This window comes from Arthrobacter oryzae (genome assembly GCF_031454875.1).
In the GTDB taxonomy this organism is placed as follows: domain Bacteria; phylum Actinomycetota; class Actinomycetes; order Actinomycetales; family Micrococcaceae; genus Arthrobacter; species Arthrobacter oryzae_D.
Genome location: NZ_JAVDRQ010000007.1, coordinates 170,754 through 225,754, shown reverse-complemented (window position 1 = coordinate 225,754; position 55,001 = coordinate 170,754). Strand labels below are relative to the sequence as shown.

Genomic DNA, 55,001 nt, shown 5'->3' with positions numbered 1-55,001 from the left:
GATCTGCCGCGCGTTGTGGAAGTCACCGTGCCAGAGCATCGCGATCCCCTGTGACGCCATCCGGTTCGCGTCATCGGCGGTGAGGGAGTCGGAGACCACTTCGACGCGTGTCGGCGCCGGCCGCCCATTCGCCGAGCGCCAGCGCGCAGTCATGTTGGCACCAGCCTCGAGCCAGGAAACGACGGCGGGATCATCCCCCGCGGCTGTGCGCGCGGGTGTGAGGGCCGGCGTCGGGAGTCCCACGGGAGCTGGTGTGTCGGTAGTGATAGGGATCCATTCCAAGCGTCAGGGGAGCCGATCGGCGACTGACGATTGCGGCGGTGATTCCACGACGTGGATGGTAACGGCCCATGATTCCGGACCGTCATCCGGCCGCGAACCGAGCGTGGTTGATGGCCGCTGTAGCCATTCAACCTGCATTGTCAGGATACAGGTGTGCTGTGGCCGCCGCCTGACCCGCCTTCGCCTGGCCCGCGCCATTCCTAGATCCCACCTAGTCCCCTTCGGGAATTCACAGGTCCGCCACCTAACATGTCCAGCATGAAAACTGCCCGAGACGCCCGCTCCGCCGCCGTAGTGATCAACGCCGGATCACGCCGAGGGGCGGCACCCGACCTTGCGGTGGACGCGATGCGCAAGGCAGGCGTGCCGATCTCCGTCGTGCACCACGTGCTGTCCGGGGGCGAACTGGCCGGGACGCTTGATCGGGTGCTTGCTGACGGGCACGACCTGGTGGTTGTCGGCGGCGGCGACGGGACCGTGTCCTACGCCGCCGGTCGCGTTGCCGGCTCGAACGTTATTCTGGGCGTTCTTCCGCTGGGCACCGCTAATGATTTCGCCCGCACGCTGGAGATACCGAGCAACCTGGCCGAGGCGTGCGCCACTGTCGCTGGGGGGAAGGTGGTGGACATCGACCTCGGCCGGGCCAACGGTGAGCCCTTTCTCAACGTCGCGTCCGTGGGCCTGTCGGTGGCTGTGACGGAGGCCCTGAGTCCCCGCTTGAAGCGGTACATCGGGCCGTTGGCGTACAGCATCGCCACGCTTCGGGCTTATGCCCGGCACAAGCCGTTCCGTGCCCGCCTCGAGTTCCCCGAGGGCGACCACGAGCCGATGGAGCTCGACAACCTGCTTCAGGTAGCGGTGGGCAACGGCCGGCACTACGGCGGCGGCAACACGGTCTCCCCCACCGCAGGGATCGATGACCACCTCCTTGACATCTACGCCATCCTGGCCGGCCCGCTGCGGGAGCACATGAGTATCGCACGGTTACTCAAGGACGGAAGCTTCATCGAACACGACAAGGTGTACCACCTGACCAGCCGGCATGTTCGGCTGGTCACTGAGCCGCCGCTGCCAGTGAACCTCGACGGCGAGATCGCGACCGCCACGCCGGCCGATTTCGCTGTCCAGCGCAACGCCGTCCACGTGGTGGTGCCGCAGAGCAGCACCAGCGCGTTGTTCGACGGACCGGGCGCCGCGGACTGGCCGTCCAGTTGAAGGCTCATTAGTCAGACTCCCCTATGCCGCTGCCCAACGGGGCCGCACGGTACGCCAGAAGAGCAGACCAGCAGGACTTGGGCGCCGGCGTCGGCCAGCTCCACCGGCTGACCCGCGACATGGCGGAGTCCTCGGACTGGTCAGGCGGGCGACGATCCACGTGTGGGCCGATAGGGTTCTAGACATGTCAGACAGCTCTGTAACACCACCGGCCAAGAGTCACTTCTCTACCCTTCAGAGGTGGATGATTGCTCTGTCCGTTCCGGTGGTGCTTGCCGTGCTCACCGTTCTGTTGCTTCCATTCGTGGAACAGGAGGACGAGGAAGTTGAATTGACCTACGGCGTGGAGATCACCGAGACGACCGGATCGCTTCTCAGTAAAAACATCATCTTTACTGATGATGACGGGAACCGCCTCAAGTGCCCGATGCCGAGCACGAGCGATCTCAAGAATAAAGCTCCTATGGAATGCAAGGACCGCAACGGAGCCATCCATACGATCGAAGCAATCAGGCCCGTATAGCCACCGAAAGGGACACATGAAAAGCGGCCTGATTGCAGCACTCTGCGCATTAGTCTTGGCACCAGCTTTGATCTCCTGTTTGCCAGTACACCGTACCGACCAGAGCGATACGTTGAGGGAGGTCAAGCCGATGATCAGCTCCGCCGTGGATGAAATCCAGGCAATGTTTCCAGAAGCATCCGTCCAGACCTCGGATAGCCCTGATGAGCTATCCAGCTGTTCGCGTCCCAAGGACAACAGCCATGACGGGGAGTGGAAGTCCGATGATATGACGTGGATTAAGCTCAGCGGCGAGGTGGACCAGACTCAACTTCTGGATGACATTCTCACGCATATGGCAGCCAAGGGGTGGAAGCCTGGTGATAACCACTTCACCAACGGTGTTGATCGACTCGAACTGGCGCATGCGGACGGCGGGTATATCTTCCTGTCCTTTGACGTGAGGTCATCAATCACCCTGGAAATACACTCCATGTCTGACTGCTACTACCTCCCGGACTACAGATATATGTCGGAGTTTCAGTAATGACTGAAGACTTCTAATTCATCCACGGTGCCCGGCGTATCGGATTATGTCGTGAATTGTGCTGCCGGCATTTCGCCGACGGCGCGCCGGGCCAACGCCGGACGCGCCTATCTTCGTCCCATTGCAGACGCTCAGAACCTCAGGGCATCAATGTTCACGCACCGAGCGCCTGCGGCACTCGGCGTACCCTGAGGCTATGGAATCCGAAGTCCGGAATCTCACCCTCCGAACCGGCATCAGAGTGCCGTGCCTCGTCCAGGGCGACCGTGACGCAAAGCCTGTACTGCTGTTGCATGCATGGGGCGAATCCCGCCGAAGCTTCGACCGCCTGATACCCCACCTGGCCGGCTTCAGACTTTATGCTCCGGACCTCCGCGGACAGGGCGAGGCCGACAAACCGGTGGACGGCTACTCCCTGGCGGAACAGGCCGAGGACGCCGCAGCGATCTTGGACGCCCTCAACGTTGCCCGGGCGTTCGTGGTCGGCTCCTCCAGCGGCGGCTATGTCGCCCAACAGCTGGCCGCCGTCCACCCGGAGCGCGTCGCAGCCCTCGTGCTGGTGGGCGCTCCCCTGAATCTGCACGGCCGCCCCGCCTTCGCCGACGAAGTGGACGCCCTCACCGACCCACTCGATGAGGGCTGGGTTAGGGAGTCCCTGACCTGGTTTCCCCTGCTACATGAAGTGCCCGAGTGGTTCATTGAGGACCGAGTGCGCGACGGGCTGAGGATGCCAGCCCATGCATGGAAAGCCATCCTCAACGGTCTGTGCGACGCCACGCCTCCTACTGAATCCGGGACCATCCGGGCACGGACGCTGATCCTCTGGGGCGCCCAGGACAACCTGCTCCCACGCGGCGACCAGGAAACCCTGGCCGCCAGGATCCCCGGCGCAGTGCTGACGGTCTACCCCGACGTGGCGCACGTGGTTCTGTGGGAGTGCCCGGAGCAGGTGGCCGAGGATGCGACGGCGTTCTTCCGCTCCATTGCTGACGTCCGCCAGTCGGGGGATGCCCTGTGACAGGCCGCCCTGCAACCTCGTTGGCGAGGCGGCTGCAGGAAGTGTACGAAAACCTCCCGGTGCCGGCAGGCCAAGCGATCGGGCTGGCCCTGGATGCCCTCCTCGCCAGGCTCCATCCGTTGCCGCTCCCCGGCTCCCGTTCACTCCACCGGACCGCGGGGCTGGGGCTGCTGTTCGCCGGCGTCGGCCTGAATGTTTGGGCTCTTGCTGAACGACGACGCCGTTCGGCGGGCCGTTTCGAGCTGGAGCGGCCGGAGGAACTGGTCACCGGCGGCCCTTACGCGTTCACCCGCCATCCCATGTATGTGGGCTGGTGGTTTATCCGCCTCGGCGCGGGAGTTTCGGCGGGTTCCGGGTGGGTCCTCGTGACACTGCCGCTCGAAGTGCTCGCAGAACACCCCGGCGTCCGTCGCGAAGAGGCAGCCCTGGCCGAGCTCTTCGGCCGGACCTACCCTGACTACGCGGAAATGGTTCCGCGCTACCTCGGGCTGCGGAGCAGCCTGTTGCACCGGAGCCTGCGGGATGGCCTGCTGTGCCGTCGCGGGTAGCTGCCGCGGGATGCCCGAGAGCGACTGGGATAGGCTCGCTCGGGACCGGAACAAGCATTGACTCTAACTTTCAGGGCGGGGAATTCATTGGATCTACTGGCCGGCATGAGCCGCGACGAACTCCGCATCTTTTCTTGGGTTGCCGCCGCCTTCTTCGCGCTTGTGGCCGGCCTCTGGCGTCCGCGCCGGCTTCATTGGACTGCCCTTGGCTCCGCCCTGCTCTTCGCGGCCCTCAACGCGGGTGCCGGAATCTACGTCCTGAACCACTTCAGTGACCCGCGCTGGTCCACAGGCGGAGAACCACCGCTGAGTGCTCCGTCGTTTTCCGGGACGCCTGTTGTGGGGCAATTCCTGGAACCCCTAGACTCCGCTCTGAACGGAGTGGTCGGCGGGGTGAACGAGTTCCTGGCATTCAAGCAGGCACTTCCCGTCGCGCTGGACTTCCTTGCCGTGTCCGGCTGGGCCCTGCTGGTAGCGTTCCCGATCGCCCTTCTCGCCGCCAGCATCAGTTACTCCGCGGCCAGGCGCCGCACGGCGGAATTCGAAAAATACCGTGCCACCGTTGACCTGCTCCAAGATGAGCTTGAGCAGGTCAAGCGGCAGATCTCGTCAGGGAATTCCGCCCTGTGAACACTGCCCCCCATCGCTGATGGATCATGACTGTGTGGCGAAAACCATGCGGTGGACTGGCAGTACTCACCATTAGCCACGGGAATACTAAGGGCCCTGTATATATAGACTGCTGTGGTACGTGCACCTCGACTATAAGGAGAAGTTCATGAGCTACAGCGGAAGTCCGTCCGAAAAGCCGATGGCAGCCGGTGACCTGGACCGCAGCCATATCGGTCAGACTGTGAGCTTTCAATCGAACGACTTCACGGTTGTCTTCGGAACACTCTCCGGCATTGCCCGGACGGAAGCCCTTGTGTACCTGTCCCTTCAGGGCGTGGGCGGCGGCACCCATCTGAAGGACGAGTACGACGTTCCCGTCGGCCAGAACGTCTACCTTCAGATGGATCCCCTGAGCAGCGCCGGGAAAACCCTCTCGGAGGCGGAACGGGTCATCAAGGAGAAGTTCGACGAGATCAAGAAGAACCTCCGGGACCGGGAACAGAAACCCGATTCCGAGTAACCGGCATTAGCTAGTGAGGAACCCCGCAGTGCCGGCACTGCGGGGTTCCTTTGTTTGTCACTGTGCCCATAGCGGGATGCCATGGCACCGCCCATAGGATGAACCATGGACTTCGAAGACACGCTCTGGACGGTTTTGGGCGCTGCGCTGGTTCTGCTGATGCTCGTTGACGTCTTTCGCACACTCCTATATCCGCATGGTTCCGGTCCTGTAGGCCGGGCGATTATGCGCGGATTCTGGCTGGTGTCGAGAAAACTGCGGGGCCGGGGCTCCTTCATCGCAGCACCTTTGGCCATGGCCGCGATCATTGGAGCATGGGCAGGCCTGGCGGCCATCGGCTGGGCCTTGCTGTACTTGCCCCATCTGCCGGCCGGCTTTATTCACGGCGCCGGGATTCCGCAGCGGGCCGATTTCGCCGAAGCGCTTTACATCTCCCTGGTCGCTCTTTCCACGGTGGGGTTCGGCGAAATCGTGCCCGGGCATCCGCTGCTCAGGCTGGTTGTGGCCCTCCAGTCCGTCACCGGTTTCGGGCTGCTGACAGCAACGGTCACCTGGATCCTGCAGATGTACCCTGCCCTGAACCGCCGCCGGGCCCTCGCCCACGAACTGAACCTGTTCCGGGAGGCTGCAGGCCCTGCGGGCGTCTCGTCGCTGGACCCCAAGCATGCCGCCGGGCTCCTGGAGTCGATGGCCGCAAACGTGGCCTCGGTAAGCATAGATCTGCTGGCGTTCCATGAAACCTACTACTTCCGTGAGGTCGAGCAGCGCGGCTCCCTGCCGGCCACGGTGGCCTACGCCCAGGAGCTGGCATCCCAGGCCCAGCGCAGCGAGAGCCCCGAACTCCAATTCGCCGGACGGATGCTTCACGCAGCGCTGGACGGACTCGCCGACGTCCTTCGCGGCAAATTCGGCCATTCAGGAACCACGTCCTCCGATGTGTTCGACAGCTACGAACTCCACCACAGGCACGTGCGGCGCGGGGAGCCCAACGAGCACTAGCCCGTTGTGTGATGACGCCCGGCTCAAAGCGCGCCAAGTCGATCCAGTAGCGCCGAAAAGACCGCCCGTTCCCGCCCATCCTCACGTCCTCCAGCAGGCCTCCACAACGCTCGATAGTCCTAGCTGACGCTGCATTTGCATCATCGCAAGTCAGGAGAACACGGTCTGGCTCCCCCTGCGCGGCCAACCGAGCGCACATTTCCTGCAGAGCCCACGATGCCGCCCCTCGCCCTCGGTCGGAAGGCCGAACCCCGTACCCGATATGCCCGCCCGAGTTCAGGAGGGCCGGCGTGAGGTAGTGGCGGAAGGCGATCGCCCCGACATACCGAGAGCCCTCTGTGATCCAGCGATAAGTGCAAGGAACAATACCGCCCGTCTCGGCGACTCGTTCCGCACCCGCCAGCTTTCGGACCCAGGCGTCGAACCCCTCGTGGCTGGTGATGTGGTCATCTGGAGTGAGCCCGGCACCGTCCTGGTGCGCGCCTTCCCACTCGCGGTTGGACTCGGCAAACGACGGGTAGAAGGAGGCATCGGGGGCAACCAGTTCGAACATGCACACGACTCTATACCGCGCTCAACTTTGTCCTTAAAGCCGTCTGCCGTGAATGCCCTCCAGCAATAGAAGGCATCCACGGCAGAACAGCTACTGCGGGAAGTGGCGACTAGTTCTCGCAGGCAACGCCGTCGCGATCGCGGTCAAGGCTGGTGCTGTAGCCGGGCTGACCGGAATACAGCGGCGCTGCTCCTGCGGCCTTTACTGCGGCACAGTTGGCGTAATACGCAGCCGCCGGTGCCTGCGGAGCAGCCTGTTGCACCGGAGGCTGCGGGACGGCCTGCTGCGCCGCCGCTTGTTCGGCCGCCAACTTCGCCGCAGCGGCAGCCGCATCCGCTGCGGCCTTGTCCGCCGCAGCCTTATCTGCCGCCGCCTTGTCCGCAGCAGCCTTGTCTGCTGCCACCTTGTCGGCGGCTGCCTTCTCAGCGGCAGCCTTGTCCGCTGCCGCCTTGTCGGCGGCGGCTTTCTCGGCCGCAATCACTTCAAGACTCTTGACGCCGAGTTTCACGGTGGAACCCTTGGCCGCCTGTGCGCCGTCCGCGGGGTCTTGGGACACAACCTGCCAGTTCTTCTTTGAAATGATCGTCTTCCCGTCCACGGTGTCCTCAGCCTTGACCTCGAACCCAAGATCCTTCAGCTGATCCGTGGCCTTATCCAGGGTCAGGCCCGTCACGCCCGGGACCGCGACGGTATCAGCAACCTCCGCAACAGCGGTCGCAGTTTCGATCGGCTGCGCGGCCGGCTTCTGGCCGCCGCATCCCGTCAGCATGAGCCCGGACAGCATTACTAGTGTCAACATCTTTTTCATTCTTCCCCCTTGGAAAGTTGTAAGTCTGTGGAGTGATGGAACTGGTCTAGCTCTCGCAGGCAATGCCGTCGGAGTCGCGGTCCAGTGCCGGTCGGTAGCCCGCTGAGCCGGCGTACAGCGGTGCCGCACCTGCGGCCTTGGCCGCCGTGCAGTTGGCGTAATAGGCGGCTGCCGGTGCCGGCGCAGCGGGTACCGGCACAACCGGTGCCGGAGCTGCAGGCACCGGGGCCGGAACAACCACAGCGGGAGCCGGGGCCACAACCGCCGGAGCGGGAACCTGTGCCGGAGCAGGCGCCACCACCGGTGCGGGCTCAGGAGTAGGGGCTGCCGGCGCCTGCTCGTTGGTCGGCGCCATCTGGCCGGCGCAGTCACCCAGGATCCTGGCCATCGCATCGTGCTCCGCTTGCGTAACCCACAGGCTGTACGTCGCCTTCACGGAAATCTGCCGGGCTACGTATTCGCACCGGAAGCCCTTGTTCGGCGGTAGCCAGGTGGCGGCGTCGCCGTCGCCCTTTTTCATGTTGGTGGGACCGTCCGTCGACTGGAGGTTCAGCGGATCGTTGGCGAACGCCGTCCGCTGTTCCGTGGTGAGCTGCTGCGCACCCTTCTGCCAGGCGTCGCTGAGGGCCACCACGTGGTCGATCTGGACCGCGCTGCTGGTGGCCGACCCGCGAAGGAAGCTGATGCTGGTGCCCGTGTACGGATCCGCCAGTGTTCCGGACTGGACCTTGCAGGGGATGCTGTTGGTGTAAGTGATGCCCGTGAGGTCGCGTTTCAGCATGTCGTTCCGGGTGTCGCAGCCGTTCCGGTCGACGTCGAGCCACGCCTGCCCGAATAGCGCGCGGTCATAGCCCGTCTTGGGCGCCCGGCCCTTGACGGGAAGGGTGGCCAGCAGGTCAACCGCCTTGGTGGAGAAGGCGGGCTGCGTCTTCGGAGCCGTCACGCTGACGCCTTGCCCCAAGAGATAGGGGCTGTCAGGATCCAGCGGCGCGCCCGCCTCCTGCGCGGTCGGAGCGGACGACGGCGTCGGCGCCGCTTTGGCGGTTGCGCTCGCTTGAGCGGAGGCCGGCGAGGCACTGCCCTCCGATGAGGCGGCCTGAAGGTCCCCCGCAGCGGTCCGCGGCAACGCGACGGCACCGCCGACAAACAGGGCAAAGGAGACGGCAAGGGCGATGGCCCCCGCCTTCCGCTTGGCCGGCAGCCAAGCCCAGGAACGGCGGCCCGTCGCCAGGACGTAGAGGCCCGTGAGTCCGACCGCGATGGCCAGGAAAACCAGCGCCCCACCCAAACCGCCGCTCAGGGCGCCGATAAGCATGAAAAGAGCCGTGATGGCGCCGACGATGAAAGTAGAAGAACGCGGCTTTTTTGGCGGCCGCGGTCCGGGTCCCCATTCCGGGCCGGTTGGTGCTGGACCCAATAGGGTCTCGTAGTTCGACATTCTTAATCCCCATTAATAAAGGCCCGGCTGGTAGCCGGGCCCTTTGCTTAAGCCGAAATGTTGCTAATCAGAAGCGTATTTCTCAGACGGCTGGCAAATGGTGCGTATGCGGAGATCCTCGGACAACCTTGAGTGAGTCTTGAGCCAGTCTTGAGAATGCCCGTCACACTGTGAATTCAATGGCGAAATACCTGCATGTTGTGCGTGAGTCGCGCGTTCCCTGCCAGCGCTATGAGCCGACGATGGCGTACTCGCCGCTCAGTTCCTTTGCCAGGCGTTCAATGTTCCTCGGCGACGGTTGGCCGGTTGCCAGTTCGCTGACGTCCACAACCATCCAGTTCTTCCCGTGGACGACATGGACTTTGCCCTGATTCGAGTCAGACAAAATCCGGTAGCTCTCGCGAAGGGCGTCCTGATCTGCATAAAGGTCTACCTGGACGTTTTCAAAGCACAGTTTCTGGGCTGAAGTCAGCCTGACGCCATCCCCCATGGGAACAACTGGCTCCCCGACAGGATCGGATTCGCAGTCCAGGATGTCATCGACTGCGGTATAGGCCTCATCGATGGAGCTGAACCCTTGTTGATTCTCGTCTCTCGGTTGATCTTGGGCCCCGCATCCCGTGAGCGGGACTGCTACAAGAAATGTGGCTACAGCAATATCTAGCAAACGCCTGTGTTTCGTCACTTTTACCCCCCGGTTATTGATCGCACTATTCCACATGCGTGCGGCCCGGTGAAGCCAAGCGCTACTACCTCCCTTGAAATGGCGCGCGCGTCCGCTGCCGCCGTAGCTGGCCCGGGCTAAGCGTGGCTTAGACCTCGTCGTTGTGATAGTCGACGGCGACGGTTGCCGGCGGCGGTCCCTGCAACATTTCCGGTGTCAGTCCATGGAGCTCCATAATTTGGTCCCGAAACCACACGTCGTAGGGATCGTCCGACTGGGCGAGCACCTGGAATGCCTTGGCGAGATCCTTGGCCTCTTGAAAGATGCAGGCGAAGTCCCCGCCCGGGGTTTGCATCAGGGATACGACTTCCCGAACTATTCCCATGCGCTTTCGCTGGCGGTCATATTCATCCCCCGTCTTCGTGCCCTCACAGAAGGCCTTCCAAGCCTCCAGCTTGCCGGGAAGAATCGGGGCGGACCAAACGATGCACTCCATGACAGTTTCCTTCCGTGCCGTAAGTTAGGGCCGATCCTATTTCTTTCGGGGGACGCCGTAAATGGTCTTTTGCCCCCTCCGGGGTGCCCGGCTAAACCAGCAGCTTCGCCACCAGTTCCCCGCGGCTGCCCACGCCCACCTTGCCGTAGAGCGCCTTCAGATGGTCGTGCGCCGTGTGCGGGGAGATGAACAGATTCCGGGCGATGTCCGCCGTCGTATTCCCGGACAGGACTTCCAGGCAGACATCCCGCTCACGGGCCGAGACTCCGTAGGCGGCCAGCAGGAGGCTGACGACGTCGTGCGAGCTGGCCGGCTCCACGGTGACCACCATCTGCTCCGGATCGTCGCCCGTAATGAGGCGGCTGGCCTGCAGCACCACCCAGTTGCCGCCGGCGTCACGCATCCTGGCCCGGGCGGTGCCGGAAAGGGCAGCGTGCGCCTGCGCCACAACGGAGTGCAGCGTCATGGCGAAACCACCCGGTGACCCATCCTCCACCTCGGCCAGCCACAGGACCGCAGCGGGAGTGGCCGCCCGCAGCTCGCCGTGGATCCCGGCGATCACGATCACCGGGCCATCCGCCACCGGCCGTGGTCCGCGTTGCACCCGCGCTGCCACCCGGGTGGCAGCCGCCAACGTGGCCGTGACGGCGGTGAGGAACTCCACCTCGCGGTCCGAGAAGTCCTGCCCGCCCTCCCGGAAAATACTGCCGACGCCCCAGCACGCCTCGTCCACCCGGAACGCCGCACGTAGTTCATGGTCCAGCCCCAGCGGCAGCAGAATGTCGTTGATACGGACGCTTCGGACCACGTCCCGGTGCGAGGCATCCGAAATCCGGGCCACGGGCCGCGGCCGCCGCAGCAGCTCCCGGAACGTGTTAGGTTCCTGCCCGGTGTATTCGGACTCGGCGAAGCGGGCGGCGTATTCGTCCGTCACCGGCCACGGCCGCCAGTTGGTCACGGACGTCATCCCCAGCGTGTCCGGGTCGACGCCGGCCCAGCAGCCCTGATCGAACGGCACCGACCGCCGCACCACCGCCAGCGCCGCGGCGTAGAGCTCGGCCAGGTCCAATCCGCCAGCGGCCAGGTCCGCGATGTCGCGGCGGGCACGCTCCGCGCGCTCCTCCCACATACCTCCAGTATCCGGCCGTCCCGCCGGACCGCAATCCCCCATACCGGGGATTGAACGGGTCTCCCGGAACCCCCGGTGAGGGGATCGCGGCGGCGCGCGCCGGCGTCGTACTCTTCCCTCATGAACGCCGTATCCCAGCTCTTCGCGGTGCTGGCCGCCCTGGTCTACATCGTGGTGTTCCCGCTGGAAAGCTTCTTCCTGCGGCACCCGGCAGCGCAGAAATTCCTCAGCACACCGGCGCAGAACGTGCCCGCCGTGATGATGTGGGCCATCCCCACCGGGTTCCGCAACCTCCTGATCGGACTGGGGAACATCGCCGGGGTGATGGCCGTGAACATGGGCCACGAGGTGGTGGGCTACACGCTGGTGATCTACTGCTGCGCGAACATGGTGCTCAGCGGCGCCACCATGGGGCTGGCGGACTGGCTGGGCCACTACCCCAGGAAGGGCGACAGCATCCCCGGCACCCTCGGCTCTACCGTTCCGCCGCTGATTGCGCTGGTGGCGTTGTTGTTCTGAACAGCTGGTTCTGAGCAAGCTGGCGCCGTCTTCGCCGGCGTGGCTTGGCGTCGTCGCCTCTGGCGCTGACGCCCACCAACCAGTCGACTCGGTAGGCGTGACGACACGTGCAAGTATTCACCTATGACTATCGATGGCGACACCGCCAAACTCCTGGCCTTCATTGACTCCCACGGCCTCGACGCCTCGACTGAGGTCAGCCGTGGTTGGGCTTCCATCGGAGCGATTATTGTCGATGCCTCCTTGCAGCGACGCCAAAATTACGAGGCAACCGTGAAGCCGCGCGTTGACGCGCTGATTGCCGCATGGCCAGATGCACAAACCACGAGTGGGTTCCGGAAACGTCTTGCTACCGGAACCCTCTCGGAGGTCATCGATTGGCCCTCGCCAGGGCGTCTTGCGCAGATAGACGACCTGACGCGTGTGTTTGAGGATCAGGGCATCGAAACCGTGGAGGAACTTCGAGCCAGGCTCACCGACCCAGCAGAAAGGCCGGCCTTTCGTGACGCCCTCGCAGCAGTACGCCATGTGAGTCCCAAGACCCTGGATTACATCGACACCCTGAGCGGACTCGCTACGGGGTTGACTACTGATGTGCGGATTCGGAGAGCAGCCGAGGCCGCCGGCATCGAGGACACCTCTTACGCCAACATGTCAGCCGTGATCCGCGCTGCTGCAGACTCACGTGGGTGGCGCGCTGACGACCTGGACGCTGCACTGTGGCACCTCGGCGTTGAGAGCGCCCGCGAATCATCGGCGTAAGGCCGGTACAAGGGTGAGGGAAGTGGAGCGGCGAGCGCCGACGTCGTCTTCTTTCTGAACGCCGCACCCCAGCGGTTGCAGCGCCCGCCGCCTTACTCCGCTTGGGGGTTGGTTGCTACGCCCGCTGGGAGATGTTGAGAATGTTCCCTTCGCTGTCGAGGAACCAGGCGGCCTTCCCCCACTCATTGGTGGCAATGCCGTTCTCCGTCTTCAGCCCGGGCTGGTCGTACTCTTCAAAAACGACGCCGCGGCCACGCAGCTCCTCCACCTCACGTTCGAGGTCATCCGTGGCCCAGCCCATCTGGGTGTTCTTTGCCGTCCCGGCATTCTCCGTCTGATAAACGAGGAAGCCCGTTCCGTGCCCCCCGCGGTAGATCAGGCTGTCCTCCTCGGCGGACTCGGAAGGTTCCAGCCCCAGCTTGTCCCGGTAGAAATCCTTCGCCCGCTTGATGTCCTTCGCCGGAAGGACGGCCATGATGTCTGAATCCGTGAGCATGATGAATTCCTTTGTGCATTGTTCCCGCGTTGGTGGCGATGCCCTCCCCCGGCAGCGGTTCCGGAACGTGTTCTCTCCCGTGGCCGCGTGGCCGCCCGTTCCGCCAAGTACCGAGGCAGCCAACTGGACTCTGCTGCGCCTCGCGACGCCAAGCATCGTCGGCGCGAGGGTCCCCGAAGCTTATGGGGACATTATGGAACCGATTCAGGGCTACGGAAATAGCGTCAGAAACCGACGTTGTCGCGGCCCTTGAGCTGCAGCATCTGCCGGGCTTCATCGGGGGTGGCGATCTCGAAGTTGAGGGCCTCGAGGATGGTCCGGATGCGGGTGACCTGCTCGGCGTTGGACGTCGCAAGCTGTCCCGGTCCGATCCAGAGCGAGTCCTCCAGCCCCACCCTGACGTGGGACCCCATGGCAGCCCCGATGGTGGCCAGCGGCATCTGGTTCTTGCCCGCCCCCAGGATGGACCATTCGTAGTCCTCGCCCAGCAGCCGGTCAGCAGTCCGCCGCATGTGCATCAGGTCCTCCGGGTGGGCCCCGATCCCGCCGAGCAGGCCGAAGACCGACTGCACGAAGAGCGGACCCTTGGCGAGGCCGCGGGCGTGGAAGTGGGCCAGGTTGTTCAGGTGCGAGATGTCGTAGCACTCATACTCGAAGCGGGTGCCGTTCTGGTTGCCGATGCCGAGGATGGTCTCGATGTCCTGGAACGTGTTCTTGAAGACCAGGTCGCGGCTCTTCTCGAGCCCCTCCCGCTCCCACTCGTGGCCGAACTCGGTGAAGCGGTCCAGCATCGGGTACAGCCCGAAGTTCATGGAACCCATGTTGAGCGACGCCAGCTCGGGCTTGAACAGGGCCGCGGGCCGCATGCGTTCCTCGACCGTCATATGCGGGGAGCCGCCGGTGGTGATGTTGATGACCGCATCCGTGTTGCGCTTGAGCTTGTCCAGAATCGGGGCAAAGTGCTCCGGATCCTGCGACGGCCGTCCGTCCCGCGGATCGCGGGCATGCATGTGTACGACGGCGGCGCCCGCCTCCGCGGCGCCGATGGCGGCGTCGGCGATTTCATCCGGGGAGACCGGCAGGTACTTGGACATGGACGGGGTATGGATGGCGCCGGTGACGGCGCTGGTGATGATGACCTTGCGGGCGTTAGCCATGGGGCGTCTCCTTGAGGGTTAGTAGAGTTTTTCGGTGTTGCCGTCGACGGCGAGTGCCTGGCCGTTGACGTTGCGTGCCATATCGCTGGCCGCAAATACTGCCATGTTGGCGATGTCCTCGGCTTCGATCAGCCGGCCCAGCGAGGACTGGTTGAGGTAAAGCTCGTTGACTTGGTCTGCCGGAAGGCCGAGCATCTCGGCCTTGGCGGCGATGACGGCATCGATCCGGGGGCCGTTGACCGCGCCGGGGCAGATGGCGTTGACCCGGATCCGGTCCGGGCCCAGTTCGATGGCGAGGGTCTTGGTCAGTCCCACGACGGCCCATTTCGACGCCGAATAGGCGCTGCGCCCTGCCATGCCCAGCCGGCCTGCCGCCGAGGAGAGGTTCACGATCGAGGCGTCCCTCCCCTGCCGCAGCATCGGCAGGGCGTGCTTGATGCAGTAGAACTGACCGTGGATGTTGACGTCGAAGGTCTGTTTCCAGGCCGTCGTGTCCAGCGTCTCCACCGGTCCGGTGGGCCCGGCGATGCCGGCATTGTTGACCAGGATGTCCAGGCCACCGAGCTCCTCCTTGACCGTGGCCATGAGCTCCCGGACCTGGCCCTCCTCGGACACGTCGCTGAGCGCGGCGGCGAAACCGTTGACTCGGGCCTTCTCGACGGCGTCGGCGTCGATGTCGGTGACGAAGACGGTGGCGCCCAGCTCCCGGAACTTGGTGGCGATGGCCAGGCCGATGCCGTTGGCTCCGGCCGTGACCAGAACCCTTTTCGAGGTGAAGTCCATGATGAATTTCCTTGCAGTGGTGGTTCGGTTGGATCAGCGTGCGGTTGGGTCTTCGGTTGAGCAGTGCGCCGCTGTCAGTGTGCGGCGGGGACGCCCTGCGGCTTCTCGGTGCCGCGCTTGAGCATCAGGGACAGCAGCGCCCCGATGGTGCACATGCCGACGATGAACCAGAGGCCGGAGAGCTTGGAGCCGGTGGCGTCCTGCATGAAGCCCATGACGTACGGGCCGAGGAAGCCGCCGAACAGGCCGATGGTGTTGACGAAGGCGATGCCGCCGGCGAGGGCTGCGCCGCTGAGGCGGGTGGCAGGGTAGGTGAAGAGGATGGGCTGCAGGGCGAAGAAGTTGAACGCTGCGAGGCAGAAGCCGATCATGCCGAGCACGGGCCCGCCCACCGCGCCGATGGCGAATCCGGCGATGATGCCGATCATGGTGCCGGTGACCAGGAGGCGGGAGCGCCTGCCGTCGGTGGCGAAGCGGGGCACCAGCAGGGCGCCGGCGGCGGAGAAGATCCACGGGATGGCGGTCAGCAGTCCGATCTGGATGGGGCTGAGCTTGCCGTAGGTGCCGATGATGGAGGGCAGGAAGTAGGACAGCGCGTAGACGGCGATCTGGTGGGTGAAGTAGACGCCCACCACGAGGAGGATCTGCTTGTCCTTGAGTGCATCGCGGAGGCGGTGGTTGCCGGAGGCCTCCGCGCCCGCATTTTCTTCGGCGGCGATGCGGGCTTCGAGGTCCGTGGCCTCTTCCCGCGTAAGGAATGTGGCCTTGGTGGGCCGGTCCGGGAGCTTCTTCCAGACAACATAGGCGAGGATGCAGGCGGGCAGGCCCTCGATAATGAACATCCACTGCCATCCGTGGAGCCCGGCGAAGCCGTCCATGGTGAGGAGGAGGCCGCCCAGCGGGGCGCCGACGATGTTGGCGATCGATACGCCCAGCAGGAACATACCGTTGGCCTTGGCCCGGTCCCGGACCACAAACCACTGCGTCAGGAAATACATGACGCCGGGAAAGAGCCCGGCCTCGGCGACGCCGAGCAGCATGCGCATGATGTAGAAGGACCATTCGCCCTGGACGAAGGCCATGCCGGCCGAGATGATGCCCCAGGTGATCATGATCCGCATGATCCAGAAACGGGCGCCCACCTTGTGCATGATCAGGTTGGAGGGGATCTCGGACAGGGCGTAGGTCAGGAAGAAGAGACCGGCACCGATCCCGTAGGCGGTGGCGGAGAGGCCGAGGTCGATTTCCAGGCGGTCCTTGGCCATACCGATGTTGGTGCGGTCCAGGAACGCCATGATGTATGCGCCGATGAGCAGCGGCATGACTCTGCGGAGAATCACGCGGTTGATTTCCTGCGGTGTGCGCATCTTCGTTGGTGCGGAAACAGCTGACATGGGTTGTGTCCTTGAATCGGGGCCCCTGCGCGGGATGTCCTGGCCGGACTCTACTGCGCGGCGGGCATTTGTGGGCATGACGGGGTAGGGCGATGAGGTACTGGCACTGGCGGGCCCTTCGATGGGCCGCAGGTATGGAAGAGGAACTCGGTTTTGGGATCAGGATTTGGGGATCAAGATGCCGGCCTCGGGGGCGGGGCTCACGTGTCTGGCGGGTTGCAGCCGCACGTCCTCCCCAGATGCAGCCGGTGGGGACAGATCAGGGAACTGTAGGTGTTGGTCGGTGCATCGATCCGCTTCAGCAGCATGGCGAACGCTTCCTGCGCCATCTCCTGCTGCGGCTGGACGATGCTGGTCAGATTGATCAGGCCGGACCGGCTGTGCGGCAGGCCATCACACCCTGCCACGGCAACGTCGTCCGGAATTTGAAGGCCCCGGGCCAGCGCGTATTCCATGACTCCGATGGCCAGCTCGTCGCTTCCGCAGACCACCGCCCGCGGAGGCCGCTCCGAGGAGAAGAGCCGCTCGGCAGCGAGCTGGCCGCCCTCATTGTTCACCCGTGTACTTATCCGGCGTTCACCGCTGATGGTGATTCCGGCAGCAGCGGCGGTGCGGACGAACGCCTGCTCCCTCGCGAGCGATGCCGTGGAAAACCGCGGACCGATCACGGTGGCGATGTCCGTGTAGCCGTGTTCCAGCATGTGCTCCATCAGCACGGTGGCCGCGGCGTCGTCGTCGATTCCCACGAAGTCGCTCTGCAGGAATTCGGCGCGGCGGGAGAGGCAGACGTACGGGATCCGGGCCGAGCGAAGGGTGCGAAGGGCAGTGGAGTCCTCCCTGAGCGCCGCCGCGAGGATGATCCCGTCCACGTTGCGGTTGGCCAGGGTGGCCGTGACCTGAGCGAGGACGGCGGGATCGTCCTGGGTGGTGGCGACGAAAACGTCATATCCCGCGTCCGCCGCGGCGGTGATGATGCTCTGCGCCCACCGCGGAAACATCGGGTTGATGATGTTCGGGAGGATCAGGCCGATGACGCGCGTGCGCTGGGGGTCCGTGGTCTGGGTGGACTTACGGGGCCTGAAGCCCAGCTCGTTGGCGACGCCGATGATGTGGCGTCTGGTTTCGGTGGAGACGCCGCTCTTGCCGTTGAGGACATAGGACACGGCCGCAGCCGAAACCCCTGCTGCCCTCGCGACTTCCGCCGCCGACACAGGGGACGGGCGGTTCACCACAGCTTCATCGCTGCCGCGTTGCTTCATGACCGTTCCTTCCTGTGTTCCGGGTAGATGTGACCTCAATTACGTTAGTTTGGTGCCAAAGTCTTAAGCAACGTTAAGTTGGATAGGGCGCTTCTCGCAGCAAGAAACAGCAGGCGTATGCTGGATCCCTCGGCTGAAGACACCCGGCCATCGGATCGCACCCCCTCGGAGCTGCCATCATGGCCAAGGCCCCCGCCCCCGCAGTCCCCACTCCCGTAATCCCCGCTGACACACACCCTGAGGACCCCGACGGCGGCCTTCGCCAGATCGCGGCCGGCACCTTCGGACTCCCCCAGCTCCGCGCGGGCCAGCTCGCCGGGATGCGCGCCCTGGTCAGCGGCCGGGATGTCCTCGCCGTGATGCCCACCGGCTACGGCAAGTCGGCCATCTACCAGGTGGCCGCGCTCCAGCTGCACCGCGGCAGCTCACGGCGCGGTCCCGCCGTCGTGGTTTCCCCGCTGATCGCCCTGCAGGAGGACCAGCTGGACGGCCTGCTGGAAACGCTGGGCGGTGAAGCCGCTGTCGCCATCAACTCCGGCCGCAGCGATTCCGAGGTGACCGATGCCTGGGACGCCGCCGAGCGCGGCGACGCCGTGTTCATCTTCCTGGCCCCCGAACAGCTGGCCAAAACCGAAACCGTGGAACGGCTCGCGGCCCTGGACGTCTCGCTGTTCGTGGTGGACGAGGCCCACTGCGTCTCCTCCTGGGGCCACGACTTCCGGCCCGACTACCTGCGCCTCGGCGAGGTCCGCGGGCAGCTGGGCAACCCGCCCGTCGTCGGCCTCACCGCCACCGCGTCTCCCCCGGTCCGCGACGAAATCCAGCAGCGCCTGAACATGCTGGACCCGCTGGTGCTGGTGCACGGCTTCGACCGGGCCAACATCCGGCTGGACGTGGTCCGCCACCTCACGGACCGGGACAAGCGCCGCGCCGTGACCGAGCAGGTGGCCGAACTTAGGGGTCCCGGCCTGCTGTACGCCGCCACCCGCAAGGACACCGAGGCCTACGCCGCCGAGCTCACCGAACGCGGCCTGCGCGCCGAGGCCTACCACGCCGGCCGGAAGCAGGGCGAGCGGGACCGCGTCCACGAGCAGTTCCTGGACGACCACCTCGACGTGGTGGTGGCCACCACCGCCTTCGGCATGGGCATCGACAAACCCAACGTCCGCTTCGTCATCCACGCCGACATCCCCGAATCATTGGACAGCTACTACCAGGAGATCGGCCGCTCCGGGCGAGACGGCGAACCTGCTGCCGCCGTCCTGCACTACCGGCCCGAGGACCTGGGCCTGCGCAAGTTCTTCGGCACGCATGCCCCGGACGCGGAATCGCTCCTGGCCGTCCTTGAGGTACTGCGCGCCGCCGACGGGCCGCTGAAGCAGAAGGCGCTCGCCGAGCAGACCAGCCTCTCCTCGCGGAAGCTCACCGGGCTGCTGAACCAGTTGCAGGAAACCCGCGCCGTCAAGGCCGGCAAGCGCGGTATCCGGCTGAAATCCGGGGCGACGCTGCCCGCGGTGGTGGAGCGCGCCGTCGAACAGGCCGAAGCACGCCAGCGGGTGGACCGCTCCCGCATCGAGATGATGCGCGGTTACGCCGAGACGGACGGCTGCCGGCGCCAGTTCCTGCTGGGCTACTTCGGCGAGGACCTTCCGGAGCCGTGCGGCAACTGCGATACCTGCACCGACGGCTCGGCCTACGAGGCGGATTACGACGACGGCGCCGCGGCCGCCGCGGGCGGGGAACCTTTCCCGCTCCAGGCCGCTGTTGTGCACAAGGAATGGGGGCCGGGCCTGGTGATGCGGCACGAGGAGGACGTGATCACGGTGCTGTTCGAACAGGAGGGCTACAAGACGCTGTCCCGGCAGGCCGTCACCGAAAACGGGCTGCTGACGTTGGCGAAGTGAAGGGGGTTGACTGATGAACGAGGCAACCGGGGCGCGGGTCCTGAACCTGGAGTGCACGCTCCCCGCTCCTCCGGAAGAGATCTTCAGGATGCTCACGGAGCCGTCCCGGCTGGTGACCTGGTGGGGCCCGCAGGGCTTCACCATTCCCGCCGTCGACCTTAACCTCGTGGCAGGCGGGCGCTACCGGTTCCGGATGGCGCCGCCGGAGGGCGAGCCGTTCCACCTTTCCGGCGAGTTCCTGGAGATCGATCCGCCCTGGCGCCTGGTGTTCACCTTCCGCTGGGAGGAGCCCACGCCGGACGACCGCGAAACCGTCGCGGACCTGTCGCTTCAGAGCGAGGGCAAAGGTACGCGCCTGGCGCTCTCGCAGGGACCGTTCCTGACGGAGGAGCGGGTGGCCCTGCACCGCGGCGGCTGGACCGAGTCATTCGAGAAACTGCAGGCGGTGTTGGAGGACCGGGGCTGAGCCGCACGCTGGCGGGGCGCTGTTAACTGCCGGGCGCTTTCCCGGCGGGTCCCGCGTGCGATGCCCGCGCGGCCTCGTAGCTGCTGTCGAACGGCAGCGTGTCCATGTCCAGCAGCGGGTTCGCATCCTGGGTGGCCACGAGTTCGCGGGCCGCTTCCTCCGAGTCAACGCTGGGCATGGAGCCGGGCAGGTGCCGGCCGGCAGATTCGGGGAGGAAATAGATCGCCACTGCCGCGATGGCCGACGTCGCCATGAGGTAGAACGCCGGCATCAGGTCGTTGCCTGTCGCCTGGATGAGCGCGGCGATAATGAACGGGGCCGTGCCGCCGAAGATCGCCACGGCGAAGTTGTAGGCGATGCCCATGGCTGAGTAGCGGTGGGCCGTGGGAAACAGCGCCGGCAGCGCCGACGCGAGAATGGCAACGAAGAACGCCACGGGGAGCGCCACCAGGGCCAGGCCGGCGAGGGTGGCGGGAACGGTTCCGATCGAGATCAGCAGGAACGCCGGGAGGGACAGCACCACCGTGCTGACGGCCCCGATCCAGAGCACGGGGCGGCGGCCGATCCTGTCTGAGAGCCGTCCGGTCAGCGGGATGCACAGGGACATGACCACCAGCACCGGAACGGTCAGCAGCGTTCCGTGGACCTCGTCGTACCCCTTGTTGGTGGTCAGGTAGGTGGGCATGTAGGACGTGAGCGCGTAGCCGACGGTGTTGCCGGCGGCCACGAGGATCATGGCCAGCACGATGCTGCGCCAGTGGTCCTTGAAGATCCCCACGGGGCCCACCGGGCGGAGCTCGTCTCCGGTCTCGTGGTGGGCGGCGGCCACGGCTTCGGCCTCCTGGGTGGCCTTGAAGGCGGGCGACTCCTCGATCTTCATCCGGAAGTAGATGGCGACGGCGCCGAGCGGACCCGCGACGAGGAACGGAATGCGCCAGCCCCAGGCCTCCATCTGGTCCTGGCCCAAGGTCAGCTGAAGGGCGGAAACCACGGCCGCCCCCAGCGCGAATCCCAGGTAGCTGCCCATGTCCAGGAAGCTGACGAAGAAGCCCCGGCGCCTGTCCGGCGAATGCTCACAGACGAACGTGGTGGCACCGGCGTACTCGCCGCCGGCGGAAAAGCCCTGGACCACCTTGGTGACCACCAGCAGCACGGCGGCCCAGATGCCCAGCACCGCGTACCCGGGGAGCAGGCCGACGGCGAGCGTCGCCGCCGCCATCAGCATCAGGGTCATGGCCAGGACCTTCTGCCGGCCGATCTTGTCACCGAGCCAGCCGAAGAACACGCCGCCCAGTGGACGGGCGATGAACGTGGCCCCGAAGGTTCCCAGCAGGAACAGGTTCTGCACGGCCCTGTCGGCTTCGGGCAGGAACACCGGTCCCATGGTGGTGATCAGGTAGCCGAACACGCCGACGTCGTACCATTCCATGGTGTTGCCGGCGATGGTGCCGCCCAGCGCCTTTTTCAGCGTGCGGTGATCGACGACGTTGATGTCCGAGATGCGGAGGCGGCGGATTTTCGAAGGCTGCATTTCATTCCTCCAGGGGAGGTCACGCGTCATCCCCAAATGGCGCCAGCTTGGGCGTAGGACTTCCGGTGCTCCGACCATTTTCGCACCGCTGTCCGGGCGCATCAATGAAAATTCGGCGCTTCGTCCGGTTTGGTGGCCGGGGGCTTGGCACGTTAAGAGACCCCTAGACATGTGACCAATTGGTCACCTATTCTGGAGCTGTGGACGCCGTATTCAAGGCCCTCGCCGACCCCACCCGCCGCGACCTCCTGGACGAGCTCTTCAGGGAAGACGGGCAGACGCTCCATGCGCTCGAGGCACGCTTCGACATGACCCGCTACGGCGTGATGAAGCACCTCAAGCTGCTGGAGGAAGCCGGCCTGGTGGTCACCCGCCGTCGTGGTCGCGAGAAGCTGCATTTCCTCAATCCGGTGCCCATCCGGCTGGTCCACGACCGCTGGGTCAGCAAATATGCAGAACCATGGGCCGCTGCCCTCAGCGACCTCAAAACCCGATTGGAAAGTCCCATGGAAAAGATCTTCGAAATCTATATCAAGACCACCCCGGAACGGCTCTGGGAGGCCATCACGGACAGCGAGATCCGCAGCAAGTACCAGTTCGGGATGAACATCAGCTCGGACTGGACCCCCGGATCCCGGTTCGAGATGGCTCCCAACGGCGGGGAACCCCTGGGCGAAGGCGAAAACATCGAGGTGGACCCGCCCCGGAAGCTCATCCAGTCCATGCGGGCTCTGTGGGGCGAGGACGTCAAGGCCGAAGGCACCTCACGGATCACGTGGGAGATCGAGCCGGTGGGCGACGACTCGTGCCACCTCACCGTCACGCATGACCAGCTCCGCGAAGGCGCCAACGACCAGCTCTACGGCGGCTGGCCGATGATCCTCTCCGGCCTGAAGACTTGGCTGGAAACCGGCGAACTCCTCACCACGCCCGGCTCCCTCATGTACACCTGAGGCGGCTTTGTGGCGGCATTTGCCGCGTCGGGTCCGCGTGATGATTCAGCGGGCCGCGCACCTACCAAGCAGGGACAGAACGCGACTGCGGTGCGAGGTCTTTTGGTGCCAACGGTCCCGCCGGTGCAGTGCTCCCTGCAGACAGCCCGGTGTTTTGAGCAAAGCCTGCTCCATTCCTGCGCTAATACTGCACAAGGCAACACTCGCTCTGAGGCATGCTTTAACCCGGGCGGCTACACCGTAGACGCACTTCTGGGGGAAGCGAACGTCACATGAGCATGCCACAGCGCGCCAAGCCTTCCTTCCGCGCCGCCCGAGAGCGAATCACCGGCGAACCCCGTCAGCTGACGGCAAATCCCGCATCAATCACGCACTCCGGGCGCCCCGCCATCAGGACGTCCTCGAAAGGAATCCAATGAGCTCAACAGATCCCTACGGCGCACCGCAGCAGCCGCAGCAGGTCCCCTACGGCAAGGGCCCCTCCTACGGGCAGGCACCCGGTTACGGTCAGGCACCGGCTTACGGGCAAGCACCCGTAGCCACCCAGCCTTACCCCGGCGCCCCCGGCCATTACCCGGGAGCCCCGGCCCCATATCCCGGGGTCCCATTCCCGGGTGGATACGGAGTGAGCAACAAGTCCTTCCTGGTGACTTGGCTGCTCTCCTTGCTCGTCGGGGTATTCGGCGTCGACCGTTTTTACCTGGGCAAGGTCGGCACCGGACTGCTCAAGCTGTTCACCTTCGGAGGCGTAGGTGTCTGGGCACTCGTTGACCTCATTCTCGTTCTGACGAACAAGCAGCACGACAAGCAGGGCCTCCCGCTGGAGGGCTATGACAAGCACAAAAAGGTCGCCCTCATTGTGACCGGCGTGGTCATTCTCCTCAGCTTCATCTTCAACTCCACCCGAGGTCCTTCAGCTCCTGTCTCCGCACCTGCGGCTAACCAGGCAGCTCCGGCAGCTGAACCCGCCGCTGCGGCGCCTGCTGCTGAAGCTCCGGCTGCGTCCTCGGAAAAGAAGGTCGGCGAGGCGTTCACTGCTGACATGGGCAGTGGGAACACCGCCAAGATCACCATCCTCTCCGCCACCTACGGCCCCTCGATCACGACCGGTCCGTTCGACAGCCCGGCCAAGAACGGCGGCTACCTGACCCTCGATGTGCTTTGGGAGACGGAGAAGGGCGAGACCACCAGCAACCCGCTGTATTTCAAGGCCAAGGACGCCGACGGCCGCTCCGCCAGCACCGAACTCATCATGGATGACCAGCTGGGTTCCGGCGAGATCCCGGCCGGCGACAAGGCACGCGGCAAGGTTGCCTTTGACATCAAGCCGGGCACCTCTACCGTCATCATCACAAACCCGATACTTCAGGAAGTCGCACGCATCAGTGTGACCCCGTAACGACTGACGTTCCCCGAGGGAGCTCCCGCTTCGGGGGCTCCCTCATCCATGGGGATTGCCAAGTTGTTGGGATCACACCAAGAGCGCGGCTGCATCAGTCAGGCATTCAAGCCCCTGGCGTACGCGGCCTGCCCCACGTGCTGGAGGCAGTCGGCAATCGTGCTGATGAGCCGCACGCCAAGGGTGACGGGCGGGTCCCAGCGGGTGTCGACGATGCGGTCCAGGTCCGCATCGCTGAGGGTCTGCAGGAAGTCCGCGGTCTGCCGGTGCACGGCGTCGTAGTATTCGAGCAGCAGCGCCGGCGGGGCCTTGACCGAATCGACCTGCACGCTCGAATGGCCGTACCCGGTGTCACGCTTCTGAAGCGGCAGGTCGAAGCGGTCCACAAACCCCTGCGAGGTCCAGACCTGTTCCAGGCCGGCGGCGGAGGCCACCTGCGCATCCTCAACCCGGCCCAGGTGCCAGATCAGCCAGGCAATCGAGTTTCCGGTGCCCGCCGGCCGCCGGACCAGGGACTCGCCGTCGACCCCTTCAAGGGTGGCTTCCACGGTCTCCCGGATCCGGCCGAAGGCGTCCAGCAGCAGTTCGTTGGATTTCATGGCGTCCCCTTACTTAGCATTGCGGTGAGCCCATGCTCGCATGACGGCTGCGGCGCCGGGTAGTTCTCCCCATGGTTCGCCATCTCCAAGCAGGCTGCCAGCGCGTAGAGTCAGGCACGGCTGCCAGACGAAATCAGGGGGACAACGGATGCAACCACCTCAGGGCTATGGCCCGCCGCCGATGCCTGCCCATCAGCCTCAGGGACCTCCGTACGCGCAGTACGGACCACCCCAGATGCCTGGTGATCAGGCACCGGGACATCCGTACCCGCTGTATGCGCCACCTCAGCAGCGATTTCAGCCGCCGCCGAAGAAGAGCAAACTCAAGTGGATTCTTGGTGTGACAACCGTCTTGATTGCTGTCCTGCTCTTCGCCGGATGTACCACAGTGGTCAATGGCCTCAACGAAGGAGGCAACCATCAGGAAAAGGCGCGCACGATGATGACCATGGCGGACACCCTGCCTGAAGAGGATTGGCAGCTACTGGCACGATTCGATCCAAAAGTGGAGCAGGGCTGCCTCTCGATCGACATCGAGTGCGTTCGGCTGAGCGCCACATGGCTGGTGCCCCATCAGGTGACGACGGAAGAGGCTGCCTCTCGTCTGGGCGTGGATTGCAGTGACGCCGCAAGGACCTCCAAGGGCTGCCCCCGCGAAAACTCGGCAGAAGGCATCACTGCAAGGGTTCATGTTTATCCCGCCGACGATGCGCCGGGCTCGTGGAAGGTCACCATTGACCTCAGGGCAAAGTAGCGGATGCAAGCCATGCAACCGCCTCAGGGCCACGGCACTCAGCCCGGACACCATCAGCGGGTTCAGGCTCAGAAGAACAACAGGCTCGGACGGACTCTCGCCGTCGCCGCAACCGCACTGATCGGGGTCCTCCTCTTCGCCGGTTACGCCGCCTTCGGCAGGGGCGCCAGCAATGAGGAAATGGCCCAGGCGATGATCGCCAAAGCAGACGACTTGCCGGAAAATGACTGGCAGCTCGTTGAACGTGCTGATCCGGACGCCGGCTGTGTTGCGACCGATTCCGCCTGCGTCAGACTGAGCGCAACGTGGTCGGTGCCCCAAAGAGTTGGCCTGGCAGACACTGCCTCCCGGCTCGGCGTGGACATGAGCGGGCCGCCCATGGGCCTGTTTTCCGGCTGCCTCAAGTCCAAAATGGAGGACGGCGGCATGGCCAGGGTGTGCATCGACCCTGTGCCGGAACTTGATGACAACTGGTTTGTCAGCATTGAGCTCACCGTGGATTAGCCCGCTTCCTGGCCAATCTGGGACGGCGTCAATCTATGAGTGCCGCTGTAATATGATCCGGCGTGCACCATCGCTCAAGATGCGACCGTCGCCCCACATGACGTGGCGAAAAGGGAGACCACCATGACAGCGAGTTCGATCATCGAGTACATCGACGGGTACGACGGTGATGTACGGCATCGGCTGCTGACCGTGTACGAACTGATCCGGTCGGCCGTGCCCGATGAAGCGGCAGAATCGATCAGTTGGCGCATGCCGACCTTCAAACTCGGCTCCGAGCCGTTGTTCTTCTTCACCGGAACAAAGCGCCACGTCGGGTTCTACCCGACTCCAGACGCGATCGCGCATTTCTCGACAGAGCTGGCCGCATACGGAACCACCGAGCACGCCATCCAGCTGCCCCATGATGTCCCGCTCCCCATCGAGCTCATCCGCGAGATAATCGCGTGGCGTCTACAGCAGCTGCCTTCAGACAGGGTTTGAGTCAGCCGCCTCGGCGCCGCCATTTATCGCTGCATTTCACAACATCCCGCCCATTCACGCTTGCCGCCCGCACTCCGCCGGAGCATAATGGTTAGCGGAGCTAATTAGCATTGCTAAGTAAATTTGCGGGAGGCGAAACATACAGTGACGGCAACGGACCAGGAGCCCAGGGACAGCATCAAGCCGGATATTCTGGCCATCGACCTTCGGACGGCGGTGATGCGCACCTCCCGCAGGCTCCGCGTGGAAGCAACCGGAGACGTCATTACGCCGGGCCAGTACACGGTCCTGGCCCAACTGCACGGCAGCGGCCCGCAGACGCTCCGCGAACTCGCAATACGCGAGCACGTACAGGCGCCGTCCATGACCCGCATTGTGAACGCCCTCACCGAACTTGGCTTCGTCACGCGGACGGCCCACCCGCTGGACGGTCGCCAGGTCCAGGTGGGAATCACGCCAGCCGGGGCGGATGTCCTGGCGGAAGCCCGCGAACAGCGGACCGCGTGGCTGGCCCAACGCGTGGCCGGACTGAATGACGAGGACCGCCACATCCTGAGCCGCGCCGCCCACATCATGCAGCAGCTGGCCGCCAAATGAGCGCCATGTTCCGGGCCCTCGAAAACCGCAACTACCGTGTGTGGGCAGGCGGGGCGCTCGTTTCCAATATCGGCACCTGGATGCAGCGGATCGCGCAGGACTGGCTGGTCCTGACCGTCCTCACCGCCCATTCGGGCACCGCCGTCGGCATCACCACCGGCCTTCAGTTCCTGCCCATGCTGCTGCTCGGCCCCTACGGCGGGGTACTCGCGGACCGCTACCGCAAACGCATCATCCTCCTCTGGACACAGCTGGCCATGGGCCTGACCGGGCTGGCCATCGGACTCCTCGTGGTCACGGGTACCGCCGAGCTGTGGCACGCCTACTTGGCCGCGCTCTGTCTGGGACTGGCCAGCGCCATTGACGCGCCGGCCCGGCAGTCCTTCGTCTCCGAACTGGTGGGGCAGGACAAAGTGGCCAATGCCGTGGCACTGAACTCCGCGTCCTTCAACACCGCCAGGCTCACCGGCCCTGCCATCGCCGGGGTCCTGATTGCCTGGGTGGGCACCGGACCGGTCTTCCTGCTCAACGCCGCCAGCTTCGCCGCCGTCATCATCTCGCTGTTCCGGATCCGCACCTCAGAGCTGGCCCCGTCCACGCTGGCCGTCCGGGGCAAGCACCAGGTGGCCGAGGGCCTCCGCTACGTACGGCACCGGCCGGACCTGGTGCTCATCTTGGTCATGGTGGGGGTTCTTGGCGCGTTCGGCATGAATTTCGCCATCACCAACGCGCTGATGTCCACCGCGGAGTTCGGGGTGGGGCCGGGTGAATTCGGGCTGCTGGGCTCCATCATGGCCGTCGGAACCCTGGCCGGGGCGCTGCTCGCTGCCCGCCGGTCCGGGCCCCGGCTGCGTTTCCTGCTCGGCGGCGCCTTGGGGCTGGGGTTCTTTACACTGGTGGGCAGCGTGTCGCCGTCGTTCTGGCTCTACGCCGCAGTGCTGATACCGGTGGGACTAGCCTCCATCACCTTCCTGAACAGCTGCAACACCAGCATCCAGCTCTCCGTGGAGCCCCAGTTCCGGGGGCGTGTCCTGGCCCTCTACCTGGCCGTCCTCCAGGGCGGCACCGCCGTCGGGGCCCCGCTCATGGGATGGATCGGCACGGAATTCGGGGCGCGATGGTCAGTGGCCGGCGGCGGCGCCGTCGTGCTGCTGACAGGCCTGCTCTCCGTCATCGCAGTCAGCCGGCGCAGCCCGCTGACGTTCCGGGCACAGCTCCGGACCGCATTCCCCGGAAAACGGGCCGGAAGCATGAGGGCCTCTGACGCCTAGTCCAGGTAACGGCATCCAGCATCACGCCTTTTCGATCGGAATCCACAGCTGTCCGCGGCCCGTTGTGCCTCCCTGGTCCGGCTGAACACTCAACAGCTGCGGCCCCGGTGCCCAGCGATACGGATTTGCCGGGAACCATTCGGCCGCCGCGTCGGCCCAGAGGCGCTGCAGCACTTCGGGAAACTTACCTTCCGTTTCGAACACTACCCACAGGCCCGCGGCTACCTCCATGCAGTCGAAACCCTCCGGAGGCGGTTGGAGGGTTGCCGCAGCCCGCCAGTAGTCCAAAGCACTTCCTTCATCACCCGGCTGCTCGATGTTGTCGGTGACGGCCAGCAGCCCGTACGGTTCCGTGTCCGACAGCTCCGCGAGCTTGGGCCTGACCGCCGGGTCGAGGTTCCGCTCAAACTGCTCGATCTCTGCATTCGGGCCCTCGTAAATGAGCCGTACCTGCGCCTTCTTCCCCACCAGGCGGAACGCGTCTTTGCTTACTATGCGGTGCTTCATGTCTGTATTCCCTTCAACACGGAGGTGGAATCGCAACTGCGGTTGCGAATGAAGAATGGCCCCCGGCTGCCTTGCCTGCGAGGGAGTCAGGCCGTGCATCACTTTGAACGCGCGGGTGAACGCCTCAGCTGACCCGTACCCGTACCGAATCGCCACATCGAGTACGGGCTGGCCGGCAACAATTTCGCCTGTCGCTGCCGTGAGCCGGCGCCGCCTGATGTACTCAGATAAGGGGATACCCGCCAAGGAGGCGAACATCCGCCGGAAGTGGTACTCCGACGTGAGGGCAACCTGTGCCAGATGTCCAACGTCGACCGGCGCTGAGAGGTCTGCCTCGATGAGCTCAATCGCACGGTTCCATTCCTGCATGCTGCCTCCATTCCTCCCTCCACGTTATAAAAGCCCGGCCACCCGCCGCCCGACAATTCTGGCCGGAAGAAGTCAGACGTCACGCAGCGGGCCGTCCGCAAGCGGGTGGTCCGTAAGCGGGTGGTCCGTAAGCGGGGCGGTATCGGGCAGATCCACCGGGCTTCCGCAGGCTCGACCACCCCCGTTTACGAAACGTACAACAATCCCGTTCCCCTCCGTTTAGTGTTGGTGGAGCAGATCACGAAACCGATTACGTAAACCGTTTGCGTAACGCCGTGGTGAAGCAGCATTCAGCCCCAGCAGCACCCGCGAGGAGAAACAACAGTGGTAACCATCAGGGACGTCGCCAAGCACGCCGGCGTATCTCCCGCCACCGTTTCGCGGGTGGTCAACGGGCTCGTGGGGTATTCGGCCGAAACCCGCGAGCGCGTGGAGGACGCAGTCCGGAGCCTCAGCTACGAAACGGACTACCTGGCCCGCGGCCTCAAAACCCGGCAGACCTCCGTGATCGGGCTCCTGGCCCCCATGGTCTCGGATGCCCTCGCCTCGCAGGTCATGCTGGGCGTCGAACAGGAAGCCCAGGAGCGCGGCTACGCCGTAATGCTCGGCCGCACCGGCGCCAAGTCGGCGTTCATCGCCGGCTACCTCCGGACCCTCCGCACCTACCGGGCGGCCGGCGTCATCCTCATCTCGGCCGTCATCACCCCCGAAACACGGCAGCTGCTGGGGCCGAACATCCCCATCATCTCCGTAGCCATCAGCGATAAATCCGGCTCACCCAGCGTGGCAATCGACGACGAACAGGCAGCCTACGACGCAACCCGTCACCTGCTGAAGCTCGGCCACCGCCGCATCGGCCTGCTCGCCGGCGATCCCGCCTCCATCTACGTGGCACAACCACGTCAGCGCGGTTACCTCCGCGCCATGGCCGAAGCGAAGTGCCTGCCCGTCACCGCCACCGGCAGCTTCTTCTACGAAAGCGGCGCCACCGGCCTGGACGAACTCCTGCACCAGGAACCTGGGCTCACCGCCATCTTCGCCATGAGCGACGAGATGGGTGCCGCCGTGGTCAACGAACTGCAGAAGCGCGGCCGCCGGGTCCCGGAAGACGTCTCCGTCCTCGGCTTCGACAACACCTCCACCGCCCTGCACGTCCACCCGCCCCTGAGCACCATGGCCCAGCCGCTCGAGGAGATGGGCCGGATGGCGGTGAAGAAACTCCTGCGCTCCCGCGACCTGGGACCGAAGATCATGCCGCACCAACTGATCGAGCGCGGCTCCACCGCGCCTCCCTGTACTTCCCTCTAAACCGAACCCAACCCAAAACCCACGGCAACAGCCGGCACTGACGCGTGCCGCCGTCGTCGTACTCCCCCATGCCCAAAACCCCCTGAAGGAGCAACACATGAGGCAGCGCCGCCGGACCTGGCAGACTCTTCTCACCACCACCGCACTCGTGACGGCCGCCGCCGTCTCGCTCACGGCCTGCGGCGGACCCGCGCAGGAATCCAAGGCCACCAACGCCGCCGCGGCGTTCGAAGGCAAGGGACCCATCAACTACGTCTCCTCCCGCGACGCCTCCGGCGCCGCGCAGAAGAGCATCGACGAATGGAACGCCGCGCACCCGGACGAGAAGGTCACCTTCATCGAGCTGCCGGATTCCGCCGACCAGCAGCGCCAGCAGCTCATCCAGAACGCGCAGATCAAGTCGGACACGTTCAGCGTGCTCAACCTGGACGTGGTCTGGAACTCCGAATTCGCCGCCAACAAGTGGGTCCTCCCGCTCCCCGCGGACGCCATCCCCACCGCGGACATGATTCCGGCCACCGTGAACGCCGCGAAGTACCGGGACACCCTCTACGGCGCCCCGTACTACACCGACGGCGCACTGTTCTACTACCGTACCGACCTGCTGAAGTCAGCCGGCGTGGCCGCTCCTCCCAAGACGTGGGATGAAATGAAGGCCGCCTGCGAAAAGGTCCTGGCCCTCCCCGAAGCCGCGGGCATGTCCTGCTACGCGGGCCAGTTCGACAAGAACGAGGGCCTCACCGTCAACTTCTCCGAAGCCGTGGCCTCCGCCGGCGGCAGCATCGTGGACGCCGAGGGCAAGCCCACCGTCAACACTCCCGAAGCCAAGCAGGGCCTCTCCCAGCTCGTGGACGGCTTCAAGGACGGACTCTTCCCGTCCGACGCCATCACCTACCTCGAGGAACAGGGCCGCCGCGCGTTCCAGGACGGCAAAGTAGTGTTCCTGCGCAACTGGCCGTTCCTCTACTCGTCCCTAAGCGCTACGGACGGCTCCAGCTCCGTGGCCGGCAAGTTCAACATCACCTCCATCCCCGGCACCAAGGGCCCCGGCGTCTCCACCCTGGGCGGCCGCAACCTGGCCGTCTCTCCCTTCACCCAGAACAAGGCAACGGCTTTGGAGTTCATCAAGTTCTTCACCAGCCAGGAACAGGCCCAGAAGCGCCTGGCCCTCAGCTCCCGTGCACCGGCCTACGCCGCACTGTATGAGGACCCCGCCGTTGTGGCCAAGCGCCCGTTCTTCCCCACCCTGCTCGAATCCCTGACCAACGCCCAGCCGCGCCCCAAGGTGGTCCAGTACGGCGCCACCACCAAGGCCATCCAGGAAGAGGCCTACGCCGCCCTCACCGGTGCCAAGGACACGGACACCGCCCTGAAGGACATGCAGGCCAAGCTTGAAGAGATCACCGCGAAATGACCACCACAGTTACTGAATCGCGGGGCCTGAAGACCCGCACGCCAGGCAAGGCGCCCGGCCGCGGGTCCAGAAAAACCCGCACGCCCGGCGAGGGCCGCATGGCCGCCATGCTGCTCTCCCCCACCCTCCTGGTGCTGGCCCTGGTGATTGTGTACCCGCTCATCTCGGCCGTCCACCAGTCCCTGTTCAGCGCCGAGTCCGGCCTGGACGCGGACGGGTTCGTCACCGAGGGAGAGGCCTTCGTGGGCCTGGCGAACTACGCGGACCTGTTCGTGGGCGAATCCGGCCGGCGCTTCCTCAACGCCTTCTCCAACACCACGTTCTTCACCGTCACCACCGTGTTCCTGGAGACCGTCCTGGGCCTGTGCCTGGCGCTGGCCATGAACCGGGCCTTCCGCGGCCGTGCGTTCCTCCGCGCCAGCATCCTGGTGCCGTGGGCCGTGCCCACCGCAGTCTCCGGCCTGCTGTGGCGCTGGATCTTCCAGTCGGACGGCATCGCCAACAGCCTGCTGGGCAGCGAGATCCTCTGGACCGCCGAAGGCACCGCCTCCAAGCTCGCGGTGATCATCGCCGAAGTGTGGAAGACCGCACCGTTCATCGGCCTGCTGGTCCTGGCCGGCATGCAGATCATCCCCGAGGAAGTGTACGAGGCCGCCAAGATCGACGGCGCCGGCTGGTGGCGCCAGCTCGGCTCCATCACGCTCCCCCTGGTCAAGCCCACGCTCCTGGTGGCCGTGCTGTTCCGCATGCTCGACGCCCTGCGGATGTTCGACCTCCCGTTCGTCCTCATCGGGCCCGGGAAGGAATCCGTGGAAACCCTCTCCATGCTCGCCTGGGACGAATCCAACCAGCTCCGCTACGGCTCCGCCTCCGCGTTCGCCGTCGTGCTGTTCCTGTACGTCGCCGTCGTCGCGATTGTGTTCGTGAAGGTGCTGGGCGCGGACGTCACGGGTGCGAAAAAGCTGGGCTCCAAGAAGCGCAAGGCAAACCGTTCACAGAAAGCCGAGGCCACCCGATGACCATCACCGAACTCCGCGGCCTCGCCGGTGACAGTAAGCGCACAGGCAATCGCCCGCCATCGCACGCTCCCCTGACGAAGAAAAAGCGCACCTGGCGCTCCTACTCCGTGTACGCCGGGCTGGTGCTGATCTTCGCCTACTGCCTGGCGCCGTTCTACTGGATGATCGTCTCCAGCCTCCGCCGCACCGCGGACATCTTCGACAACACCCTCCTGCCCGCACCGTTCTCCCTCGAGAACTACGTGAAGGTATTCGACGGCTCCACCATGTTCGGCCAGGCCCTGCTCAACAGCCTGATCGTGGCCGGCACCACCACGGTGTTCGCCCTGGTGCTCGGTGTGTTCGCCGCCTACGCCATCTCCCGGCTGAACTTCCGGTTCAAGTCCGTGATCCTCGGCGTTATTATTGCGACGTCGATGTTCCCCGGCATCTCGGTGGTGGTCCCGCTGCTGAGGTTCTTCACGGACCTCGGCTGGATCAACACCTACCAGGCCATGATCATCCCCAACCTGTCCTTCGCCATCCCGCTCGCCGTCTGGAACCTGACCACGTTCATGAAACAGCTGCCGTTCGACCTCGAAGAAGCGGCCATGATCGACGGCTGCACCAAGTGGCAGGCCTTCCGGAAGGTGCTGCTCCCGCTGGCCGCGCCCGGCGTGTTCACCACCGCCATCCTGACGTTCATCCACAGCTGGAACGAGTTCATCATCGCCCTCTCGATGATCAACGACCCCAAAATCCAGACCGCCACGGTGGCCATCTCCAAGTTCACCGGCGCCACCGAATTCCAGGCACCGTTCGGCGAACAGATGGCCGCCGGCGTGATCGTCACCGTCCCGCTGGTGATCATGGTGCTGATCTTCCAGCGCCGGATCGTGGAAGGCCTCACCGCAGGGGCCGGCAAATGAGCGCTTCCAGTTTCGACGGCGGCGCGGCTGTTACGGGAGCAGCGCACGACGGCGGGTGGTGGCAGTCCGCCGTCATCTACCAGGTGTATCCGCGCTCGTTCGCGGACGGAAACGGCGACGGCGTGGGCGACCTCGCCGGACTCATTGCCCGCCTGCCGTACATCGCGTCCCTCGGCGTGAACGGCATCTGGATGACGCCGTTCCAGCCTTCCCCGCAGGTGGACCAGGGCTACGACGTCAGCGACTACTGCGGCGTGGACCCGCTCTTCGGCACCATGGCCGAGTTCGACCAACTCCTGGAGCTCGCCCACTCGCTCGGCCTGCGGATCCTGCTCGACGTCGTCCCCAACCACTGCTCCTCGGCCCACCCGCTGTTCCAGCAGGCCCTCGCGGCCGGGCCGGGCTCGCCCGAGCGGGAGCTCTTCCACTTCGTCGAAGGCCGCAGTTCCGGCCCGGACTCCCCCAGCGACCTGCCGCCCAACAACTGGCAGAGCGTGTTCGGCGGGAAGGCCTGGAGCCGCGCCAACCCGGACCCGGACAGCGGCAGTTCGCCTACGGACACCGAGTGGTACCTGCACCTCTTCTCCGCCGGCCAGCCCGACTGGAACTGGCGGAATCCGGCCGTCGGGGACTACTTCGAAGGCGTGCTCCGCTTCTGGTTCGACAAGGGCGTGGACGGCCTCCGGATCGACGTCGCCCATGCCCTCTTCAAGGCCGACGGCCTGCCGGATGCGCCCTCCGCCACCGCGGTCGTGGACGGGCTCCGGTCCAACCCGCTGGTCTCGGACCAGGAGGAGGTGCACGAGGTGTACCGCCGCTGGCGCACCCTCGCCGAGAAGTATGAGCCGCACCGCCTGCTGGTCGGCGAGGTGAACCTGGAACCTGCCCGCGCCGCCCGCTACACGCGCGCGGACGAGATGCACCAGGCCTTCGCGTTCGCCTTCGTGAAGCTGGGCTGGGACCCTGAGGCGTGGGCTTCCGTCGGGGCGGAGCTCGAGGCGGCCCGGCAGCTGCACGGCGCCGCACCCAGCTGGGCGCTCGAGAACCACGACATCGTCCGGTCAGTCACGCGGTTCGGCGGCGGCGAACTCGGTCTGCGCCGGGCCCGGGCGGGCCTGCTGGCACTGCTCGGACTGCCGGGCGCGGCCTACATCTACCAGGGCCAGGAGTTGGGGCTGCCCGAGGTGGACGTTCCGGTCGGTGCCCGGGTGGACCCCATGTGGGCCCGCGGCGGCATCACCCGCGACGGCGCCCGCGTCCCGCTTCCCTGGACCGGGCATGCGGGGCTCAACCACGGGTTCTCGCTGGGTTCCGCTGCCGGACCGGCGGCGACCCAGTCAGCGGCTCCGTGGCTGCCGCAGCCCGCCGGCTGGGGCCGGCACGCTGTCGAAACCCAGCAGCAGGACCCCGGTTCCACGCTCGCGCTGGTGACTGCCGCCGTCGGACTCCGCCGCAAGCTGTGGGAGAACGGCGTGTTCACCGCGGACGACGGCGGCAGCTGGCGTGTGGAGGCCGGGAACCTGCTGATCTGCGAGCGCAGCCCGAAGTTCCTGGTGGCCGTCGCAATGGGATCGGAGCCTGTGCGGCTGCCCGCCGGGACGGTGCTCGCGAGCGCTGTCCCGCTGGAAACCGACGGCTGGCTGCAGCCGGACAACGCAGCGTGGGTGCTTCGGGAGTAGGGCGCTGCGGGAGTAGGGTCAGCCCTGCTTGGCGGCCCAGTCGGCAACGCGCTGCGTGCTTTCCTCTTCGGAGAGGTCCTCGATGCGGGTCATGATGGACCAGCGCACGCCGTAGGGGTCCCGGATGCTGGCGAACCGGTCTCCTGACACGAAGGTGGACAGCGGCTCCCGCACGGTGGCCCCGGCCCGCTCGGCGCGCGCAACGAGCGCGTCCGCATCGGCGCAGTAGAAGCCCACGGAGTAGCAGTCATCGTCGCCGACTGGCGCCGGGACGAGGTGGTAGTCGGGGTTGGGCTCGCCGATTTGGAGCCGCCCCTGGCCGAAGTCGAGTTCGGCGTGGACCACGATCCCGCCCATCTCGGTGACGCTGACAGGGCGCGCGCCGAAAACGTCCCGGTAGAAGGTGATTGCCTCCTTGGCGGAGCGGATCGCCAGGAACGGCGTGAGGCTCGTGAAGCCGTGCGGGGTACCGGATGTGGTGTGCCTGCCGTCGGCGGCCGTGGTCAGTTCGGTGCTTGTAGTATCAGTCATAAATCTCACGGTACGCAGCGGTCAGCCCAGCGGCTTGGAGAATTGCGACAGCCTGCATAAGGAGTGCCCTCCGATGGTGGATTCGTTCAAGGGAATCCTCTACCCGGCCAGGCTTCCCACCTTTCACCGGGTGCCCGCGCCTGCCCCCGTCGCGGATCTGGTGCAGTGGTTTTGGATCCCCGAATGGGACATTGATCCAGGGCACACCTCACGCCAGCACGTGATCGCGTTCCCCACGTCCAACCTCGTGGTTCAGAACGATGCGGTGGAGTTCGCTGGCCCCACAACCCGCAGATCGCATCGCGATCTCACGGGCCGGGGCTGGGCGGTTGGTGCCCTCCTGCGTCCCGCTGCGGTTCCGCATTTCACGGATAATCCGGGGAGCCTGCGGGATGCCCAGGTGCGCCTGCCGCTCGCGGATCTTCATGCCGCAGTCTCGGAGGCGATGAGCGGATCCGATCCAGGGGAACGCCGGGAACGCGCCGTGGAGGCGTTCACCGGCTGGCTGGTGGCGCAGGATCCGGAGGTGTCCGAGGAGGGCCTGCTGGCCAACGCGATGATGGACATGATCGGAACCTGCCCCGACGTGATCCGCATCGAGGACGTTGCGGCGCGTCTCTTCGTTTCGCCACGAACCCTTCAACGGGTAGCCCGGAAGTACATCGGCCTGAGCCCGTCCGCGCTCATCCGAAGGCGCCGCCTGCAGGAGGCCGCTGACCGGTCACGGACCGACCCGGCAGCAGACCTTGCGGCGATAGCTGCCGAACTCGGTTATGCCGATCACGCCCACCTGACGAACGACTTCCAGAAGACCCTGGGCTTCACGCCGAGCACCTACCGGCGATCAGTCGTCCAGGACCAGGCCGGCAGTACATCGTCACGCTAGCATTGGTCCCACCACGCCCGACCAGGAGGCCGCATGCCGTACACCGTTGACTTCGAGAACGTTTCCACTGTCGGTTTGGAATCGTCTCCAGTGGCCGATGCCCTCGCCGGGCTGCGCGCCAACGAGGCCCGTTATTACCGGAACAAGTACGGCCACGTCTTCACGGTGAGCCCCGCAAGCGAGGTTCCGGAGGTGGTGGACCGGGTGAGCCGGATCCTCCGGGACGAGCGGGACATCGTCATCGGATCCCGCCCGCTGGAAGCGACCGCCTTCGACGTCGACGGTCTGCGGATGGCCTACGTTTTCTATGAGTCGGGGCTGGCGATCAACGTCATGTACAGCATCGAGGACGGCGGAAAGCGGGCAGTCGGGTTCAAACTTGCCGACGGCATGGACATCCCGGAGGAATTGGCGGAGCGGTTCAAGTTCGCCCGCCAGAAATCCAAGCTGGCGGGCGTTATCCGCGGCTCCTACTTTGTCATCAAGGGCGAGTACTGACCCGGCCCACAGACGGATCTCAGGCGAAACACAGGAGGATGGCCCCATGACACATATACGACGCTTCGACCACGTCGGCATCACCGTTGCGGACCTCGACAGGGCAACTGCGTTCTTCGTCGGGCTGGGCCTCGAAGTCGAGGGCCGGATGTCGATGGAGGGCGAGTTCGTTGACACCGTCATCGGCATCCCCGACTCCCGCAGCGAGATTGTCATGCTGCGGCCGCCCGACGGAGGCGCCGGCGTGGAGCTGTCGAGCTTTATCCAACCCGACCACGAGCCCGGGTCACCCGCCGCGATGTCCACCGAACTGGGGCTGCGCAACGTGTCCTTCGAGGTGGACGACCTCCAGGCCGCCGTCGACGGGCTGGCCGCGGACGGCTACGGGCTTGTGGGCGGCATCGGTCAGTACGAGGACGTCTGGCGGATGGCCTACGTGCGCGGTCCGGAGGGGATCATCGTGTCCCTGGCCGAGCGTATCGGCTGACCCCCGCCGTCGAGATCCCATGACGGAACTGGAGGACCACGGACTGCCTCTGACGGCCCTGGCAGTCGCGCAACGTGGGTCCTCGAAGGCCTGCTGCCCTACCTCGAGCCGCCGCCCAGCTCGCGGGGCGTGAAGGTGGGTCTGGCAGACCCTGCCTCACGTCGAATAAATCAGGTAATTTGATTGAAGGACCCCGGCAACCGGCGCCGCAGTCCTTCCCCACTCCCTGAAAAGGACCCTTCACCCGTGCCTCCCGCGACCTCCGCTTCCGCGCGCACCCGCATGCCTTTCGGCGCCCTGCTGGTGCTGTCTATGATCGGCTTCACCGCCATCACCACCGAACTCCTGCCCTCCGGCCTGCTTCCCCAGATCAGCGCCGGCCTCAACGTGTCCGAACCCGTAGCGGGCTACCTCACCGCCGGGTACGCCGCGGTGATCGTGGCCACGGTGATCCCGGCCGCCATGCTGCTTTCCCGCGTCCCCCGGCATACCCTCCTGGTGGCGCTCGTCCTGACCTTCGCCGTCAGCAACGCCCTGGTGGGCCTGGTGTCCGACTTCGGGGCCGCCCTCGCGGCCCGGCTGGTGGGCGGCATCGCCCACGGCCTGCTCTGGACCACCATGGCCCCGTTCGTGGCGCGCATTGTCCCGGCGCACAAGGTGGGCAAGGCGATGGCCATCGTCTTCAGCGGCAACAGCCTGGGCCTGGCCATCGGCGCCCCGCTGGGAACCGCTTTGGGCGGACTGATCGGCTGGCGTGCGTCCTTCCTCCTGCTGGCGGGCACCAGCGTCGTCCTCGCCGCCCTGGCCATGTGGCTGCTGCCCGCGGTCCGCCGGATCCCGGACGCGCCGAGGCCGTCACTGCGCAAGGCGGCCACCCAGCCGGGTGTGATGTCAGTGGCCATTGCGTGGCCGCTGATGCTGATGGCGCACTTCGCGCTGTTCACGTTCATCGCGCCGTTCCTCCGCGAAGCCGGGCTGCCCGACTACAGCATCACCCTGTCCCTCACCGTGCTGGGCATCTCCGGGCTGGTGGGCATCTGGATCGCCGGCATCACCGTGGATATGCGGCCGCGCCGTTCACTGCTGATCACGACGGCGGTGGTGGCCGTTGTGTTCCTCCTGCTGCCTTTGGGCGGGGTCACCGTCCCCGGCGCCCTGGTGCTGATGGCAGTCTGGGGAGCGGCCTTCGGCGCGATCGGCATCTACAACCAGTCCGCCATCCTCCGGGCCGGCAAAGAGTACCGCGAGGCAGCGAACGGCCTCACCGTCCTGACCATCCAGTTGGGGATCACCGTCGGCGCGCTCTACGGTGCGGCCGCCCTCACCACGGCTGGCCCGCTGCTGGTGCCGGTGGCCGCTGCGGTGCCTGTCGCCGTCGCCCTGGTGATTGTGGTGACCGGGCACAGGCACGCCTATCCGCCCGGGCCGAAGGAGCCGGGCTATGCGGCAACGGAACAGGGTGCAGTGGGCGCGCCTGATAAGGGCGCAGTGGATGTGCCGGCCGCTGCAGCGACGGACGCCTCCGCCCGCGCCTAGGGCTCCCCGACAGACGGGTGCGGCACCGCCACGGGACGATGCCGCACGTGGTGCCTCCCGCCGTCGGCTAGGAGCGGCGGCGGGAAACTCTGTTGGCAGTATCTTTCGAACGGTTGGCAGCTAGGCCGAAACCGCCCCGATCTGCTGCATCAGGCTCAGTGTGTCGGATGCGCCCCAGTGTTCGGCCACCTTGCCGTCCTCGATGCGGATGATGTCGACGCTGCTGAATTCCACGTTCTTGCCGCTGGCCGGAATACCCAGGAACTCCCCCGTGTGCGTGCCGGACAGCACAACATGGGAGGCCTCGAGTTCACCATCGGCGAGCACGGGATCCATTTTGACGGTGAGGTCGGGAAACGCCGTGCGCATGGCGTTGACGTAGAACTTGACTCCGTCCTTTCCCGGAGGTTGCCCCGGCATGGGGTCCTCGTGATCCTGCATGCCCTCCAGCACCGATTCATCGATCAGGTCGAGATTCCCGCCGACCAGCACTTCTTCGTAAAACCGCCGCATCAGTCCAGACCCTTCAGCCATCGTCCGCTCCTTTGTTGAGTGAGACCGGTCAGAATTCCCCGGGTCCGCGGCCGCCGCACGTTGGGCAGGGCGGCCGGCCTACATCGCCATTCCGCCCGTCGCTGCGGGCAGGATCGCCACCCCGAGTGCAATCACGGCGAGCGCCACCGCGATGGAGCGGTTGGCCAGCCGTTTCCAGGGCAGCATCTTCTCCCCCGCGATGAAGGCCCCGATCAGCGCCATCCAGCCAAGGCTCATCACCCCGAGGGCGAACAGGGCAACCATCAGCGCCCAACAGCAGGCGACACACCAAGCCCCGTGCTCGATCCCCATGCGCAGCGCGCCGCTGTAGCCCGGGCGCAGGCCGTGCAGGAGGAAGTCCATGGGGTTCCGGCATTTCATCAGGCTGACGTTCTTGGCGGGCGTCAGCTGGTAGGCCGCCGCCACCAGGATCACTGCGACGGCCAGATAGCGGCCGCCCTGGTCCGAGCCGAAGAAGCCGGGAAGCAGCGACGCCACTGCGTTGTAGAGCCCGTAGGCCAGCACCCCGAACACTGTCCAGGCGACGAGATACCCTGCCACGAACACCGCAGTAGAGCCGGCCGGGGCATACCGCCCCTGCCTGCGCCGGTGGTTCTGGATCCTGGAGTAGGCCACCACCATAGGCGCCACGGACGGGAACATCATGGCCGCCAGCATCACTACCCAGGTAGTGACGAAGAATCCTAGCGGTCCCGGGTCCGTCCACCGGCCCATGTCCATTCCGCTCAGCTGGGTGGACGTCACCACCCAACTCACTGCAGCCAAAATCAGCAACGTGGCGATCAGGCCGATCTCCCGCGGGTCGATCCGGGCTCCTGCCGGGACCGAAGCAGCCGCTGACGGGCTTGGCGCCGTTGGCGTGGGGCTGACGGGGGAAGCGGCGGCGAGCCCGGACGGGGCAGTAGAACCGGAGAGGGCGGCGCGCGCAAAGATGCGCCGGCCCCTCCTCAACAGTTTCCGGTGATACATCGGCCGGCCGCGCTTAGCCCCGGCCCTTCGGGGCGCCCTCGGCCATTTCGCTGGCGAAGGTGAAGTCGGACGTCTCGCCGTAGACGCCGTCGAACTCGAGGCCAAAGAGGTCCGAGTGCCCCCGTCCCTTTCCGATCCGGAACTCCGGGGCGAAGCCGAACATCGCGTTCTTCTCGGTGGTGAACCCGCCACCCGGCCCCGGCAGCGGCTCGAATCTGACGTCAGCGCGCCCGGCCACCGAACCCGAGGGGCTGTCGCCATCAGAGAATGAAACGCTTGCACGCTCGACGCCTAGCCATTCTCCGTACAACCCCGCAAAATCCGCGAACGGGCCGCCGGCCTCACCATGAAGGATGGTTTCCAAAGCCGTGGCCTGAGCATCCGATGCGCCGTCGTCGACGACCACTCCCACCTTCCAGCCACCTGCGCTGAGGTTCGAAGGGAACCAGTTGGAGAACGCGAAGTCGACGCCGGCCAGGTCCGTCTCATCCATGTTTCCCTTGGCGATATGGAAGATATTCAGGCCGCGGCATTCGCCGTCCGGCCCTGTGGGCGCCCCGTCAATCGGGCAGGGGCAAATCAACTGGCAATTGCAGTTTCCAACGTACGTTCCTGACATTTCCCAAGACACAGGACCCTCCTCGCTGGCGCTGTCGCCAAGCAGAACCGGCCCAGGGTCAGCGCCGAAATACACAGGGCAGAGCACCCTGTTAAGGCGCACGTTATTCCTGCGCAAATCGCCTGTCAAGATGCCGTTGGTCCCGGTTGCCGCGGCGCCGTCAAGGGCGTGTTCCGCACCGCTTCCGGCAGGCTATTTCCGCTCCCGCCACAGCAGCGTGACGCCGAACGCGACGCCGCCGAGCACCAGCATGGCAATCACCATCAGGCCCCAGTTGGCCTGGTTTACGCCGCTCCCGTAGAAGATGCCGATCATCACCGTGGCCGTGATGGCGCCGAGGTAGCGGCAGGTCTGGAAGATGCCGGCGGCCACTCCGCGTTCGTGCGGCTGGGTGGAGACGTACATGCCCTGGCTGGACGCGATGCTCACCACGCTCCACGGAATGCCCATCAGCGCGGTGAGCACCAGCACCAGCGGGATGGCGAAGGAGGCGGTCAGCAGCCACATGGTCCCCGCGGCGGCCACCAGGAACAGCACCCCGGCAATCAGCACCCGGCGCACACCGAAGCGTTCGATCGCGCGGACCGCGAACGGCGTCGCGATCACGGACATCGCTGCCAGCGGCAGCATCAGCAGACCCACGACGCCGGGATCGTAGCCGGCCGCTTCCTGCAGCAGCTGCGGCAGGCCAAAGAACGCAAAATAGTAGATGCCGTTGAACACGGCGAAGCCGAGGTAGACCAGCAGCAAAGGGCGGTTCCGGCCGAGCAGCCGCAGGTCCAGGAATGGCGGGCTGAACCTCAGCTCGCGCCAGACGAACAGCGCCGCCAGCACCGTCCCGCCGGCCAAAAGCCACCAGCGCACGTCCGGCAGCACGTTCAGCAGGGCCATCATGATGAGCATCAGGGATCCCACGAAACCCAGGATGCCGGGGATGTCCGAGTCGCGCAGCAGCTCCGCGGCGCTCCCGCGCTCGCGGTCCGCGTCCACCGGGGCGAACTTCCACACAACGAGCAGTGCCGCCAGCGCGAGCGGCACGTTGACCAGGAACAGCGCCTGCCAGCCGATCAGGCTCACCAGCAGCCCGCCCACCACCGGGCCCACCGCCGCAGCGGATGTGTTGGCCATCTGGATCCGGCCGAGCGGCCGGGTGGACTTCACATTCGCGGTCCTGGCCAGTGCCCCGACGATGACGACGGCGCTCGGGTACGCGGTGGCCGTGCCGAGCGCCATGAAGGCACGGGCAACGCAGAGCAGGGCGAAGTTCGGCGCGAACGGAGCCAGCGCACAGGTCACCGCCACCAGCACCATCCCGAACGTGAACAGGCGCCGCGGACCGAAGCGGTCCGCCAGCCGGCCCATCAGCGGCTGGCCCGCCGCGGAGGTGAGGTAGAACGCCGTGATCACCCAGGTGACCGTGGCGACGTCGAGCCCGAAATCCGCGCGCAGCACCACCAGGGCGACGGCGATCATGGACGAGTTCAGCGGGTTCAGCGACGTGCCGAGGCTGAGGCCTGCTACGGCAAGGGCTGTCCGGGGTTTGTTGCTCACGGAAACAGTCTGTCCCACATCGGCGCGGGAGGCAGAACTTGGTTACGGCTAATTCATCCTGCCGAGGAGGGGTCCACCGGAGTCGGAGCGGTCAGCCCGCGCCCTGCCCCTCGCGGGCAACCTCCTCCAGGATCCTGGCTGACGGGGGCGCCGACATCAGCTGCCCTATCACTTCCGGCTTGTCCCACACCTCGCTGCGGAGCCGCTCCAGAAAAGCGGTCGCAGCGTCCTTGGTGTCGAAGTCAAGGAGCACGGCCACGCTGTCCCGGTCCTCTGTATCCCGGAACAGGCGGACAGACCTGGCGCCCGAGGCGGCGCGGGCTGCGGGATCGCTGTCGAATACTTTCTTGAAGGCCTCGTAGTCCCGGACCGGATAGCTTATCTGCAGGGTGAACATCTTTGGTTCCTTTCCCTCGTGCTAGGTCAGACTCACCATAGGCCGTCCAGCGCCATCCCGGTAGGGCTCGAGGATAGCCGCGCTCCGGTGCTGTTTCGGGAAGCCCGCCCCCGCAGGCTGGGCACCGAAACCAGTCCGTAAACGCTCCCAGTATTCCATGCGAAATCAGATCGAGCTGATTTTGATTCGCTCTATAGTCAAGGAATACTCGTGTGCTAGAACTGGGAGCGCACACAGTTGGCTCAGGATTCACTTCATACCGTCAGGGAGGACGACATGAAAAGGCACCACACGAAACTTCACCCCAGGGCGAAGCGGCACCAACGTTCAGCGGTGGTGGCGGCGTCGCTGCTCACGGTGCTGGCACTGCCGGCCGGGATCGCACCGGCTGCGGCGGAGAACCCGGCCGCAGCGGCCAGCGGGACCATCGCCAACGGCGACTTCGCCAGTGGCCTGCAGGGCTGGAAAGTCACCGGAAAGCCTGCTTCCACAACCATTGGGGGCGCCGGCGGGAATGCACAACTCAGCCAGCGCCTCGACGCGGATGGCACTGTCACGGCACGTCAGAAGACCCGAAACCTGACCGAAGGCTGGTGGACCTTGTCAGCACGGGTTAAGGCCGAAGGAACATTGGGCGCATCACGGATCGGCCTGAAGAACTGCGGGGTGGACGGCGAAACGGTCCTGCCGTCCACCGCGCAGGACGGCGCGTGGCTGCAGATCTCGGCAGATGCCTACGTCACGAAGGGCGCCTGCGAGATTGTGATCGAGACCCGCGGCACGGCCGGCGACTGGGCTGTCATTGACGACGTCACACTCACGCCGGGATCGGTCCAGCGGGCAGTCCGGGGCGCCGACCTTTCCAACCTGGCCAAAAATGAGGACAAGGGCGCGGCCTACTTCGATGCCAGCGGCACGCGTGTCGACGCTGTCGAAGCCTTCGCCGATGCGGGCGCCAACATGGTCCGGCTCAAGGTGTGGGTCAATCCGGCTGACGGCTACAACACTACGAACGAGGTGGTGGCCACAGCCAAGCGTGCCAAGGCCGCAGGCATGAAGGTCCTTGTTGACTTCCACTACAGCGATCGCTGGACAGACCCCGGCGCCCAGGGAACACCTGCAGCCTGGGCCGGCCTGAACCCGCAGGAGCTGGCGGATGCCGTGTATGCCCACACCTTCGAGGTGCTGACCGCGCTGAAGGACGCCGGCGCCACGGCGGACTCCGTCCAGGTGGGCAATGAAATCAACCCCGGCATGCTCTGGCCCCTAGGCCAGACCTGGGACGTCAACCCCGCGGACGACGTGAAGGGTGCGCAGTGGGACAACCTGGCGCTGTTCCTCTCGGCCGGCTCGCGTGCTGCGAAGGACGTCAGTGCGCAGACGGATGTCATCCTGCACCTGACCAACATCAACAACGGCATCGGCGGCCTCGCCTGGTGGTTCGACGAGGTCTCGAAGCGGGGTGTCCAGTTCGACACCATCGGGCTGTCCTACTACGGCTACTGGCACGGATCCATGGCCGACCTGCAGAACGCCATCACCACCCTGTCCGCCCGCTACGACCGGGACGTCATCGTCGTCGAAAACTCCTACCCGTTCACGCTTGCGGACGATTCCGTTGATCCGTGGGAGAACGTCATCAGCAGCCAGGGCCAGCTGGTTCCCGGCTACCCGGCGACGCCCGAGGGACAGGCGGCAAATTTCCGGGCCGTGCAGGACGTGGTCGCCTCCGCCCCCGGCGGCCGGGGACTCGGCGTCGTGTCCTGGGAGCCCGCCTGGACGGCGGTTAAGGGCAACGGCTGGGATCCCGCCGATCCCACCACCGGCAACGCGTGGGAAAACCAGGCCATGTTCGACTTCGATGGCCGCGCCCTGCCTGCCCTGCAGGAATACGCGCCGGATCCGGACGTCAAGCGCTGATCCTGGCCGCTGCGGTCAGGCGCTAGTTCGCAGCCTTCGCCACGGTGAACAGGAACGTCGAGTCCTCTTCAGCTTCCAGGCTGTGCAGCCCTTCCGGCACGATCAGCAGGTCACCGGGCTTGCCGTCCCAGGAATTCTCGCCGGCCCGCAGCCGGAGGCTCCCCTGGAGGACGAAGACCGTGGCATCGCCGGGGTTCTGGTGCTCGCTCAGCTGCGTTCCGGCCCTGAGTGCCATGACGGTCTGGCGAAGCACCTTCTCGTGTCCGCCATAAACGGTGTCCGCAGCCCGCCCGTTGTTTGCTGCAAGGGCAGCCGCCAACTGCTGCCTGGCCAGGGCGTCAATCGAAATTTTCTGCATGAGGCAACCGTACTCAGAAGCCCAGCCAGCACAACCTCTGGACAGCGCGACCCGCCGTCAGTAAATTCGAAGAGAGATCCCACCTCTTTCCGGGACCTACCTCGGGATGAGGTCTTCCTTCCGGCCCTGTGCACAGCCGGCGGGTACGAGCTGCTGAAGCCACACGGCGGCACTGGATGCACGACGGGAAAGAGCCGGTCATGGCCACTTATGATTACGTCTCCGGAACTGCGGCCCCCACCGCTTACTCCCGGGTGGTGCCGAAGCGCAAGGGACGCCTTGTGGTCAATTGGATCACCACAACGGACCACAAGACCATCGGGTATCTGTACCTGATTGCATCCTTTATATTTTTCTGCCTGGGCGGCGTTATGGCGCTGCTGATCCGCGCCGAGCTCTTCGAACCGGGCATGCAGGTCCTGCAGACCAAGGAGCAGTACAACCAGCTGTTCACCATGCACGGCACGGTGATGCTGCTGATGTTCGCCACCCCGCTGTTCGCCGGGTTCGCCAATGTCATCATGCCGCTGCAGATCGGCGCCCCGGATGTCGCGTTCCCCCGGCTGAACGCGCTGGCGTTCTGGTTCTTCCTGTTCGGCTCCACGATCGCCGTCTCCGGCTTCATCACCCCGCAGGGCGCTGCTGCTTTCGGCTGGTTCGCCTATGCACCGCTGAACAATACGACGTTTACGCCTGGAGTGGGCGGTGACCTGTGGGTCTTTGGCCTCGCGCTGTCCGGCTTCGGCACCATCCTCGGCGCGGTCAACTTCATCACCACCATCATCTGCATGCGTGCCCCGGGCATGACCATGTGGCGCATGCCGATCTTCACCTGGAACACGCTGGTCACCGCCATCCTGGTGATCATGGCCTTCCCGCCGCTGGCAGCAGCCCTGTTCGCCCTGGGCGCCGACCGCAAGTTTGGTGCACACATCTATGATCCGGAGAACGGTGGTGCCGTCCTCTGGCAGCACCTGTTCTGGTTCTTCGGCCACCCCGAGGTGTACATCATCGCCCTGCCGTTCTTCGGCATCGTCTCGGAGGTCTTCCCGGTCTTCAGCCGCAAGCCGATCTTCGGTTACAAGGGCCTGGTCTACGCGACCATCGCCATCGCGGCGCTCTCCGTGACCGTATGGGCGCACCACATGTACGTGACCGGCTCGGTCATGCTGCCGTTCTTCGCCTTCATGACCATGCTGATCGCCGTACCGACCGGCGTGAAGTTCTTCAACTGGATCGGCACCATGTGGGGCGGCTCCCTTACCTTTGAGACGCCCATGCTGTGGAGCATCGGCTTCCTGGCGACGTTCCTCTTCGGCGGCCTGACCGGCATCATCCTGGCTTCACCGCCGCTGGACTTCCACGTCTCGGACTCCTACTTCGTGGTGGCGCACTTCCACTACGTGGTGTTTGGCACCGTGGTGTTCGCCATGTTCGCCGGCTTCTATTTCTGGTGGCCCAAGTGGACCGGCAAGATGCTCAACGAGCGCCTCGGCAAGATCCACTTCTGGATGCTGTTCCTCGGTTTCCACGGAACCTTCCTGATCCAGCACTGGCTCGGTGTCGAGGGCATGCCCCGCCGCTACGCCGACTACATGCCGCAGGACAACTTCGCCTGGATGAACCAGTTCTCCACCATCAGTTCCTATCTCCTGGGCGCCTCGCTGATCCCGTTCTTCTGGAACGTGTACATCACCTGGCGCAGCACCGAAAAGGTCGAGGTGGACGATCCCTGGGGCTTCGGCGCCTCGCTGGAGTGGGCCACGTCCTGCCCGCCCCCGCGCCATAACTTCACGTCGCTGCCGCGCATCCGTTCCGAGCGTCCGGCCCTGGATCTCCACCACCCGGAGCTCCGCGTGCGCGAACACGAGACCACGCATTCGCCGGCGGCAGACGTACTCGGGGCGGCGGACATCGGTGAGAAAGACGTTCGGAGTCCGAATCCGGACGAGTAAGCCCACCGCCGGACGTCTTCATCCATAGCGCTGGGCACTCAGTCCTCCCCTGCGGCTGCAGCACCTTGGCGTTTGCCCGACCTGTCGAATATCGATACTATCTCATTGATAAACGACAAATAAGGAGACCCTGATGGGAACGCTGACCGTCCTCGCGCTGCGGATTGTCCTGGCGCTGGCACTCGCCGGCTCGGTGTTCGTGCAGGCTGTGATGGTGCCCCTGCTGGCCCGTGACCTGAACGAGGACTTCACCCCGGACATCGCTGCCGCCAGCACCGCGGTCATCGTGATCGTCCTGCTGGGCATCGTGACCATCCAGGTCACCATGGTCTGCGTCTGGCGCCTGCTGACCATGGTGCGACGCGGAACCGTGTTCTCGCATGCAGCGTTCCGCTACGTGGACGTGGTGACCGGCGCCGTCGCAGCGGCTTCCCTGCTCACCTTCGGGCTCGGCGTCGTCCTCGCTCCGGGCGAAAGCGTAGCCCCCGGCGTCGTTCTCCTGATCGGCGGGGCGGGCATGCTAATCGCGGGAGTGGCCCTCGTCGTCGTCGTACTCCGCATGCTGCTGGCGCAGGCAGTGGCCCGCGACGCCGAAGCCAAGCACCTGCAGGACGAACTGGACGAGGTGATCTGATGCCGATCATCGTGGACATTGACGTGATGCTGGCCAAGCGCAAGATGCCCGTGGGCACACTCGCCGACCGCGTGGGGATCACCCCCGCCAACCTGGCGGTGCTCAAGAACGGCCGGGCCAAAGCGGTGCGCTTTACAACCCTCGAGGCACTGTGCGAGGTGCTTGGGTGCCAGCCCGGCGACCTGCTGCGGTGGGAACCCGGAGATGCGGACGAGCTGACGTCCACCACCGCGGACGACAGCGAAATGACGACTGATTCGCGGGATAATTGAGGTATGGCCAACCAGGATCAGGAGAGGGACCTTTGGGATGAGTTCGACAGTCTCAAGCCCGGAGTTCCTGACCGCGTCGAGGGCTACCCCGGCGGTGAGCCCATGGGCTTTGGCTTCCGGACGGGAGTCCGCAGCGCAAAGGTGGCCCTCGGATTCGCCGTGTACACGTTAATCCTCGGAACCGTGCTGGTCCTCCTCGGAGCGGTCTTTTTCGTCAGCCAGGGCGAGTGGCTGATGCTCGCGCTGATGGTGCTGATTGAGGCGGCCTTCCTCTATGCCTTCACCCGGCTGGTCAATCAGGCCCGCAACCGGCGCTCGGCCCACTAGCCACCTACTTCACCCACCCCACTTTCCGGAGCCAGCCTGCGAGGATGGGCAGCACCACTCCACTGTTCATCGCCCCCAGATGATCCATGCCCGGAAGGACTTCAACCTCCCATCCGGCCTCGGTGAGGGCCGCCCTGTGCGCGGCCAGGGGCTCACCGATCCGCACCTGGACGCCGCCCCACCTGGGTCCGTAGTCGATCCGGTCCTCGGCACCGGCGAAGGCGAGCCGAGGCAAGCCAGGCGGAAGCATGATGGCCGAATCGTCGAAGTCCTGGAGGGCCTCGTACAGCGTCACGAATTGCCGGGTCTGAGCCTCGCTGGTTTGGATGACGGCCGAATCCCAGTCGCCCGGCTCCGGTGCGGCGGCCGGCGAGTCAGGATCTGCGGGCCGGGCTGACGCCGCGTGCGCCGCCCGGGTCACCGCCAGCATGCTTTTGTAAGGCCCGTCGAGGGGCGGGTATCCGCCCATGGCCAGCGCCCGGAGACGGTCGGTGCGGATGGCGAGCTGCAGCCCGCTCAATGCCAGCCAGGAATAGCCGTAGTACGCGAACCCCTCGGCGCCGGCTGCATCAGCAATGGCTAGGAAGTCCACGGCCACGTTTTCCGGCGTGAGAGTCTCCGGCGCCGGATGGGACATCCGGTGGCCCTCGTAGTCCGCCACAATGACCCGGTTGGAACCCTCCAGTCCTTTCACCAGGTTGGGTCCGAGGTCCGGGTCGCCGCCCCACTGTCGCAGTGTTTCGGCTTCCGCCGGCGTGTGTGCCGCGAGGCTGGCGGGCAACAGGAGCGGCGGTCCGTCTCCGTGAATCGAGATGCGGATGGTGGTCCCATCGTGCAGGACGGCGTCAGCAGTTTCGGCCATGGCTTCATCCCTCGGCTTGAGGCAACGTGGACGTGTTAAGCATGGCACCGAGCCGCCGCGCCAGGCTGGCTGCGGGCATACCCCTGATTCTGCCCGCGTGCCTGCCGCCGGCTTCTTTTGCCGCGGAGACCTGATGCGGTTTGGAATACCAACTAAGGTTACCGGTTGGATGCTCAGGCCGCCCGGTAATGCCGAATCGCCGAGCATTGGCCGTGATTCCAGACGAAATTCTGCATGACTGACGTAACCTCCACGAAGACTCTGGCATGAATTTGGAATACCAAGTACCGTTTAAGTACCCCGACTTCGCCCCAAGGGCGGCCTTTCCCAAGGAGACAATGATGTGCCTTCACGACCACACCTCTGCCCCAAAGCTTCCGGCCGATGTTCCGCGCCGCGGCATCCTGGCGGGCGCCGCCGCCCTTGCCGGAATCTCCGTTGCGAGCATCGCGGCCCAGCTCGGCGGCGCCCCCGCCGCGCACGCCGCTGAGCGCCCGTCCGGGCCCAACTACCCCGGCAGCCCCATCGCGAACCCGCCGCTCATCATTGAGGGCGGCACCATCGTGGATCCCAAGACCGGTGACGCCGTCGCGGACGGCGTGCTGGTGCTCGACGGCGGCAAGGTCGCCGCCGTCGGAAGCCGGGACGACACGCGAAAGGCTGTCGCCGCCGTCGCCGGCCGTGCCCGCGTCATCAACGCCTCAGGCCGCTGGGTGCTCCCCGGACTCATCGACGTGCATGTCCACGCGAACGCATTCGCCGATGCCCGCGCCATCCTGCAGGGCGGCGCCACCAGCGTCCGGAGCGGTTCGAGCAGCTACTACCAGGACGTGGCACTGGCGGCCCTCACGGGTTGGGCACCCGGCGTCTCGCCCCGCATGCTGCCCGCAGGATTGTTCATCTCGCCGGACCTGGGCGACTCCCTCCTCGCGGACCCCGACCTTGCTCCGCTGGCCACCCTCTCCGGGGGCGTAAAGGAGGCAACGGACCTCGCCTACCTGACCCGGGTCAACCTCAAGCGCGGCGCCGAGGCGATCAAGACCCGCGCCAATCCCCGCGCCGGGCTGCCGGAGCAGGATCCCCGTGAACTGGTCTACAACTACGAGCAGCTTTCCGCAGTGGTCATGGCGGCCAAGGGCGCAGGCGTCCTGTGCCACGCCTACAGCGCCGAGGGGATCGACGGCGCCGTCCGGGCAGGGGTCCGCAGCATCGAGCACGGCGTCTTCGTCACCGAGCAGACGATTGCCGAGATGGTCCGCCGCGGGACGTATTTCACGCCCACCATGGATGCCATCACCAGCATGGCGGCTTCCACCAACCCGATCCTGGCCGCGCGCGGCAAGGAGTACACGCCGATCCTCCAGGCAGCCGTCCGCGCCGCGCAGGACGCCGGCGTGACGATCGTGGCGGGCACCGACTCCTTCGGGACCGACGTGACGCCGATCGGAACGGAAGCGCGCCTCCTCGCCGAGGCCGGGCTCTCCCCGCTGGAGGCCCTGCGGTCAGCAACGGTGCACGCCGCCAGGCTGCTCGGCTGGAGCGACACTGCCGGCCGGCTTGTGCGCGGTTCCTACGCCGACGCCATCGTGGTGGACGCCGATCCCTTGGCGGACGCTTCCGCTTTGGAGAAGGTCAGCGTAGTTGTGGCCCAGGGAGCAGTGGTCCGCAACGGGCTCTAGATGGAGCGTTGTCTTCCGCGAGAAATCGGGCGTTGTCTTCCGCGAGGCCAGGCCCTACCGTGAAGGGACGGTAGCCGAGGTGCAGGTGCGGGCATGGGAAGTACTACGTGGTCAGCGCGCTGGTTCCCGTCGCGCCTGCTCACTGCCGGCGTAGCTAGCGGCATTGTTACCTGCGTTCTGGCGGCCACAGTTGTTGGCGTTCCGGCAACCCTTGCCGCGCCGGCTTCCCCTGCCGCGTCTGCTTCCTCGGACCAGGCCTACGAAGCCGTGGACACCTTCCTCCGGGAGCAGCTGGACGACCCCGGGATTCCGGGCGCCGCCATTTCCGTCGTCAGGGACGGCGTGCAGGTACACTCCGCGGCGTTCGGCCGTGCCGATGACTCCGGCCGTGCGATGACCCCGCAGACGCCGGTGCTGCTGGCATCCACCAGCAAGTCGCTCACCGCCATTGCCGTGATGCAGCAGGTTGAGGCCGGCCGGCTGCAGTTGGACGAGCCGGTGCGGACTTACCTGCCCTGGTTTACCTTGAAGGACAGCCGATCCTCATCGATCACCGTCCGCCATTTGCTCCACCAAGCCAGCGGCATGGCGGCAGGGGACACCGCCTTCGAAGCCTCCAACGCCCAGGGCCCGGAAGCCATTGAGGAAGGCGTCCGGGCCCTGTCCGGCTCCCCGCTCGCCGGAGAACCCGGCGAAGGTTTCCGGTATGCCAGTGCCAACTTCAATGTCCTGGGCCTCCTGGTCCAGACGGTCTCCGGCCAGCCCTTCGGGGACTACATGGAGCAGCACGTCTTCGGGCCCCTGGGCATGGCACACAGCCACACCACCCGGGAGGCTGCCCGCGCGGACAATGCCGCCGCCGGGTATTCACTGTGGTTCGGCGCCTTCTGGCGCCAGACCGACGTACCCGCGCCCTCCACCGGCATGCCGTCCACCACCATGTACGCGTCGGCCGAGGACATCGGCCGCGAGCTGATCGCGCTCCTGGACGAAGGGCGGTTCGGCGGCCGCGCCATCCTCCAGCCGGAAAGTGTGGATGCCCTGCTCACGCCACGGGCCCGCGTAGACGAGTCCAAGGAGTATGCCATGGGGTGGTTCACCCGGCCGCTCCTGGAGGCTGCCGGCCCCTCGGACCGCGCAACACAGGCCGGCCCTTTAGCCGAAGGCGCGGGGGCTGTGCCACTGGTCCTCGAGCATCAGGGGGAATGGGGAAACACGCATACCTTCAAGGCCCTGGTTCCGGCGACCGGCCTTGGCGTCGCCCTGGTGGTCAACGCCAACGACACCTCGGCTCCCTCCCGGCTCAAGGCCTTGGATTACAACGTCCTGCGGATTCTCCACGGGCAGCCCCCGACGCCGGCGGTAGTCCAGGAGGACTGGCTGCAACGCTACAGCTGGGTGGTCTCGCTGGCACTGCTGCTGGCCGAACTGCTGAGCCTGGCCTTGGCGCTCACTCTCCTGCTCCGAAATCGTGCCCCGGCGCCCAGACAAGCGCCGGCACGAAAACATGCGCCGGCACGAAAGCGTTGGTTCCTGCCGGCTTATGCCGTCGCCGCGCTGGCCCTTGACACCTTCGCACTGTGGCTGTGCTTCGTCTACGCCCCTGTCCGGTTCGATACCAATCTGGCCGTTATCGTCCGCCAGTTCCCCGACGTTGGCGTGTCGCTGGTACCTGTGCTCGCACTGGCAATCATCTGGTCACTCCCCCGAACCGTCCTCCTGCTGGCCAGGGTGTTTACCTCCGGTCCAGCTCCCGGCAGACGGCAGTCCACTTCGCTTGCCTAGCGTGGACGGGTCACCGGCGCACGGCCGGGGACCTGTCATCCAGGAGGAACCACATGCGCACAATCCTGACCGCCGCGGCCGCTGCCGCGCTCATCGTCTCGCTGGCGAGTCCCGCCGTCGCCGCACCTGTTACGGAAGCCCCCACCCCGCCGTCGGACGCGGCACTCAAAACCAACGAGCGCAACGGCTCCTTCGACCTGCAGTCCCACCGCGGCGGCCGGGGTGAGTGGACCGAGGAATCCCTGGCAGCATTCGGCAACTCGCTCCGGCTGGGCGTGACCACGCTGGAGCTGGACACCCACCTGACCGAGGACGGCAAGGTCATCGTCTGGCATGACGACACCCTCCAGGCCGCCAAGTGCCTGGACACAGCACCGGCCACCCCGGGCGACGCCGAATACCCTTATGTTGGCCGCCGTGTGGCCGAACTGACCCTTGCGCAGGTCAAGACACTCGACTGCGGCTACGCCCAGTTGCCCGGCTACCCCGAGCAGGACGTGATCGAAGGCAACCGGATCGCCGAGCTCAGGGACGTCTTCCAGCTTGCAAACGACTTTGGCGCCGCGAAGGTCCGCTTCAACGTGGAGACCAAGGTGGAATCCAGCATGGTGGGCGGCGCCGGGATGGAAGCGCTCACCAAGGCCGCTGTCATCGAGATTTACAAGGCCGGCATGTCGGAGCGGACCAGTGTGCAGTCGTTCGACTGGTCCTCGCTGAACCTGACCAGGAAGATCGCCCCGCAGCTCCCGCTGGTGGCGCTGTCCAGCGGCGACGCCTGGCTCCAGGTGGGCCAGCCGGGCGCCAGCCCCAACCTTGGCGGCATCGATATTGACGACTACAACGGTTCGCTCGCCAAGGCAGCGGCAGCCCAAGGGTACGACGTCGTCTCCCCCACGTTCCGTTCCGTCACCCCCGAAATGATCGCCGAAGCCCATCAGCTGGGCCTGCCCGTCATCCCGTGGACCGTGAACACCGCCGCGGACATGGCGCACCTCATGAACCTGGGCGTGGACGGCATCATCACCGACTACCCCACCCGCCTGCGCATGCTCATGGAACAGCGCGGACTGAAGCTGCCGAAGGCTTACGCGGCTCAGGTTTAGAAAGAAGTACGACGGCGGCCGGCCGGGCAGGTAGCGTGGGCGCGGTCGGATACCCGCGGGCACCGGTAAAAATGTCAGACCCTCGAGTCAAGCTGTGTATATGGGAATTGCAGCAGTAACTGACGCCCTGGACGCCGTCGCAGCGTCCGTTGCTGCGCTGTATCGCGTTGTCGGCAGCGAAGGCCTCAGCGAAGAGTCCGGCGGGGATCCTTTGCGGCAACTGGCCGATCTCTGCCTGGATGGGCTTACCGAGATGGCCCGTCTGGACGGCCGGAACGCGGCCCTCAAGGTTCAGCTGGCTGACACGTTTGTCCAGGCGACGAAGGCCATGGCTTCCCCGGCGGTGTCGCCCCAGGAGGCATCCGCCGCGGCGATGGGCCTGGTCGCCGAACTGGCCTGCGTCCTGACCGTCAGCGAAAGAACCGCGGGAGCTTTCCTGGAGGAAACCCGGCAGCTCACCACGGCCCTGCCGCTGACCCTCGCAGCCCTGCAGGCGGGGACCATTTCATGGCAGCACGCCCGGGTCCTGGTCGACGAAACCAGTGGCGTCGAACCCGCCGCGGCCGCAGCCTTGGAAGAGCATTTCCTGGACCCAGACGCCGTAAACCCTGCACGCGGGTGTCCGGCCGGCGACCTGGTGCCCTCGCGTTTTCGAGCCAAAGCTCGCAGTTGGCGGGAGCGCCACCACCCTGTCACCATCGAAAAGCGCCA

At 65.7% G+C, this 55,001-nt stretch carries 59 protein-coding genes and 1 pseudogene (2 of these 60 cut by a window edge); 37 read left to right on the top strand and 23 right to left on the bottom strand.

Annotated elements, in window-relative coordinates; genetic code table 11:
- Positions 1-153: the 5' portion of a class I SAM-dependent methyltransferase gene (locus J2805_RS14630; protein WP_309977586.1), read on the bottom strand. 924 nt of this gene lie to the left of the window's left edge; the window shows 153 of its 1,077 coding nt (coding positions 1-153); the start codon lies at positions 151-153; the stop codon falls past the left edge of the window.
- 387 nt (positions 154-540) lie between these two features.
- On the opposite strand from J2805_RS14630, the gene J2805_RS14625 reads away from it, so the two are divergent.
- From J2805_RS14625 to J2805_RS14590, 8 genes are all read left to right on the top strand, one after another.
- The gene (locus J2805_RS14625) at positions 541-1,497 is read left to right on the top strand and encodes a lipid kinase (protein WP_309977425.1); all 957 of its coding nucleotides are present in this window, start codon (positions 541-543) and stop codon (positions 1,495-1,497) included.
- Positions 1,498-1,681: 184 nt separating this feature from the next.
- Complete coding sequence (locus J2805_RS14620) at positions 1,682-2,020, top strand: hypothetical protein (RefSeq protein WP_309977423.1); 339 nt, start codon at positions 1,682-1,684, stop codon at positions 2,018-2,020.
- Positions 2,021-2,036: 16 nt separating this feature from the next.
- Positions 2,037-2,546, top strand: coding sequence for a hypothetical protein (locus J2805_RS14615; protein ID WP_309977421.1), 510 nt, complete (start codon positions 2,037-2,039; stop codon positions 2,544-2,546).
- Positions 2,547-2,742: 196 nt separating this feature from the next.
- Positions 2,743-3,564 (top strand): alpha/beta fold hydrolase, encoded by an 822-nt coding sequence (locus tag J2805_RS14610; RefSeq protein ID WP_309977419.1) that lies wholly within the window; start codon positions 2,743-2,745, stop codon positions 3,562-3,564.
- Positions 3,565-3,605: 41 nt separating this feature from the next.
- Positions 3,606-4,112, top strand: coding sequence for a methyltransferase family protein (locus J2805_RS14605; RefSeq protein WP_309977417.1), 507 nt, complete (start codon positions 3,606-3,608; stop codon positions 4,110-4,112).
- 105 nt (positions 4,113-4,217) lie between these two features.
- Entirely contained in the window at positions 4,218-4,742 is a 525-nt protein-coding gene (locus J2805_RS14600) for a hypothetical protein (protein ID WP_309977415.1), read from the top strand.
- Between the two features lie 148 nt (positions 4,743-4,890).
- Positions 4,891-5,244: a hypothetical protein gene (locus J2805_RS14595; RefSeq protein ID WP_309977413.1), complete on the top strand. Its 354-nt coding sequence runs from the start codon at positions 4,891-4,893 to the stop codon at positions 5,242-5,244.
- Positions 5,245-5,349: 105 nt separating this feature from the next.
- Positions 5,350-6,243, top strand: coding sequence for a potassium channel family protein (locus tag J2805_RS14590; protein WP_309977410.1), 894 nt, complete (start codon positions 5,350-5,352; stop codon positions 6,241-6,243).
- A gap of 112 nt (positions 6,244-6,355) precedes the next feature.
- Here the strand turns inward: J2805_RS14590 and J2805_RS14585 are convergent.
- From J2805_RS14585 to J2805_RS14560, 6 genes and pseudogenes are all read right to left on the bottom strand, one after another.
- A pseudogene (locus tag J2805_RS14585) lies at positions 6,356-6,796 on the bottom strand (GNAT family N-acetyltransferase); the annotation flags it as partial.
- 109 nt (positions 6,797-6,905) lie between these two features.
- On the bottom strand, positions 6,906-7,595 hold the full coding sequence (locus J2805_RS14580; RefSeq protein WP_309977408.1) for an excalibur calcium-binding domain-containing protein: 690 nt from the start codon (positions 7,593-7,595) through the stop codon (positions 6,906-6,908).
- Positions 7,596-7,650: 55 nt separating this feature from the next.
- The gene (locus tag J2805_RS14575; RefSeq protein ID WP_309977406.1) at positions 7,651-8,919 is read right to left on the bottom strand and encodes a GmrSD restriction endonuclease domain-containing protein; all 1,269 of its coding nucleotides are present in this window, start codon (positions 8,917-8,919) and stop codon (positions 7,651-7,653) included.
- Between the two features lie 352 nt (positions 8,920-9,271).
- On the bottom strand, positions 9,272-9,709 hold the full coding sequence (locus tag J2805_RS14570) for a hypothetical protein (RefSeq protein WP_309977404.1): 438 nt from the start codon (positions 9,707-9,709) through the stop codon (positions 9,272-9,274).
- A gap of 145 nt (positions 9,710-9,854) precedes the next feature.
- Complete coding sequence (locus tag J2805_RS14565) at positions 9,855-10,202, bottom strand: DUF6176 family protein (protein ID WP_309977402.1); 348 nt, start codon at positions 10,200-10,202, stop codon at positions 9,855-9,857.
- A 91-nt stretch (positions 10,203-10,293) separates the two neighbouring features.
- A complete protein-coding gene (locus J2805_RS14560; RefSeq protein WP_309977400.1) occupies positions 10,294-11,331 on the bottom strand; it encodes a helix-turn-helix transcriptional regulator in 1,038 nt (345 codons plus the stop codon).
- A gap of 120 nt (positions 11,332-11,451) precedes the next feature.
- On the opposite strand from J2805_RS14560, the gene J2805_RS14555 reads away from it, so the two are divergent.
- Positions 11,452-11,850, top strand: a complete 399-nt coding sequence (locus tag J2805_RS14555; protein WP_309977397.1) for a DUF1304 domain-containing protein — start codon at positions 11,452-11,454, stop codon at positions 11,848-11,850.
- A gap of 123 nt (positions 11,851-11,973) precedes the next feature.
- Positions 11,974-12,612 (top strand): hypothetical protein, encoded by a 639-nt coding sequence (locus J2805_RS14550; protein ID WP_309977394.1) that lies wholly within the window; start codon positions 11,974-11,976, stop codon positions 12,610-12,612.
- Between the two features lie 115 nt (positions 12,613-12,727).
- Here the strand turns inward: J2805_RS14550 and J2805_RS14545 are convergent, their stop codons facing one another.
- From J2805_RS14545 to J2805_RS14525, 5 genes are all read right to left on the bottom strand, one after another.
- A complete protein-coding gene (locus J2805_RS14545; RefSeq protein ID WP_309977392.1) occupies positions 12,728-13,108 on the bottom strand; it encodes a VOC family protein in 381 nt (126 codons plus the stop codon).
- Between the two features lie 224 nt (positions 13,109-13,332).
- Positions 13,333-14,265, bottom strand: a complete 933-nt coding sequence (gene kce, locus J2805_RS14540) for a 3,5-dioxohexanoate:acetyl-CoA acetone transferase (protein WP_309977391.1) — start codon at positions 14,263-14,265, stop codon at positions 13,333-13,335.
- An 18-nt stretch (positions 14,266-14,283) separates the two neighbouring features.
- On the bottom strand, positions 14,284-15,048 hold the full coding sequence (locus J2805_RS14535) for an SDR family oxidoreductase (RefSeq protein WP_309977389.1): 765 nt from the start codon (positions 15,046-15,048) through the stop codon (positions 14,284-14,286).
- 74 nt (positions 15,049-15,122) lie between these two features.
- Complete coding sequence (locus J2805_RS14530; protein ID WP_309977387.1) at positions 15,123-16,442, bottom strand: MFS transporter; 1,320 nt, start codon at positions 16,440-16,442, stop codon at positions 15,123-15,125.
- 200 nt (positions 16,443-16,642) lie between these two features.
- The gene (locus J2805_RS14525; RefSeq protein ID WP_309977385.1) at positions 16,643-17,701 is read right to left on the bottom strand and encodes a LacI family DNA-binding transcriptional regulator; all 1,059 of its coding nucleotides are present in this window, start codon (positions 17,699-17,701) and stop codon (positions 16,643-16,645) included.
- A 179-nt stretch (positions 17,702-17,880) separates the two neighbouring features.
- Between J2805_RS14525 and J2805_RS14520 the strand changes: the two genes are divergently transcribed.
- Both J2805_RS14520 and J2805_RS14515 read left to right on the top strand, forming a co-directional pair.
- On the top strand, positions 17,881-19,605 hold the full coding sequence (locus J2805_RS14520; RefSeq protein WP_309977383.1) for a RecQ family ATP-dependent DNA helicase: 1,725 nt from the start codon (positions 17,881-17,883) through the stop codon (positions 19,603-19,605).
- A 13-nt stretch (positions 19,606-19,618) separates the two neighbouring features.
- The gene (locus tag J2805_RS14515) at positions 19,619-20,071 is read left to right on the top strand and encodes an SRPBCC family protein (protein WP_309977381.1); all 453 of its coding nucleotides are present in this window, start codon (positions 19,619-19,621) and stop codon (positions 20,069-20,071) included.
- Between the two features lie 22 nt (positions 20,072-20,093).
- Here J2805_RS14515 and J2805_RS14510 read toward each other — a convergent pair whose 3' ends face one another.
- Positions 20,094-21,602, bottom strand: a complete 1,509-nt coding sequence (locus J2805_RS14510; RefSeq protein WP_309977379.1) for an MFS transporter — start codon at positions 21,600-21,602, stop codon at positions 20,094-20,096.
- 200 nt (positions 21,603-21,802) lie between these two features.
- Between J2805_RS14510 and J2805_RS14505 the strand changes: the two genes are divergently transcribed.
- Together J2805_RS14505 and J2805_RS14500 are read left to right on the top strand one after the other, a co-directional pair.
- Entirely contained in the window at positions 21,803-22,555 is a 753-nt protein-coding gene (locus tag J2805_RS14505) for an ArsR/SmtB family transcription factor (RefSeq protein ID WP_309977377.1), read from the top strand.
- Between the two features lie 415 nt (positions 22,556-22,970).
- Complete coding sequence (locus J2805_RS14500; RefSeq protein WP_309977375.1) at positions 22,971-23,954, top strand: TM2 domain-containing protein; 984 nt, start codon at positions 22,971-22,973, stop codon at positions 23,952-23,954.
- Between the two features lie 98 nt (positions 23,955-24,052).
- Here the strand turns inward: J2805_RS14500 and J2805_RS14495 are convergent, their stop codons facing one another.
- Positions 24,053-24,553 carry a mycothiol transferase gene (locus J2805_RS14495; RefSeq protein ID WP_309977373.1) on the bottom strand — a complete coding sequence of 167 codons (501 nt, stop codon included), beginning with the start codon at positions 24,551-24,553 and terminating at the stop codon, positions 24,053-24,055.
- A 235-nt stretch (positions 24,554-24,788) separates the two neighbouring features.
- Between J2805_RS14495 and J2805_RS14490 the strand changes: the two genes are divergently transcribed.
- The 5 genes from J2805_RS14490 to J2805_RS14470 all read left to right on the top strand — a co-directional run bounded on the left by J2805_RS14490 (position 24,789) and on the right by J2805_RS14470 (position 28,162).
- The gene (locus J2805_RS14490) at positions 24,789-25,307 is read left to right on the top strand and encodes a hypothetical protein (RefSeq protein ID WP_309977370.1); all 519 of its coding nucleotides are present in this window, start codon (positions 24,789-24,791) and stop codon (positions 25,305-25,307) included.
- A 12-nt stretch (positions 25,308-25,319) separates the two neighbouring features.
- The gene (locus J2805_RS14485) at positions 25,320-25,811 is read left to right on the top strand and encodes a hypothetical protein (protein ID WP_309977369.1); all 492 of its coding nucleotides are present in this window, start codon (positions 25,320-25,322) and stop codon (positions 25,809-25,811) included.
- Between the two features lie 123 nt (positions 25,812-25,934).
- Complete coding sequence (locus tag J2805_RS14480; RefSeq protein WP_309977367.1) at positions 25,935-26,294, top strand: iron chaperone; 360 nt, start codon at positions 25,935-25,937, stop codon at positions 26,292-26,294.
- 219 nt (positions 26,295-26,513) lie between these two features.
- Positions 26,514-26,891 (top strand): MarR family transcriptional regulator, encoded by a 378-nt coding sequence (locus J2805_RS14475; protein ID WP_396134367.1) that lies wholly within the window; start codon positions 26,514-26,516, stop codon positions 26,889-26,891.
- The gene (locus tag J2805_RS14470; protein WP_309977362.1) at positions 26,888-28,162 is read left to right on the top strand and encodes an MFS transporter; all 1,275 of its coding nucleotides are present in this window, start codon (positions 26,888-26,890) and stop codon (positions 28,160-28,162) included. Before J2805_RS14475 ends, J2805_RS14470 begins: the two co-directional genes overlap by 4 nt.
- 21 nt (positions 28,163-28,183) lie before the next feature.
- Here J2805_RS14470 and J2805_RS14465 read toward each other — a convergent pair whose 3' ends face one another.
- Entirely contained in the window at positions 28,184-29,038 is an 855-nt protein-coding gene (locus J2805_RS14465; RefSeq protein WP_309977360.1) for an AraC family transcriptional regulator, read from the bottom strand.
- Between the two features lie 324 nt (positions 29,039-29,362).
- Between J2805_RS14465 and J2805_RS14460 the strand changes: the two genes are divergently transcribed.
- The 5 genes from J2805_RS14460 (at position 29,363) to J2805_RS14440 (ending at position 35,366) form a co-directional block, all read left to right on the top strand.
- Positions 29,363-30,346, top strand: a complete 984-nt coding sequence (locus J2805_RS14460) for a LacI family DNA-binding transcriptional regulator (protein WP_309977357.1) — start codon at positions 29,363-29,365, stop codon at positions 30,344-30,346.
- 97 nt (positions 30,347-30,443) lie between these two features.
- Positions 30,444-31,760 carry an ABC transporter substrate-binding protein gene (locus J2805_RS14455; protein ID WP_309977355.1) on the top strand — a complete coding sequence of 439 codons (1,317 nt, stop codon included), beginning with the start codon at positions 30,444-30,446 and terminating at the stop codon, positions 31,758-31,760.
- Positions 31,757-32,779, top strand: a complete 1,023-nt coding sequence (locus J2805_RS14450; protein WP_309977354.1) for a carbohydrate ABC transporter permease — start codon at positions 31,757-31,759, stop codon at positions 32,777-32,779. The genes J2805_RS14455 and J2805_RS14450 overlap by 4 nt, the downstream gene beginning before the upstream one ends.
- Positions 32,776-33,687, top strand: coding sequence for a carbohydrate ABC transporter permease (locus J2805_RS14445; protein WP_309977352.1), 912 nt, complete (start codon positions 32,776-32,778; stop codon positions 33,685-33,687). Before J2805_RS14450 ends, J2805_RS14445 begins: the two co-directional genes overlap by 4 nt.
- Complete coding sequence (locus tag J2805_RS14440) at positions 33,684-35,366, top strand: alpha-amylase family glycosyl hydrolase (RefSeq protein ID WP_309977350.1); 1,683 nt, start codon at positions 33,684-33,686, stop codon at positions 35,364-35,366. The genes J2805_RS14445 and J2805_RS14440 overlap by 4 nt, the downstream gene beginning before the upstream one ends.
- An 18-nt stretch (positions 35,367-35,384) precedes the next feature.
- Here the strand turns inward: J2805_RS14440 and J2805_RS14435 are convergent, their stop codons facing one another.
- Positions 35,385-35,897: a VOC family protein gene (locus tag J2805_RS14435; protein WP_309977348.1), complete on the bottom strand. Its 513-nt coding sequence runs from the start codon at positions 35,895-35,897 to the stop codon at positions 35,385-35,387.
- 73 nt (positions 35,898-35,970) lie between these two features.
- Between J2805_RS14435 and J2805_RS14430 the strand changes: the two genes are divergently transcribed.
- The 4 genes from J2805_RS14430 to J2805_RS14415 all read left to right on the top strand — a co-directional run bounded on the left by J2805_RS14430 (position 35,971) and on the right by J2805_RS14415 (position 39,304).
- The gene (locus tag J2805_RS14430; RefSeq protein WP_309977347.1) at positions 35,971-36,783 is read left to right on the top strand and encodes a helix-turn-helix transcriptional regulator; all 813 of its coding nucleotides are present in this window, start codon (positions 35,971-35,973) and stop codon (positions 36,781-36,783) included.
- A gap of 33 nt (positions 36,784-36,816) precedes the next feature.
- Positions 36,817-37,281, top strand: a complete 465-nt coding sequence (locus J2805_RS14425; protein WP_309977346.1) for a phage tail protein — start codon at positions 36,817-36,819, stop codon at positions 37,279-37,281.
- Between the two features lie 46 nt (positions 37,282-37,327).
- Entirely contained in the window at positions 37,328-37,768 is a 441-nt protein-coding gene (locus tag J2805_RS14420; RefSeq protein ID WP_309977344.1) for a VOC family protein, read from the top strand.
- A 246-nt stretch (positions 37,769-38,014) separates the two neighbouring features.
- Complete coding sequence (locus tag J2805_RS14415) at positions 38,015-39,304, top strand: MFS transporter (RefSeq protein ID WP_309977342.1); 1,290 nt, start codon at positions 38,015-38,017, stop codon at positions 39,302-39,304.
- 120 nt (positions 39,305-39,424) lie between these two features.
- On the opposite strand, the gene J2805_RS14410 is transcribed toward J2805_RS14415, so the two are convergent.
- From J2805_RS14410 to J2805_RS14390, 5 genes are all read right to left on the bottom strand, one after another.
- Positions 39,425-39,838 (bottom strand): ester cyclase, encoded by a 414-nt coding sequence (locus J2805_RS14410; protein WP_309977340.1) that lies wholly within the window; start codon positions 39,836-39,838, stop codon positions 39,425-39,427.
- 78 nt (positions 39,839-39,916) lie between these two features.
- Positions 39,917-40,810: a DUF2182 domain-containing protein gene (locus tag J2805_RS14405; RefSeq protein WP_309977338.1), complete on the bottom strand. Its 894-nt coding sequence runs from the start codon at positions 40,808-40,810 to the stop codon at positions 39,917-39,919.
- A 31-nt stretch (positions 40,811-40,841) separates the two neighbouring features.
- The gene (locus J2805_RS14400) at positions 40,842-41,447 is read right to left on the bottom strand and encodes a DUF1326 domain-containing protein (protein WP_309977584.1); all 606 of its coding nucleotides are present in this window, start codon (positions 41,445-41,447) and stop codon (positions 40,842-40,844) included.
- Positions 41,448-41,639: 192 nt separating this feature from the next.
- Entirely contained in the window at positions 41,640-42,998 is a 1,359-nt protein-coding gene (locus J2805_RS14395; RefSeq protein ID WP_309977336.1) for an MFS transporter, read from the bottom strand.
- Between the two features lie 91 nt (positions 42,999-43,089).
- Positions 43,090-43,395, bottom strand: a complete 306-nt coding sequence (locus J2805_RS14390) for a hypothetical protein (protein WP_309977334.1) — start codon at positions 43,393-43,395, stop codon at positions 43,090-43,092.
- Between the two features lie 276 nt (positions 43,396-43,671).
- On the opposite strand from J2805_RS14390, the gene J2805_RS14385 reads away from it, so the two are divergent.
- Complete coding sequence (locus J2805_RS14385; RefSeq protein WP_309977332.1) at positions 43,672-45,315, top strand: glycoside hydrolase family 53 protein; 1,644 nt, start codon at positions 43,672-43,674, stop codon at positions 45,313-45,315.
- Positions 45,316-45,337: 22 nt separating this feature from the next.
- On the opposite strand, the gene J2805_RS14380 is transcribed toward J2805_RS14385, so the two are convergent.
- Positions 45,338-45,673, bottom strand: coding sequence for a cupin domain-containing protein (locus tag J2805_RS14380; protein ID WP_309977330.1), 336 nt, complete (start codon positions 45,671-45,673; stop codon positions 45,338-45,340).
- A gap of 200 nt (positions 45,674-45,873) precedes the next feature.
- Here J2805_RS14380 and ctaD point away from each other — a divergent pair, with 200 nt between their 5' ends.
- The 4 genes from ctaD (at position 45,874) to J2805_RS14360 (ending at position 48,861) form a co-directional block, all read left to right on the top strand.
- Positions 45,874-47,628 carry an aa3-type cytochrome oxidase subunit I gene (gene ctaD / locus J2805_RS14375; RefSeq protein WP_309977328.1) on the top strand — a complete coding sequence of 585 codons (1,755 nt, stop codon included), beginning with the start codon at positions 45,874-45,876 and terminating at the stop codon, positions 47,626-47,628.
- 133 nt (positions 47,629-47,761) lie between these two features.
- Positions 47,762-48,262 carry a DUF2975 domain-containing protein gene (locus J2805_RS14370; RefSeq protein ID WP_309977326.1) on the top strand — a complete coding sequence of 167 codons (501 nt, stop codon included), beginning with the start codon at positions 47,762-47,764 and terminating at the stop codon, positions 48,260-48,262.
- Positions 48,262-48,534 (top strand): helix-turn-helix domain-containing protein, encoded by a 273-nt coding sequence (locus tag J2805_RS14365; RefSeq protein WP_309977324.1) that lies wholly within the window; start codon positions 48,262-48,264, stop codon positions 48,532-48,534. The genes J2805_RS14370 and J2805_RS14365 overlap by 1 nt, the downstream gene beginning before the upstream one ends.
- A 3-nt stretch (positions 48,535-48,537) precedes the next feature.
- Positions 48,538-48,861 (top strand): hypothetical protein, encoded by a 324-nt coding sequence (locus J2805_RS14360; RefSeq protein WP_309977322.1) that lies wholly within the window; start codon positions 48,538-48,540, stop codon positions 48,859-48,861.
- Positions 48,862-48,865: 4 nt separating this feature from the next.
- On the opposite strand, the gene J2805_RS14355 is transcribed toward J2805_RS14360, so the two are convergent.
- Positions 48,866-49,723, bottom strand: a complete 858-nt coding sequence (locus J2805_RS14355) for an alpha/beta fold hydrolase (protein ID WP_309977321.1) — start codon at positions 49,721-49,723, stop codon at positions 48,866-48,868.
- A 338-nt stretch (positions 49,724-50,061) separates the two neighbouring features.
- Between J2805_RS14355 and J2805_RS14350 the strand changes: the two genes are divergently transcribed.
- From J2805_RS14350 to J2805_RS14335, 4 genes are all read left to right on the top strand, one after another.
- The gene (locus tag J2805_RS14350) at positions 50,062-51,402 is read left to right on the top strand and encodes an amidohydrolase family protein (protein WP_309977320.1); all 1,341 of its coding nucleotides are present in this window, start codon (positions 50,062-50,064) and stop codon (positions 51,400-51,402) included.
- A gap of 93 nt (positions 51,403-51,495) precedes the next feature.
- Positions 51,496-53,187, top strand: a complete 1,692-nt coding sequence (locus tag J2805_RS14345) for a serine hydrolase domain-containing protein (RefSeq protein WP_309977319.1) — start codon at positions 51,496-51,498, stop codon at positions 53,185-53,187.
- A gap of 53 nt (positions 53,188-53,240) precedes the next feature.
- Positions 53,241-54,290, top strand: coding sequence for a glycerophosphodiester phosphodiesterase family protein (locus J2805_RS14340; RefSeq protein WP_309977317.1), 1,050 nt, complete (start codon positions 53,241-53,243; stop codon positions 54,288-54,290).
- A gap of 100 nt (positions 54,291-54,390) precedes the next feature.
- Positions 54,391-55,001, top strand: the beginning of a protein-coding gene (locus tag J2805_RS14335; RefSeq protein ID WP_309977315.1) for an HNH endonuclease signature motif containing protein. 922 nt of this gene lie beyond the right edge of the window; the window shows 611 of its 1,533 coding nt (coding positions 1-611); its start codon is at positions 54,391-54,393; its stop codon lies beyond the right edge, outside the window.

Coding starts and splice junctions, on each gene's coding strand:
- J2805_RS14625 (WP_309977425.1), top strand. CDS start 541: ATGAAAACTGCCCGAGACGCCCGCTCCGCCGCCGTAGTGATCAACGCC.
- J2805_RS14620 (WP_309977423.1), top strand. CDS start 1,682: ATGTCAGACAGCTCTGTAACACCACCGGCCAAGAGTCACTTCTCTACC.
- J2805_RS14615 (WP_309977421.1), top strand. CDS start 2,037: ATGAAAAGCGGCCTGATTGCAGCACTCTGCGCATTAGTCTTGGCACCA.
- J2805_RS14610 (WP_309977419.1), top strand. CDS start 2,743: ATGGAATCCGAAGTCCGGAATCTCACCCTCCGAACCGGCATCAGAGTG.
- J2805_RS14600 (WP_309977415.1), top strand. CDS start 4,218: ATGAGCCGCGACGAACTCCGCATCTTTTCTTGGGTTGCCGCCGCCTTC.
- J2805_RS14595 (WP_309977413.1), top strand. CDS start 4,891: ATGAGCTACAGCGGAAGTCCGTCCGAAAAGCCGATGGCAGCCGGTGAC.
- J2805_RS14590 (WP_309977410.1), top strand. CDS start 5,350: ATGGACTTCGAAGACACGCTCTGGACGGTTTTGGGCGCTGCGCTGGTT.
- J2805_RS14580 (WP_309977408.1), bottom strand. CDS start 7,595: ATGTTGACACTAGTAATGCTGTCCGGGCTCATGCTGACGGGATGCGGC.
- J2805_RS14575 (WP_309977406.1), bottom strand. CDS start 8,919: ATGCTTATCGGCGCCCTGAGCGGCGGTTTGGGTGGGGCGCTGGTTTTC.
- J2805_RS14565 (WP_309977402.1), bottom strand. CDS start 10,202: ATGGAGTGCATCGTTTGGTCCGCCCCGATTCTTCCCGGCAAGCTGGAG.
- J2805_RS14560 (WP_309977400.1), bottom strand. CDS start 11,331: ATGTGGGAGGAGCGCGCGGAGCGTGCCCGCCGCGACATCGCGGACCTG.
- J2805_RS14555 (WP_309977397.1), top strand. CDS start 11,452: ATGAACGCCGTATCCCAGCTCTTCGCGGTGCTGGCCGCCCTGGTCTAC.
- J2805_RS14550 (WP_309977394.1), top strand. CDS start 11,974: ATGACTATCGATGGCGACACCGCCAAACTCCTGGCCTTCATTGACTCC.
- J2805_RS14545 (WP_309977392.1), bottom strand. CDS start 13,108: ATGCTCACGGATTCAGACATCATGGCCGTCCTTCCGGCGAAGGACATC.
- kce (WP_309977391.1), bottom strand. CDS start 14,265: ATGGCTAACGCCCGCAAGGTCATCATCACCAGCGCCGTCACCGGCGCC.
- J2805_RS14535 (WP_309977389.1), bottom strand. CDS start 15,048: ATGGACTTCACCTCGAAAAGGGTTCTGGTCACGGCCGGAGCCAACGGC.
- J2805_RS14530 (WP_309977387.1), bottom strand. CDS start 16,442: ATGTCAGCTGTTTCCGCACCAACGAAGATGCGCACACCGCAGGAAATC.
- J2805_RS14525 (WP_309977385.1), bottom strand. CDS start 17,701: ATGAAGCAACGCGGCAGCGATGAAGCTGTGGTGAACCGCCCGTCCCCT.
- J2805_RS14520 (WP_309977383.1), top strand. CDS start 17,881: ATGGCCAAGGCCCCCGCCCCCGCAGTCCCCACTCCCGTAATCCCCGCT.
- J2805_RS14515 (WP_309977381.1), top strand. CDS start 19,619: ATGAACGAGGCAACCGGGGCGCGGGTCCTGAACCTGGAGTGCACGCTC.
- J2805_RS14510 (WP_309977379.1), bottom strand. CDS start 21,602: ATGCAGCCTTCGAAAATCCGCCGCCTCCGCATCTCGGACATCAACGTC.
- J2805_RS14500 (WP_309977375.1), top strand. CDS start 22,971: ATGAGCTCAACAGATCCCTACGGCGCACCGCAGCAGCCGCAGCAGGTC.
- J2805_RS14495 (WP_309977373.1), bottom strand. CDS start 24,553: ATGAAATCCAACGAACTGCTGCTGGACGCCTTCGGCCGGATCCGGGAG.
- J2805_RS14490 (WP_309977370.1), top strand. CDS start 24,789: ATGCCTGGTGATCAGGCACCGGGACATCCGTACCCGCTGTATGCGCCA.
- J2805_RS14485 (WP_309977369.1), top strand. CDS start 25,320: ATGCAACCGCCTCAGGGCCACGGCACTCAGCCCGGACACCATCAGCGG.
- J2805_RS14480 (WP_309977367.1), top strand. CDS start 25,935: ATGACAGCGAGTTCGATCATCGAGTACATCGACGGGTACGACGGTGAT.
- J2805_RS14475 (WP_396134367.1), top strand. CDS start 26,514: ATGCGCACCTCCCGCAGGCTCCGCGTGGAAGCAACCGGAGACGTCATT.
- J2805_RS14470 (WP_309977362.1), top strand. CDS start 26,888: ATGAGCGCCATGTTCCGGGCCCTCGAAAACCGCAACTACCGTGTGTGG.
- J2805_RS14465 (WP_309977360.1), bottom strand. CDS start 29,038: ATGCAGGAATGGAACCGTGCGATTGAGCTCATCGAGGCAGACCTCTCA.
- J2805_RS14455 (WP_309977355.1), top strand. CDS start 30,444: ATGAGGCAGCGCCGCCGGACCTGGCAGACTCTTCTCACCACCACCGCA.
- J2805_RS14450 (WP_309977354.1), top strand. CDS start 31,757: ATGACCACCACAGTTACTGAATCGCGGGGCCTGAAGACCCGCACGCCA.
- J2805_RS14445 (WP_309977352.1), top strand. CDS start 32,776: ATGACCATCACCGAACTCCGCGGCCTCGCCGGTGACAGTAAGCGCACA.
- J2805_RS14440 (WP_309977350.1), top strand. CDS start 33,684: ATGAGCGCTTCCAGTTTCGACGGCGGCGCGGCTGTTACGGGAGCAGCG.
- J2805_RS14435 (WP_309977348.1), bottom strand. CDS start 35,897: ATGACTGATACTACAAGCACCGAACTGACCACGGCCGCCGACGGCAGG.
- J2805_RS14430 (WP_309977347.1), top strand. CDS start 35,971: ATGGTGGATTCGTTCAAGGGAATCCTCTACCCGGCCAGGCTTCCCACC.
- J2805_RS14425 (WP_309977346.1), top strand. CDS start 36,817: ATGCCGTACACCGTTGACTTCGAGAACGTTTCCACTGTCGGTTTGGAA.
- J2805_RS14420 (WP_309977344.1), top strand. CDS start 37,328: ATGACACATATACGACGCTTCGACCACGTCGGCATCACCGTTGCGGAC.
- J2805_RS14410 (WP_309977340.1), bottom strand. CDS start 39,838: ATGGCTGAAGGGTCTGGACTGATGCGGCGGTTTTACGAAGAAGTGCTG.
- J2805_RS14400 (WP_309977584.1), bottom strand. CDS start 41,447: ATGTCAGGAACGTACGTTGGAAACTGCAATTGCCAGTTGATTTGCCCC.
- J2805_RS14390 (WP_309977334.1), bottom strand. CDS start 43,395: ATGTTCACCCTGCAGATAAGCTATCCGGTCCGGGACTACGAGGCCTTC.
- J2805_RS14385 (WP_309977332.1), top strand. CDS start 43,672: ATGAAAAGGCACCACACGAAACTTCACCCCAGGGCGAAGCGGCACCAA.
- J2805_RS14380 (WP_309977330.1), bottom strand. CDS start 45,673: ATGCAGAAAATTTCGATTGACGCCCTGGCCAGGCAGCAGTTGGCGGCT.
- ctaD (WP_309977328.1), top strand. CDS start 45,874: ATGGCCACTTATGATTACGTCTCCGGAACTGCGGCCCCCACCGCTTAC.
- J2805_RS14370 (WP_309977326.1), top strand. CDS start 47,762: ATGGGAACGCTGACCGTCCTCGCGCTGCGGATTGTCCTGGCGCTGGCA.
- J2805_RS14365 (WP_309977324.1), top strand. CDS start 48,262: ATGCCGATCATCGTGGACATTGACGTGATGCTGGCCAAGCGCAAGATG.
- J2805_RS14360 (WP_309977322.1), top strand. CDS start 48,538: ATGGCCAACCAGGATCAGGAGAGGGACCTTTGGGATGAGTTCGACAGT.
- J2805_RS14355 (WP_309977321.1), bottom strand. CDS start 49,723: ATGGCCGAAACTGCTGACGCCGTCCTGCACGATGGGACCACCATCCGC.
- J2805_RS14350 (WP_309977320.1), top strand. CDS start 50,062: ATGATGTGCCTTCACGACCACACCTCTGCCCCAAAGCTTCCGGCCGAT.
- J2805_RS14345 (WP_309977319.1), top strand. CDS start 51,496: ATGGGAAGTACTACGTGGTCAGCGCGCTGGTTCCCGTCGCGCCTGCTC.
- J2805_RS14340 (WP_309977317.1), top strand. CDS start 53,241: ATGCGCACAATCCTGACCGCCGCGGCCGCTGCCGCGCTCATCGTCTCG.